The organism is Desulfitibacter alkalitolerans DSM 16504, assembly GCF_000620305.1.
GTDB classification, from domain to species: domain Bacteria; phylum Bacillota; class DSM-16504; order Desulfitibacterales; family Desulfitibacteraceae; genus Desulfitibacter; species Desulfitibacter alkalitolerans.
In genome coordinates, this window is record NZ_JHVU01000018.1 from 115,343 (window position 1) to 173,013 (window position 57,671).

Genomic DNA, 57,671 nt, shown 5'->3' on the forward strand with positions numbered 1-57,671 from the left:
AGAAAAAAGCTTAATCTAAAAGAGGGCGATAAGATAATATTTTTAGAACAAGACGGCAGGATATATTTTGAAAACGCTGCATTATTGGCATTTAATAGGATACAAGACGCAATGGCAGGTGAAGCACAAAAAGCAGGCTGCAATTCTCCGGAAGAAATGAATAAACTTGTGAAGGAAATAAGAAAAGAAATGTGGGAAGAACGATATGCGAATAATGATTGATACCAATGTCCTGATTTCAATTATTTTTTTTTCCATCAGTACAGATGAATGAACTTAAAACAAAGCTTTGCAAGAAACATGCGATAGTATTATGCTCTCATATTGTTGAGGAACTTAACAGGGTTACAAAACGCAAATTTGCTCACAAATTAAAGGATTTGGATGAGTTTCTGACAGATTTCCATTGTGCCGGATATTTTTTTGTTTAATGGATAGTACTCCGGGTCTCTTGAAATAATCAATTCATCTGGATATATGTTGCCGTCAAAGAGTTCTTTCAAAATGGTTTTCATAGGCTACTTTCAAGGAGTTGCGGCAAAACAAACCGACAGCACCATGACGGATGAAGAAATGTTAAAACTCGTTCATTAGTCCCAGCCATAGGTAGTTCATTCTTGATATTCACGTATAAACGTGTTACACTTATTTTAGTGGAGGTGTGGTGAACATGGAAAACCAGAATATTACTCTTTCAATACCCAAGGAAATACTAAAACAAGTCAAGCTTATAGCTGTACAAAAAAATACTTCTGTCTCCAAGTTGTTAACGCAAAAGCTTCAAGAAATTGTAGAAAAAGAAAAGGCTTACTTGAGAGCAAAAGAGAGACAGGTTTACCTTGTACAGGAAGGTTTTGACCTACAAGTAAAGGAGCAGCCTTCCTGGAAAAGAGATGAACTATATGATCGTTGATAGTAATAAACAATTCTTGGATACCAATATTCTAGTTTATTGTTACGATTCTAGCAGCAAAACTAAACATGGAATAGCCAAGGAACTATTCATTAACCTATGGGAAAATAATAAAGGATGTTTAAGCATACAGGTCATGCAGGAGTTTTATGTTGTGGTTACCCAGAAGGTACCTGTTCCTTTGAACAAGGATAAAACCATTCAAATAATTAAAGACTTAAGTTTATGGCCTTATCATGTGCCGGATGGGGCAGATGTTATAGAAGCAATTAATATCCAGGAAAGAAATAAAATATCTTTTTGGGATGCAATGATTGTTAATAGTGCAAAGGCCTGCGGATGTGGTGTCATATGGTCTGAAGATTTAACCCACGGGCAGATCTATGAAGGCGTTAAAGTGCTTAATCCTTTATGTCAAACTTAGCAGAAATTCATTAATTTTTTTTATAAATGATCCATCATGATGCAAATCATTATGCCCTCTGCCTTGTATTACGTGCCAGAAATAATTGCCTCCCCACGACTCAATTAGCTTTTGAGAACGTTCTTGTGATATAACCCTATCTTCACTTGCAGTAATGGCCAGTAAAGGAACCTTCAAGTCATGAGCAATCTCCACAACATTAAATGGATGCTTTAACAGATTTGATACTAGTATAGAAGGTAAAGTTTCCTTTGCCACATTAGCTATACTATCATAGGGTGAAATCAATATAATACCCTTTAAATCTCTTTCTTTAGCCAGATGTATGGCAACCCCTGTTCCCAGACTTCGTCCCATTACTGCTATCTGACCTGCATCTATATCATTTCTTTGAGAAAAATAATCATAAATCTCAACGGCATCATTATAAAGATATTCTTGACCTGGCTTTCCCTGACTCAGGCCATAACCCCTATAATTAATAAGTGCCATGGACCAGTTATCTATTTTAAATGCGTTTTCAATTTGCCATGAAACTTCTTCAGCATTGCCCCCAAAATAAATAATTAAGGGACTCTTTTTATATGAAGAGTTTTTAACAAGCCAACCGTTCAGTTCTATATTATCAGGTGCTATAATGGATATTTCCTCTATATTTGTTGGATATGTATTTCTAATATAGGCTAATCTCTCCTGGCTTACTGGCTGTCTTAAAAATAACATTTTTTCCTGTAAAAAATAAAAACAGGCAATAGTGGCCACTCCTATAACAACTATTAGAAACAACAACTTTTTTATTGCATCCATAATAACCTCTCTCCCAGGCTGTGTTTGACTAATACCATTAATACCATTAAGCAATGCTAAACAAATCTAAGTTGATATTTTTGCCGTTATGGCGGATGATTTTGCTTTGTTAATATTTTAATAATTGTTAATTAATTTAAATATGATAGGCTATTATTAAAGGTATTGGCAATTTTTATCCGATAGAATGTTAGATGTTGTAGCTAGTGATAGAAGTTTCATTTTATCTTCAACTCTTCCAAAAACAGCAGCCCATGACTTGTTTTTAATTGCCATAAGCACTTTGGAATCCAGGATTGTGCCATGGGTTAATAATTCATTTATCTGATGCTCAATTGACGTTTTTAAGTTGTCTTCAAACATGGGCAGCTCACATGGTACTGGGTCGTCAACATTAATAAGATTAGGGATTTGGACATAGGAGATTAGACCACTTTCATTAATTTCCGAACCAAGCCATTGTCTGAGGCCAGGAACTTCAGTTGTCACAACGCGTAATCCTGATGCCATGGCTTCAATAACTACTAGAGCAAGGCCCTCATAGAAGGAAGGCAGAACAAAAATGTGTGCCTCTCTGAATATTTCCCCAAGCTTTTCTTGCGAAACCTTTCCACAAAAAGTTACTTTGTTCCTGCATTTTTCTATAGCCTTTAGAATTTCTGCATATTCATTTCCTGTACCTGAGCCTACAATTAATAACTCCAATTCATGTCCTTTAGCCTTTAGGCCATCATAAGCCTTGAGCAAACAGGGAATTCCCTTTGAGTTGCTTAGTTTTCCGGCATATACTAGCTTAATGTGCTTGTTATCCAGGCCACATTTTCCTGGATAGAAGATGTGGGAGCTAAAACCCCCGCCGGCAACAAAAATCCTGTCTTCAGGTATTCTGTAGCAATTACTAATCTCTTTTTTTTGAAATTGTGTCAGAGCTGCAATTGCATCTAGTTTTGAGCATCCTTCAACAACCTCTTTATAAAAACTCTTTTCCTGTTTTAGCAGCCTTATATCAGTTCCATGGCATATTCCAACAATAGGAATGTTAGGAGCTATATTTGCTGCTAAAGAAGTAAGGAGCCATAAATGATGACTAATTATGATATCTGGAGCAAATTCTTCAAGTGCCTTTTTTATATTACTAGTAAAGGCTTCTTTCCACTGATGGTATTTTATGCCAGCAAGGTCCTTGTACTGGGTACTTTCATATGGCATTACATTACTCATGCCCACCACTGGAAAAGGCAAACTGCTGGTTTTAAAGACTACTGGGTATACTATGATTTCTCCATTTTTAATAAAGGCAGCAATGTTGTCCTGTGCCGAAGCCCCAAATATAACAGCCTGTTTATAACTGTTATTGTGAGCTTCCTGCAAAAAGGACTGCAAGTAGACACCACTTCCAGTAAAACCAGGTTTTTGGGAGTAAATGTGCAGAATTCGTTTCATGATAATCACCAGATTAATAGGTAGTTAGAACCTAAAATGCTGTTAAGGGCTAACTTTTATAATTAATTATAACTTAATTTTCTTTTAAAAACTAAATGTTTTATTTTCGCAAATTTATCAGCTTACCTTCTTCACCAAAGAGTTCTTAGGCTGCTAGCAGCTATTCATTATTTAGGAAGTGGTTACATGATAGTATATATTTATGATGGCACCTTCTCTGGCCTGCTGACTGCTGTCTATGAAGCCTTTTACCAGAAAGAAAAGCCTGGGCAGATATTAAAGGAATGGGATTATAGTCAGAATCAAAATTGGATTATCCACGATATTAAAAGAAAGACAGCCATAGTTTATAACCTACCCTCCCGCTGACACATAACGAGTCAGCGAAGAAAGAGTTAAAAAACCATTGAAATTACTACTTTCTAGCACATTTATAGTTGCCTCACTCCTCGTTATAGTGATACAATATACATAACGAGGAGGTGTTCTGATGACCGCCATTATTCACCAGAAAGACAAGCGATCCGGTATTACATATGCGTATGAGTCCGTGTCCTACTGGAACAAGGAAAAGCAACAGTCGCGTTCTAAGCGAACCCTCATTGGCCGGGTGGATGACAAGACCGGTGAAATCCTTCCGACAGACGGCCGGGGGCGGAAAAAGAAGGATAAATCTCTTCCTGCAAAAAAAGGCCCGGTTCCTGCAGAGAAAACTGCCCGTTCTTTTTATGGTGCCACGTATCTACTGGATACCATTGGCGAAAAGCTGGGCATCGCCCAGGATTTAAAGGCCTGTTTTCCGGAAACCTACCTGCAGATCCTATCCACGGCCTATTATCTGGTACTGGAAGATCACAACCCGCTGTATCGTTTTGAAAAATGGGGAAGCCTACACAAACACCCCTACGGCAAAACCATTACATCCCAGCGTAGCAGCGAATTGTTCGGATCCATCACAGAACAAGACAAGCAGCAGTTCTTTAAGCTTCAGGGGAAACGCAGGAGTGAAAATGAATACTGGGCCTACGACATTACCTCTATCTCCAGCTATTCCCAATGTCTGCGACAAGTGCAGTACGGTAAAAACAAGGAGGATGACAGGCTTCCACAGCTTAACCTGGCCCTGGTTTTTGGTGAAACGTCCAACCTGCCTTTTTACTATCGAAAGCTGGCAGGCAACATTCCAGACTCCAAAACCCTGAAGCACTTATTGGCGGAATTAGACACCTTGGGTTTTGCCAAAATTAAGCTTGTTATGGACCGGGGTTTTTACAGTGAAGAAAACATTAATGCCCTCTTTAAAGACCATCTGAAGTTTCTCATCGCTGGCAAAATGTCTTTGAACTTCATGAGGTCGAACCTGGAAGGCATTTATGACAGCTTCCGCAGCTTTGAACACTACAATGAGACACATGAACTCTACTGCCGAACAGTTGAAACCCAGTGGCAGTATACTCAGTACCGACCGTACAAGAAGGAAACCCTGAAAGAACCCCGCCGGATCTATGTCCATTATTACTATAACATCGACAAAGCCGCCGAAGAGGAGAAAGCTTTTGACAGAAACCTAATGGCCCTGCGCCGCGAACTGGAATCCGGCAAGCGGATCCCAGAGCATGAAAACCAGTACAAAAAGTACTTTGATGTAAAGACCACACCCAAACGGGGCACAAAAGCAACAGTAAAGGAAGAAGCGGTTTTACAGGCCAAGAAGTATTTCGGGTTCTTTGCGCTTCTCACCAACCAACCTATGGACGCGGTAACCGCCCTGGAAATCTACCGGAACAAGGACCTGGTGGAGAAGGCCTTTGGCAACCTGAAAGAACGGTTAAACCTACGTCGCACCCTGGTATCCTCCGAGCAAAGCCTGGAAGGTAAGCTTTTCGTTGAGTTTGTGGCTTTGATATACCTGTCTTACATTAAAAAACAGATGCAGGTGTCGGGTTTGTTCAAAAAGTACACCATCCAGGAAGTTCTGGATAAGTTGGATGTCATTGAATGTTTTGAAACTCCCGGCCAGCAACTGCGTGTAGGCGAACTGCTGGAGAAGCAAAAGGAGATTTATCATGCACTGGGAGTTGAGCCGCCTACCTCGTTATGAGTTGGCGGGAATCCAGGTTATAACCAAACTGAATGGGTAATGACAGAGCTGGAGGTTACTCAAGCCTTACCAATAGATGAAGAAGAATATCTCTATCAAAAGGTATGGAAAACATATTTTGATAAGATTACTATAAGAGAAAGAAAGAATCCCAGACTTCAAAAAAGCTTTATGCCTTCCCGTCATTGGAAGCATCTTATAGAAATAGAGAGGGGTGATTGAAATGGGCTATGTTTATGGACCTGTAAACAGCAGGCGGCTGGGATGGTCTCTGGGGGTGGATTTAACTCCTGGGAGGGTCTGCAGTCTTGACTGTATTTACTGTGAGGAAGCCAGACCAACAGCAGTTCTAACCTGTATCAGAGGAGAATATGCCCCTGCAAAGCAGGTCATAGAGGAGATAAGGGCAAGGGCAGTTCCAGGACTTGATTTTATAACCTTTTCAGGATCCGGGGAGCCCACACTCCATAGTGGGTTGGGTGAAATAATTGCTGCAATCAAAGATCTCGGCATTCCAATAGCCGTACTTACAAACTCAACTCTCCTAAACCAGGCGGATGTCAGAAGGGATCTGGATTTGGCTGATTTAGTAGTACCCTCTCTTGATGCTGTTTCCCAGGATGTTTTTGAAAAGATCAATAGACCGTGTTCCTCTGTAAGTGTCCATGATGTCATTGAAGGAATCAAGGCCTTTTGTAATGTGTATAAAGGCAGAATATGGTTAGAAGTGTTATTGGTGAAGGGGGTAAATGAACATCCCCAGGAGATGCAGAAAATAGCCGAAATAGCCAATACCCTGCCCATAGAGAGGGTCCATCTAAACACTATCTGCCGCGGTGCAACGGTTAAAAAAATTGAACCAGTTGCCAAAGATATATTAATCGAGTATAAAAAACTATTTAATATCCCCGTAGAAATATTTGTATAATTATTGCCAATACTAAAAGTATAATTGTGGATAGTATGGGGAGGGTAAAAAGATTGGCAAAGAAAAATATATTGGTATTGACTGGAAGTGCGAGGAAAAATGGAAATAGTGATAGGATGGCTGATACTTTTATCAAAGAAGCTCTCTCGGTTGGACATGAAGTAACAAAATTTGAAACTGCTAAAAAAGAAATCCGTGGATGCATAGCATGTGAAACCTGTTGGAGCAAAGGAAAACCATGTTCCTTTCAAGATGACTTTGATGAGCTGGCACCATTATTAGAAACAGCTGATGTCATAGTATTTGCAACGCCCCTATATTGGTTTACTTTTCCTGCGCAAATCAAAGCATTTATTGACAAGTTATATGCTTATGCAGGGAAAAACTGTTTACGTCCTTTGAAAATTAAAGAATGTCTTCTTTTAGTGTGCGGTGCCGATGATAATTTGAAAATATTTGATGGAATAATAGCAACCTATAAAGAGATTGCCCATTATATGAAGTGGGAAGACAAAGGTATTGTGGCAGTGCCAAAGGTTAATAAAAAAGGCGACATTGAAGCAACAGATGGACTAGTGAAAGCGAAAGAATATGGAAAAATGTTAGGCCAATAAATTGGCAAGTTTCTAGTTGAACTAATCCAGCGGGAAACTCCAAATGAGTTTAAAATTTTTGCTTATTTACATGAGAGTCGAAAGGAATATCATAGTAGCTAATAGAATATTTTTTATAAGTTGAGTGAAATCTCCTTATTTGAGTTCATACTTCTGGCAGAGTATGAATATGGTGATTGGGATGATTATTTTGAAAAGAATTATTGAATCTCTTAAACTTTTTAAACCTAATAAGGCAAAGGCAAGACCGCTAGAGGCTATCCAGGTTGGTATTTCTCCTACTTGTAATCTAAAATGTACATTTTGCCCTACTGTTTACATGCCTGATACTGACCAGAGCCAAATGCCATTAGAGCTTTTTAACAGACTAGTGCCTTATTTTCCTATGGCTTATTGGGTTTACTTGCAGGGATGGGGAGAGCCTTTGCTAAATAAGCATATATGGAAAATGGCAGATATGGTAAAAGGGGCTGGTACTAAGGTTGGCCTTACAACAAATGGAACACTACTTAACGAGAATGCAATTGAAAAAGTGATATATCACAATATAGATTTGATATCCATATCCATTGTAAATGATACACCAGAAATTCACAACAAGCTGCGCAAGGGATCTGAATTAAACAGCATTATTGACAATGTAAGAAAACTTGTAGCACTTAAACAAAAAACCAATTCAACTTTATCAAATACACCAAAGATTAGTCTTTCCTATATGCTTACAACTGAAAGTATTAAAAATTTGCCTTCGATGGTGAAACTAGCTTGTGAACTTGGTGTTGACGATTTATATGCTACAAACTTAGATTATGTGTTTAATAATGAAGCCGATTTCAGTAAAGTTTTTAGCTGGGATGAAAAACCTAATCAAGAATATACAACGCTACTATCTCAAACCAAAGACCACGCTATAGCAAATAACTTTTCCTTTAGATACTGCAATATGACCCTAAAAGAGCAGGAGCAAGTTTGTAAGCTAGATCCTAATAAGTTTGTGTTTATTACATCCACAGGAGAAGTAACTCCCTGTACTTATCTTGGAAGAAAGATAAATCCAAGAATCTATAAAGGTAAAAGGTTTGAAATTCCACAAAAATCCTTTGGCAATATTAAAGATAAAACATTTCAAGAAATATGGGATAAAAAGGAATATGTTGAATTTAGAGAGTGTTTCTCTAATAGAAATAATGAGTATGTAATGCTTGTAGAGGAATTTATGTACGCTGAGCAGAGTCTGCCTAAGATAAAGGAGTTTGAAAGAAAATATGAGAATGCTATGATAAAATATTCCTTACCTAAAGAATGTCAAAGTTGTGTAAAGATATATGGGATTTAAGTAATTTTCTTAAATCTTCTCCATAGCATAGATAAATGTGCCCAAATATAACATATGTCACCTAAAACAAATAATATACCTCCATCTTATTCCTAAGTAAGGTTGTAATAATGTAAACAAAGAATCAAAAAAAGCAGCAGGAAATTCCTGGCTGGTGTAGAAATAACATGTACTGATTGAGTTGAAAAGGAATGATTAATGTTATGGGTTTTGAAGAAAAAGTAATGAATTACCTGGCTGAGATACATCAAAAGATTACAGGCATTGAGAATGAAGTGGCTGGTATCAAGAGCGAAGTGGCTGGTGTCAAGAATGAAGTGGCTGGTGTCAAGAGCGAAGTAGCCGATATTAAAAAGACTGTTATCCACATTGAGTATGACCATGGACAAAAGCTATCAGCTTTGTTTGACGGTTATGAACAAAATACCCAGGCTATTGAGCAGCTTAGAAAAGGGCAGGAACGGCTTGAACAAAGGGTGGACAGGTTGGAAAGCGGGATGAATAGAATTGTACAGGGCCAGGAGGAATTATCACTAAAAGTAGAACAGAACACCCAAGCCATAAAATCTTTAGAAGATAGAGTTGCAACTCAAGAGATTAAACTGCAGCTGATAAAATAATAAATTATGATTATAAAATGGACCTCTCTGGGGGTATATTTTTCACTATCAGACACCCATGCCATTTTACGGCACCACTGATGGATGAAAATTTATTTTTCAGGGCAGAAAGTATAACTTTTAAATGTAGATAGTCGTTGGCTAAAACCCAGCGTCTAAGCTGCTATCCGACATTAGAACATCGTGTTCTTTATAAGCAACTAAGGCTTTCGCTGGCACCAAAAGGCTTGGCGAAAGCCAAGTTTATGCTTAGTAAATATAAATATTGTACAACATATATTAACATAAATGCTAAATATCATCTATAAATAGTTGAATTCGACAATCATAGACAAATTTCCCGAAGGAATCTAAGATTTTATTGGGGAATTAGATTACTTTAGACTTTTGTCCTAAAGTAAATAGGACTAGGGTGAAATTTGATACAGCATTACTTGCTGAAAAAGGCAAAACTATCGAAAGGTAGTGACTGCAAAGCTATGGGTCTAAAGCTCTCTGCAAAGAGCTATGATCGCCAGGCCACCAGCTTATAATTTTTATTTAATTTTTAAATGGAGAGCTGGTTTTAACGGCTCTCTTTTTTATTGTCAATTATTATACGTGAAAGCAGCGGTATGATGTCAAGTAGGTAATTGAAAATTTTAACGAATTCGCTATACAAGGGGTGGTTTAAAAATGGAGAAAATCCAAGTACAGCTTAGTGAAGAGGAAAAAAGGTTTTTGCAACATACTCTCATGGAAAATATTAATAAGTCTAAATCTATTAAACTAAAACTAATGAGCTATATTAAGAAGATTCTAGGGCTAAAGTAATTTCATAAGTTAATGTTAAATAATAATAAAGTCAGGTGAAAAGTATATGTCAAGTCTTGCAGTAAGGGAAAGAAACAATATTTATCCAGTTTATCAACCAATTTATTCTCTAGAAAAAATGAGGATTGTAGGGTATGAAGCTCTAATTAGATCCCAAACTGGCCTCTCCCCAATAGAACTTTTCAATAGAGCTGAAAAGGAAGGGAGAACAGTAGAATTTGATATTGAATGTATAAATAGTGCAATATTAAACATTCCAAGAATCAGAGGGGTTCTTTTTTTAAATATTAGACCTTCCACATTAATGTGGTTGTCTAAAAACAATTATAACAGGCTAAATATTCCAACAAACAAGGTAGTTCTAGAAATAACTGAGGTGGAGGAAATCTCAGATATGGAATGCTTTATTAAAGTGCTAGAAAATTTAAGGGAGCTTGGTTATAGGTATTCCATTGATGATATTGCAACTGGTTTTAACAGACTTCATCTGGTTCTGGCTTCTGCTCCAGATTATATTAAGTTAGACGGTCCAATTATCAAGGATTGTGATAAATACTCAAATAAGTGTTCTGTTATTAAACACCTAGTAGCAATAGGAAAGGACATTGGAAGTATAGTTATTGCTGAAAATATTGAGAATTGCAATGAGCTTCAAATAGTTAAAGATTTAGGTGTTACATATGCACAAGGATTTTATTTAGGTAGGCCTTCTGCAGTTATATAAATAATATAAATCAGTTGGGGGATAATGTATGATTGGATGCGCTACGAATTAAGTGTACCAAAAACGTTTTTTATTTTAATAATAGCAAAATTTGTGTATAATTGTTAACAAAGTCATCAATAAATGAGGTGTACTAAGATTACTGCCTAAAACATATTATTTGCTTGATGAAATTTTTATACAGGAGGAAATTGATAATGATCACGATAGATGAAGTTATTAAGCTAATAAATAATGATAAATTAAAGACGAAGGATGGAAATTTTAGTATACATATAAGTAATTTTATTGATGATTTTATTAGAAGCGATAATAAAATAAGGACCAAGATGATTATTCATGAGCCTGCACAATATGGCATGGTGTCTAAAGAAGAGTATTCTTATGTGGCTGCACTTATTGAAAGGTTAGCTGATTATTATGGAGTTGATAAACCATTATGGATATATAATAAAGATAAGTATTATCTTGACAATCCATATTTCCCAATAGAATGTAAAGGCAGACCCCGTTGGTTTTTACTTATTGACAGCCCAGTTCCATTCAAAAAGAGAAATATATTTGTTTCAAATGACCATTTTATCAGAGTCTAGTAATTACCAATAATACTGAAGCCCAAAGAGGCTTCTTTTTTATTACCGTGTTCTTCTTGACGTGCGCATATATAAGGCGTATAATGAGTGATATAGGGAGGGGCAAAAATTGACTGTAAGAGAAATTTTAAAAATACTTTACTCAGCTTAAACACCCTATAAAACCTGGGAAAGTAACAGTACCTAAACATAAAGGTGATATTGCTCCTGGTACATTAAACAGCATACTAAAGCAGGCAGGGTTAAAATGAAGTACTTGCTTATATCATAGAAAGGGGACTTTTATTATGCGTAAACTCACATATTTTGCAGTATTTGAACCGACTGAAACAGGTTATAGTGTATATTTTCCTGACCTACCTGGCTGTGTGAGCTTTGGTGAGGACTTTGAAGATGCACAAAAACAAGCTTCCGAAGCATTAGGCTTGCATATATACGGTATGGAAAAGGATGGGGATGAAATACCTGCTCCATCTAAAACGCCTCAGGTAGATCCAGAAACAGCATCAGGATATATAATTTCTCCTGTTACTGTTTTCCCTAACCTTGTAAGAAATGAATTAGATAATAGGGCAGTAAAAACCAACTTAACTATACCTGCTTGGTTAAAAGAAATGGCAGAGGCCCAAGGGGTTAATTATTCAAAAATATTTCAAGCTGCTCTTATGGATTATCTTGGTGTGAATCAAAAAAACAACTAATATTGATAGCTAATTTAGAAGCCTTTATGGGCTTCTTTTTTACACTATCAGAAAGTATAACTTTTAAATGTAGATAGTATAAGTGCAACTAAGGCTTTCGCTGGCGCCAAAAGGCTTGGCGAAAGCCAAGTTTTCTTTATTATCTCTATTAAAACGTCGTAATAAGGCTTTCGTTTTCTTTTGTATTTAGTTATAATTGGTTTAGGAAATAATTAGGAGTGGTTAGATTATGAGTTTTGAGGATAAAATTCTTAACTATTTAGCTGAAATACATCAAAAGATTACAGGTATCGAGAATGAAGTAGCCGGTGTAAAAGCTGAAGTAGCTGGTGTAAAAGCTGAAGTAGCTGATATTAAAAAGACTGTTATTAATATTGAAAATAGTCATGGAGAAAAATTGTCAGCGTTATTTGATGGTTATGAGCATAATACTAAATCAATCAAGGAACTTAGCAAAGATGTTAAATCATTAGAAAAGAGAGTTGCAACTCAGGAAATAAAATTACAATTAATTAAATAGCAGCCATTTTTACTGCAATGGCATTTGCTAAAAATAGAAAGAGCGATGAACTCCTACTATAATAAGTGGAGAGTTAAAATAGTGAGAGTTAGCGTAATAGTTACCTCTCTTTTTTTATGGAGTAAAATAGACTGCAACTGTTCTGTAGGGTATTCTTTTTCCTATTTTAACCAGGTGCATTTTCCTGCTGCTGTTTTACGGCAGATTTTTCATGATGCGCAATTCTACACCGACCTCTTTTAGTTATGAAAAGAGAAAACATTATAAGGCAGATTGCCAGGGTAACACCGATCATATTGATAAAAACATCGACCATGCTGGAGTACCTTCCGTCTACAAAGGACTGCCTGTATTCATCTAGATAAGACAAGGCTCCACCCATTAAAAGAGACAGGACCACTGCTGCATATGATTTTTTAACATATTGGTGCAGAAGAAAGAAAACTGCAATAGTTATTATAAAGAAGATAAAAATGTGTGCTAGCTTACGAAGGAAAAACTCAATAATAATGGGATTTTCACGAGCATAGATTAAAAAGTCTTGAGTTAAGGTGTCTATATATCTTAGTTCATTAAAATCAAGGGGGATGAGACTTGCCAACCACTCAGAAAACCTTATCACAGTCAGGTCAAGGCTGATTAAAATGGAATTTATGGATTTTAATACTGGCAAAACCCTTAATCCAGGAATTGAAGACAAAAAGAATAAAGTACCTATCAACAAGATAACTATAATCCATGCCCCTTTTCGCATTAAAATCCCTCCATTTATCGACAATATTTCTACTAAAATTATAGCATATTTGCCGGTTAATATTTATGGAATGTGTTAAAAACAAAGTTTTTGTGAAGAATGGCAGGATTAAGTAGACTGAAACCTAATAAATGCTACAATTGGTTATACATAGTATATAAATCATAGTAAACTCAAAACCTATCATATAAACTGGTTTCGTGACGTTAAAAAGCAAAAAAACAGGAAATGTCCATGTGCCAAGAATAAGAATGGATATAATCAACCAAATTAATTAAAAGGAGGAGGTTGCCCAGTGGAAAATGCACATAAAGTAAATAGATTGATAGATGAAAAATCACCATATTTGCTCCAGCATGCCTATAACCCAGTTGACTGGTATCCCTGGGGTGAGGAAGCATTTGAAAAGGCTAAAAAAGAAGACAAACCTGTATTCTTAAGCATAGGCTACAGCACCTGCCATTGGTGTCATGTAATGGAACGGGAATCCTTTGAGGATGAAGAGGTTGCAGGGATTTTAAATAAATATTACATATCAATTAAAGTTGATAGGGAAGAAAGGCCCGATATAGATGCAATTTATATGGCAGTATGCCAGGCACTTACTGGGCAGGGCGGGTGGCCCCTGACCATAGTCATGACTCCTGATAAAAAGCCCTTCTTTGCAGGAACATACTTTCCTAAACAGAGGAAGTATGGAAGGTCAGGAATAATGGAAATACTTGAGCAGCTCCATGATGCATGGGAAACTAAAAGAGACAAGGTTCTTAGTGCGGGAGATTCTATTGTAAAAGGTATTGAGGATAAATACTTTCAAAGTGAAGCTGGTGTAGTTGGCAGGGATGCCCTTGAGCGTGCTTTTAATTATTATAGCCATACATTTGATACCCTGTATGGCGGATTTGGGGAAGCACCAAAGTTTCCTAGTCCACATAATTTAACTTTTCTGCTGCGTTATTGGAAAATGACTGGCAGCAAAAAAGCCCTGGATATGGTTGAAAAGACCCTTCAATCCATGTATCAGGGTGGAATCTACGACCACATTGGCTTTGGCTTTGCCAGATACTCAACTGACAAGAAATGGCTGGTGCCCCATTTCGAGAAAATGCTCTACGATAATGCGCTGTTAGCCATAGCTTATTTAGAGTGTTTTCAGGCTACTGGAAATCAATTTTATTCAAGGGTTGCCAGTGAGATTTTTACCTATGTACTTAGAGATATGACCTCAGAGGAGGGTGGATTTTACTCTGCAGAGGATGCAGATTCTGAAGGAGTAGAAGGTAAGTTTTATGTATGGTCTCTTGATGAGGTATTCGAGGTGCTCGGCAGGGACAGAGGAAAACTCTTTTGTCAGACCTTTGATATTACGAATATGGGAAATTTTGAGGGAGAGAGCATTCCCAACATTATTGGTAAAGACCTGGATACTGGACAAGATCTAACCGAGGAAAGAGAGAAGTTATTTAACCGTCGGAAGGAAAGGGTTCACCCACTTAAGGATGATAAGATCCTTACGGCATGGAATGGTTTAATGATAGCTGCCATGGCATTTGGTGGGCGGGTGCTGGGGGAGAGCAAGTACATTAAAGCAGCAGAAAGTGCGGCAGATTTTATAACAGCTAGACTAAAAAGAGCAGATGGCAGGCTTCTAGCCCGTTACAGGGATGGTGAAGCTGCATATTTAGCTTATGTTGATGATTATGCATTCATGATCTGGGGTTTAATTGAACTATATCAAGCCACTTTTAACCCGAGACACCTGGCTTTGGCTCTTGAGTTAAATAACAATATGCTCAGCCTGTTCTGGGATGAAAAGGAAGGCGGACTATATTTATATGGACATGATGGTGAAAGACTTATTGCAAGACCCAAGGAGTTATATGATGGTGCCATGCCCTCAGGAAATTCAGTAGCAGCAGTCAATTTCTTGAAATTAGCTGCCCTGACAGGGGATGAAAATATTTCTAGAATAGCCCAGAGGCAGTTAAAGACCTTTGGAGGTACAGTAAGCCAGTCGCCACCTGGATATGCACACTTTCTCATGGCAGTCTATTTTGCTGAGGTTGCCTCAACTGAAGTTAGTATTGTTGGAGACCTTGAAAGCAAAGAAACAGCAGCCTTGTTGAAGGCAGTAAATAAAGGCTTTAATCCTGAAAGGGTGGTTGCAGTTAAAATGCCTGGGGCCCCAGGAGATGAAATCAGCAGGTTGATTCCAATCCTAAATGAAAGAAAGGGCCTGGAGGGAAAGCCCACAGCTTATGTATGTAAAAATTTCTCATGTCAACCTCCCGTCACTGATGCCGCCCAGTTAGAGAAATTGCTTAACTAAGATTAAATCTTGGCAACAGGAGCTAAGGGGTGATAGTTAAGCTGATAGTTAAAGGGATAAATAATTTAAGCGCCAATTCTCCTAAGAAAAGGCGCTTTTTGCTTAACTTAAATCCCTTCCTCTTTTTTTACCAGACGTCTTTGGAAGTATAAAAATATGGGGAAGGGAATAATTATCCATCCGAAGCTTTTAATCAGGTTGTTTTTGGCCATGGAAACCTGCCGTTCTTTTTCTGCTTCAACTAGGGCATCGTATCTTGCCCTTAACTCTTCCTGGGATAGTTCTGGTTCATCTGTGCCTTCACCAGGAGGCTTTTCCGGCACCCCCCATCTTTGGTACTCATCAAAGGTTTGATAATAGGGTGCTGGTGCAACTATATCTGCAACAGCCATGAAGGCTGCCACACTTCCACCAATAGTCATCATTAATGTTGCAAATAAGACTAAATAGATATAGACATTTTTTATCACATCTTCTCCTCCTTCTTTTTCGGTGTTTAATTTAACTCCTACAATTAAAAGCAAAATCAAGGCAATAATTACTACAGGTACAATAAGTGATACAATCATATTTTCAACTCCAAATTCATTTTTAATTAGAGCAAGTATTACGTAAATAAAGCCATGGTAAGGGTTAGAACAGGGTTTTCGTAACTATATAGACGAAAAAATTTGTCTATAGTTTCATAGTTCAATGCAAAATGAGAATTAAAACCTTTTTACAAAAAATATTTCTGACTCCAATTTTACTATATTTTGAAGTTATATGGAAAGATTTTTTTGATATCATAGATATAATACAGAAGCTGCAGCACAAAGGCCTGGACCATTTTAGCTGTTAGGCTGCATACTGTCACTTGTATATGTTGCGGAAACACCTGTAGGGCTATATAATGGCTATATATATAATAGAACATGTGCCTCTTAAATTGTTACCCCAGATCTTATGGGGTTTTGTATGTATGTTAAAATATATGTGTTTTTAATAAAAAATTTAAAAAAATAAAATCAGGCAAAATATGCAAAGGAAGGATTGATGAAATGAACGACCAACCCCAGGGTGTGGATTTAAATAACACACTAATAGATGGGCCTGTGCAGCCCCAGGAAAGAATTGAAGTCCTTGATGTTATACGCGGATTTGCCCTGCTGGGAATATTAATTGTAAATATGGCATATTTCAGTTACCCCCTTATGTACCTGGAAATACTAGGCAGGGAAATGTGGACAGCTGCCTCGGATAAAGCAGTTTTTGCAGTTATCAACCTCTTTATTGAGGGGAAATTCTATTCCATGTTTTCCTTTCTTTTTGGCCTTGGTTTTGTAATATTTATTGAGAGGGCCAGGGCAAGAAGCAGCAGGCCGACACTTCTTTTTTATAGAAGGCTTTTCATATTACTGCTTATAGGTTTAGTTCATGCTTTTTTTATCTGGTTTGGAGATATTCTCGTTTCTTACGCACTACTTGGTTTATTATTGCCCTTATTCTTTAACCGCAAACCTAAAACCATTCTTATATGGATTGCAGTATTTTTCTTTATAGCAGTACTACCTGTGGCTTTAATGGTTTTATCCACAGGGCTATTAGATGAAGCAGGCTATGCTGCTTACATGCAGGAATTTTTTGCCGTTATGGAAAGTAAGGTAGACAATTCTCTTTATGCCTATAGTCAGGGTACCTTTGCTGAGCTAATGGCCCAGCGTGTGGAGGACACCCTCTTTACATATAATTATTTCTTTTTTGTTGCACCTTTAATTTTTCCCATGTTTTTATTAGGTCTTTATGCCGGCAAAAGGGGTGTGTTCCAGAACATTGAGGCCAATCTCCCCTCTATAAAAAGAATTTGGAAGTGGAGTTTGATTATTGGCTTTACCATGAGCATTGTAAAATATACAAGCAAACTTCAGATAGACCCGGTTACTGCCTCTTTCTATGATTTGATTAACATGGGTGCCAGGGTTTTTGCAGATCCTGGTCTAAGTGTTTTCTACATGACATCAATTGTGTTATTGTACCAAAATAGACAATGGATGGAGAGATTAAAGCCCCTGGCATATGTGGGCAGAATGGCCTTAAGCAATTATCTGTTCCAATCCATGGTTTGCACAACTATTTTTTACAGTTATGGGTTGGGACTTTATGGCCAGGTTGGGCATGCTGCAGGAATGGTTTTGACAATTACTATTTTTACTGCTCAAATCTTTATCAGCAGATACTGGTTAGAACGCTATCGCTTTGGCCCCATGGAGTGGGTTTGGAGAACCTTAACCTATGGCAAGCTTTCTGGGATGAAGCTAAGGAGCAGGTAAAGGCCAAGTCTTCTTTATTTTTTGGACCATATTGGTAAAATATATATAAACAGAGAAAAGAAAGGATTTGTATGGCAATGGCTTTCAAAAACTATCCAGATAAATGTAACATGTCTGTTAAAGAAAACGTATTTCATGCAAAAAAATTAATTGTACAAAACATCTACAATAGTGCTAGGCTAGAGGGTTGCAATGTTACCTTCCCGCAAACAGAAACCATATTAAGTGGTGTCAATGTTCCAGGAGTTAGTATTGATGATATAGAGTGCATACTTAACCTTAGAAATGCATGGCGATATATGCTAAAAACAATTGAAGCTCCATTGACTTTGGATTATATCTGTAAAATACACTCTGAGGTTGCAAGAAATGAAGCTCTAGAATGGGGAGTTTTGAGAAATGGTAAGGTAGGAATATCAGGAACTGCATATATTCCTCCTGTACCAGATGAAAAGGAAATAATAATTAGACTCAACGAAATATTAAGCCTTAACTCTGTAACTTCAAGATCCATATATTATTTTTTATGGGCCACACGTAGTCAATTGTTTTGGGATGGTAACAAAAGAACAAGTACATTAATTGCAAATAAAATACTTATATCTACAGGGAAAGGTATCTTTACTGTTAAAGAAAAAGACCTTCTTGAATTCAATGCCAAATTGCTAGCTTTTTATGATAGGGGGAATTATTCTAAGATTAACGATTTTCTGTATGAAAATTGTATTATTTGCTACTAATAATAGCGACACCTTAACTGGGTATTTTAGCCATACATAAAAAATAAAGGGGGCATGGCCAGCTGCTTAAAAAGCAGTTTGCCATACTCCCTTTTGTAATACTTGTGAAGCTATACCAAGCTCAGCTCTTTACCTTTGCCAATCTAGAATCAACATCCTGCCAGTTTACCAGGTTCCACCAGGCTTCTATCCAGGCAGGTCTTTTGTTTTGATACTTAAGATAATAGGCATGCTCCCACACATCACAGACAAGAAGTGGAATTGCTCCCCAGATGGTTAAATCCTGATGCTTTTCAGCCTGCATAATTTCCAATCTGTTTCCATGGGGATTCCATACGAGAATTCCCCATCCAGAGCCTTCAACGGCAGCTGTTGCTGCAGAAAACTGCTTTTTAAAAGCTTCAAAGCTCCCAAAGTCCTTTTCTATTTGTTCAGCAACTTGTCCAGTAGGGGAGCCGCCTCCATTGGGCGACATGTTGTTCCAGAAAAGGGTATGGAGTATATGGCCTGATCCATGAAAGGCCAACTCCCTTTCCCAGTGCTTGACCAAGCTGAAATCCCCAGCTTCCCTTGCCTCGGCAAGCTTTGAGACTGCATTGTTAAGCCCATCAACATAAGCCTTGTGGTGTGCACCATGGTGGAGCTTTACTGTTTGCTCATCATAATGGGGCTCCAGAGCATTATATGCATATGGCAATTCAGGCAGTTCGTATTTCATAAAAACATCACTCCTAGTAAGTTTTATTCTTTATATTAACAATAGTTTTATATTTTTCTAAATAATCCTTTTTTAAACCAAGAAATTCACTAAATCTTCAATATTGGCAGGGTTTATTAACGGTTGTTTAAATAAGTAAATATGATAAAATTGTTTAAAGAAAAACTGCCTTTGGTTAAAATCAAAAGATATTGTATTATACGAGCAAGAAAATCTATCAATATGTTTAAATGCTTAATAAAAAATAGCGAGGTGGCAGATATGAAAGCCGTAGAAAATATTAATGAACTCTGGCAAAAAGCAGTAGAGTTTCATGGCCATGCTTGTCCCGGTCTTGCCTATGGAGTAAGGGCAGGTGCACTTGCACTGGAAAAACTAATGTATGGACGTGCAGCAGATGAGGAATTAATTGCCATAGTGGAGACCGATTCCTGCAGTGTAGATGGGATACAAGTAGTAACAGGCTGTACCCTGGGAAAGGGCAATTTAATTTTTAAAGATCTTGGAAAGTCAGCCTTTACCTTTGCCCTGCGTAATAATGGAAAGTCTGTTAGAATAGTTATGGATGCTGGTAACGCCCATAGACCAGATGATGAGTTAAGAGAAAAGGTTATGACAGGCAGGGCCTCTGCAGAGGAGAAGCAGCTTTTTAAAGAAATGAAGGAAAATAGAATCAGGCATATCCTGGAGGCACCAGAGGGTGAGGTGTGCACTGTCCAATGGGTAGATGTTAAACTGCCTGAAAAGGCCCAAATATTCAAGTCAATTCCCTGTGAAGCATGTGGAGAGCTCTTCATGGAACCAAGGGGAAGGATCAAGGATGGCAAGATTGTTTGTTTAAGCTGTTTTAGTGAATATACCAGGGGTTGGTAAGTCAAAATTAATTGAATAAGATAGTGGGGCGGTTACTCTGTCTTATTTTTTAAAGGTACTTAACTGATATTTATGTTCAGTTGTTTATTTTGGATTGATAAAATATGTGAGGTTAAGTTTAGTAGGGGGATTTGTAGTGAACATAACTAAAATAGCAATGATCGTTCCTCGTAAGGATATGGCTACTTTAGCAAGGGATGTATGCCAGGAGCTTGGTGCAAAAGTGCATATCTCCATTGGGGAAGGCTCTGCTGCGATAAATATGGCCAAAAAACTTGCGAGCAATGGTATTGAAATAATTATTAGCAACAGTAAAACTACCTCGGCTATTAAGTCTGTTGTTAACCTGCCTGTGACAGAATTAACCTTTACAAGCTGGGATATACTTTCTGCATTGAATGAGGCGAAAAAAATAAGTGACAAAATAGCTATTATCAAGTGTGAAGCATTAAACTGTAGTATGCATTATGCACAAAGGCTGTTGGGGATATCCTTATACGAGATTAATCTCACCCATGAAGTAGAAAAGTGCTTTTTGGGGTTAAAAGATCTGGGCTTAAAAGTAGCCGTGGTTCAAGAAGAGCATAGACTAGCATGTGAAAAGCACGGCATTATCCCTATTACAATATCATATGGACGTGAATCAATTAGACAAGCAATAACCCTTGCTAGCGATGTATTAACTGCCAAGCAAAATGAGGTTATTAGATTTGAGTGGATTAATAAAGCGTTGGATTCCATGTTTGAAGGCTTGTTGGCAGTTGACCAGAGGGGGATTATATGTTTTATCAATAAGAAAGCTGAAATATTATTAGGCCTTAGCAAAAGTGAAATTTTAGATAAACACTATACAAAGGTACTACCTGAGTTTGCCTTTGAAGATGCATTAAGATTTAAACAGAAACGCATTAGTGATTACCATACCCATAAAGGAATGGGCATAGTAGCTAACATCACACCTATCGTTATTGGTTCAGAGTCCATCGGAGCTGTCTGTACACTAAATGGTGTTGAGATCATTGAAAGGATGAAACAGAAGAGTGCTGTAGATACCAACCATGGTCTATATGCTAATTATACCTTTAATAACTTAGTAACTAAAAGTGATTGCCTAATAAAAGTAATAGAAACAGCTAAGAAGTATGCTGGTGTTGATTCTAATGTATTAATTATTGGAGAGACTGGAACGGGCAAAGAAATATTTGCACAGAGCATTCATAACCATAGTGAACGTAAAAATTATTCTTTTGTAAGTGTTAATTGTGCTGCATTACCGGAAAACCTTCTTGAAAGCGAACTGTTTGGATATGAGGAAGGTGCTTTTACAGGTGCAAAAAAAGGCGGGAAAATAGGTTTGTTTGAACTTGCTGACAAAGGCACGATTTTTCTAGATGAAATTGGTGAAGTATCTTTAGAAATTCAGGCAAGGCTTCTAAGAGTTTTGCAGCAGCGTGAAATTATGAAAGTTGGTGGCAGCAAGCTAATCAAGGTTGATGTTCGAGTGCTTGCTGCAACTAACAAAAATATTTTACAGCTTGTTGAAAAGGGTTTGTTTAGAAGAGATTTGTATCATCGCTTAAATGTATTAAACATTAATATACCGCCTTTAAGAGAGAGACCTAAGGATATACCTGTTCTGGCAAATTATCTTGTCAAAAAAAATTCTAAAAGGCTAAACAGGCCAATGCCTGCCTTTTCCAAAGAAGCCATTGAAATACTTGAAAAGTACAAATGGCCTGGTAATGTAAGAGAGCTTGAAAATATAATTGAAAGAATGGTCGTGTTGAAGGATGGTTTGGAAGTTGCGCCAGATGATTTAATTAATTTGCTTGACACTAGGAACAAAAATGGTGAGCTAGCTAACCAAATATCCATAAACCTAAATCAAACACTTGCGCAAATAGAAAACGGGGTTATCAGAGAAGCTCTTAAAATTTCAAAAACCAAGGAAGAGGCTGCAAACATTTTAGGTATTAGCACAACGACTCTGTGGAGAAAGACGAAAAACCTTTCAAGTTGAAAGAAAGTATTGCAAAATGAAGGATAGGATTAAACTCCTCTTGGGTTCTGGGAAAAACGACAAGTTTTTACAGGGCCCATTTCATTTTGAAAGATTTCGCAAGAGTTATAAGAGGTATTACAAAGGGCCATTCAACTTAAATACTACAGTATCAGGTGCTTTCCATTTCTGGCACAAATATTGCTAAATATATTTAATAGAAAATAAAGAGGATGGATAATGTGAAAAAGATAGGTATAATAGCCGACAACTTAATAGGGGCAAATGATACAGGAGTTCAATTTAGCAAGCATGGTCTAGCTACAACAGTAGTCTTGGAATTAAATAAGCTTAAAAGATTCAAAAATACGGTTAAAGTAATTTCTGTTAATACTGATACTAGACTTTTAACTGCAGACCAGGCCTATGAGCATGTTTCAGAAGTAACAAAGCTTCTAAAAGAAAATGGATGCAGCCATTTTTACAAAAAAATCGACTCCACACTCAGAGGTAACCCAGGAGTGGAGATTAAGGCAGTTATGGACAAGCTTGGGTTAGTAACAAGTATAATAGTACCTGCTTTTTCTGCAAATAATCGTATTGTGGAAAATGGCTACTTGCTGATAGACCAAGGGGGCGATGGAAATAACACAAGCTTTCCAGTATGTCATGTGCCTACGATGCTGGAAAAAGAGGTAAATGAAACAGTAGCTTTAATTAATATAAGCTTTGTCAGACAAGGAATGTTTAGCCTGCAGCAGAAGATTTTAAATTTGAAAGATGCTGGTGCAAAGTTTATTGTGGTTGATGCTGTTACCGAAGATGATTTATACATTATATCTAAAGCCCTCAAGCTTTTTGTTAATGATTCAGTTATTGCCGGATCCGCTGGTTTGGGTGCTTATATGCCAATAGTATTAAATCTTATGGATGATAAAGCTTTTAAGTTTAATAACAAAGAGTGCTCAGTACTAGTATTGGCTGGTACCTATAATCAAGTTACAGCAGATCAAATTAATGAACTTAAAAAGTCATTAAATATTGAAGTTGTTGAGTTTTCAACAGATATACTTAGGACAGGGAATATTAACGAGGAAATTAAAAAAGTGACCTTAAAAGCCGAGGAAATACTTAAAAGAAAAAAGGCAACCCTTATAGCAGTTGATACCCTACTTAAGGATAGACAAGCCTTAGAGGGTTATAAAATATCAGAAAATGTAAGATTGTATGGTAAGCAAATTGCCGATTCACTTGGTTTGATAGCTAAAGAGCTAATAATGAAGGGACTAGTTACTGATCTTGTTATTTCTGGAGGAGGAACTCTAACCCAGGCTACCAAGGTTATGGGAGCTTGTGGAATTACTTTAGAAAAAGAACTTCTGCCTGGAATTCCATCGGGACGACTTAAAGGTGGAGATTGTGATGGAATCCATATAGTTACAAAAGCAGGTGGATTTGGCACAGAGGACTCCCTGGTTAAAATTGTACGGTATTTAGAAAAAGGTAATATTTACGCAATATATGATTGATGATAGCAGAATAGGTGTAGCTTATCTAATAGCATTAGCACTAATGGAGGGGGTGCAGAGTTCAAATTTAATATAGGAATAATAATTGATGCTGTTAGATAGGGTGCTTTAACAATAAAGAGAAAACAAGGGGGAGAATAATTTGAGGAATCATAAGCTTTTAATTTGTGTTGTTTTGCTTGTTTCAATGTTGGTTTTTGTTGGTTGTTCTGGTAATAAGGAAACAGCTCCATCAGGTGGAGAAACTGAAAAACCTAAACCAGTTGTACTTAAATTGGGTCATATTGTTTCTGATGAAGATATTTGGCACAAGGCTGCACAAAGATTTGCCGAGTTAGTCGATGAGAAAACAAATGGAACTGTAAAGATTGAACTATACCCTAACTCAACACTAGGTAATGATAGAGATATGGCAGAAGGTATGCAAATGGGTTCAGTAGACTTTGCATTAATTGCGGGAGTTATTGGCAACTTTGAACCTTCATTCCAAATATTAGAATTGCCTTATCTAATCGAAGATGAAGAACACTTACGTAAGGTTATTTATGGACCAATAGGAGAGCAATTAGCGGCAAATCTCTTAGAAAGCTCAAATATTAGAGCTTTAACTTACTGGGAAAGGGGACCAAGGCAGTTAACAACTAACAAACCAGTAAATTCAGTTGCAGATGTACAAGGCTTGAAGTTAAGAGTTGCAGAGATACCACCCTGGGTAGCTGCTTGGAGAGCAATAGGAGCTAACCCAACTCCAATGGCTTGGGGTGAGGTATATAGTGCATTAGAACAAGGCGTTGTTGATGCCCAGGAAAATCCAATTCCATATATCCATGCTAACCACGTTTATGAAGTTCAAAGCCATATTGCAATGACTAGCCATAAGTTTGAATATGTTACTTTATCAATGAGCAACAGAACTTATGAAAAACTAACACCTGAACAGCAACAAGCTATTTATGAAGCTGCAAGGGAATCTGCCGAGTACCAGAACCAATTAGTGGCTGAATTAACAGATAAGCTTCTTGACGATATGGTAAACAATAAAGGCATTACTGTTACTTATCCAGATGTCAGTGAATTTGCTGATAGGGCCAAAACTGTTCACTTAGAATTTGCTGAAAGATATGGTATGGACTTATATGAAGCAATCCTTGAAGCTGCAAAGTAAGTTCTAGAAAAACTACAATATAATACAGCATTCCTCAATCTGGGGAATGCTGTAAATATACCACAAGGGGGGATGTGAGGTGTTTTCTCGACTGGAAGAAAAGCTCTATAAAATCCTGTATTATTTTTGCTCCTTTTTAATGTTTTCCATGTTAACAATAATCTTTACCCAGGTAGTATTCAGGTATGTCTTTCAAAACTCCATATCATGGTCAGAAGAGCTTGGACGATATATTTTTGTGTGGATGACTTTTTTTGGAGCAGTACTGGCTTTACGCAGAAGATCTCACGTATCATTAGACAGTTTGATTAATCAATTTCCGCCATGGTTGTTTAAAGCTATTAAGGTTTTCGGTTATATACTGATGATAGTTTTTGCTGCAGTCCTTTTTTATAATAGCTTCACAATGCTGCAATTGGGAGCTAGACAGCTTAGTGCTGCCATGCAAATTCCCATGAAATATGTATATTATGCTTTACCTATAAGTACTGCATTATTGGTCTTATATTTATTTAGAAATCTTATAGAGGACATAAAGCAGTGGAAGGGGTGATAACTTGGTTGGAGTATTATTTATAACATTTTTTACACTAGTATTGTTAGGTATACCAGTAGCTTTTGTATTAGGAATAGCATCAACGGCCTCTCTGGTATTCGCTGGTGGTTATCCTATTACTGTAGTAATTCAGAGGATGTTTGCTGGTGTGGACTCTTTTCCTCTCATGGCTATTCCATTTTTTATGTTGGCCGGTTCCCTGATGCATAGGGGGGGTATAACAAAAAGAATTATTGACTTTGCCCTTGGGTTAGTTGGAGGAATTAAAGGAAGCTTGTCACAGGTAGTATCCATTGCAGGTGTAATTATGGGAGGCATCTCAGGCTCCGGTGTAGCAGACACTGCAGCCATCGGATCTCTCATGGTTCCAGAAATGGCTAGAAGGGGCTATGATAAAGCTTTTTCCGCATCATTGGTAGCATGTTCTGGTAGTATTGGACTAATTATACCTCCAAGTATTGCCTTAATACTTTATGGAGTAACAGCCCAGGTATCCATTGGAGACTTATTTTTAGCTGGTATTGTGCCCGGTTTATTAATCGGTTTAGGTTTAATGATTATGTCTTACTTCATTGCCATTAAAAACGATTATCCCATGGAAGGCAGGGTATCTGGAACGGAAAAATGGAAAAGGTTCAAGGATTCATCTTGGGCTTTAATGATGCCTATTATTATTATTTTTGGTATTAGATTTGGAATATTTACTCCTACTGAAGGTGGAGCAATTGCTTCAGTCTATGCGATTATTGTAGGAAAGTTTATATATAAAGAGCTAAGTTTTAAGGATATGCCAGATGTTTTTGCCCAGGCAGCCATTAATACAGCAGTTATATCATTTATAATTGCTACAGCTACCTTATTTAGTTGGATTCTTGCCAGTGAACAGATCCCAAGACAGGTTGCCCAGTATATTTTGTCTATCTCTGATAACAAGTATGTTATTTTAATACTTATAAATGCAATGTTATTAGTTGTAGGTATGTTTTTAGATAGTGGTCCGGCAATTATTTTATTAACTCCAGTATTAGTGCCCATTGCAGTTTCATTAGATGTTAACTTAGTACAATTCGGACTAATATTAGTTATTAACGTGACAATCGGCCTGCTTACTCCTCCTGTTGGAACAGCATTATTTGTTGCCAGTAATATTTCGGGAGTTCCCCTGGGTCAATTAAGCAAGGCCATACTGAAATTTATTGCTCTAATGCTGTTTATATTGTTACTTATAACTTACATTCCTGCTTTAACTGTATGGGCAGTACGTTAAGATATATATTAAGCATTACTAGTCTTGAGAATTTCAAAATGAAAGGTGAGAAAAAACCATGCTAAAAAGCCAACACCTTAGAAAAGTAAACACCCAGGGAGATGGACTGCGCCTGGGAAGCGGCTGGACACCATCAGACCTTGCAAAGCCACAGGTGTTAATAGACAGTGTATTTGGAGACAGCCACCCAGGAAGCTATCACCTGGACAAATTAGTAAAATCAGCAAAAAATGGACTATACAGCGTGGGCTGCAAACCGGCAGTATACACGGTAACAGACATGTGTGACGGAATAGCCATGGCCCATGACGGAATGAACTACTCATTACTATCAAGAGAAGTCATAGCAATGATGGTGGAAATCCATGCCCTGAGCTCACCCTTTGACGGCATCATGCTCATATCAAGCTGTGACAAATCAATACCGGCCCATCTCAAAGCATTAGCAAGACTTGACATGCCAGGGATCCATATTAGTGGTGGAGCAATGATGCCAGGACCAGACTATCTATCATCAGAAAAGCTCTATGGCTCAGGCTTCAAAGAAAAAAGAGGGGAAATCACAAGCCATGAACTGCTGGTAGAACAAATCAACTCCTGCCCAACCTGTGGAGCATGTCAATTCATGGGCACAGCCAGCACAATGCAGACCATGTCAGAAGCATTGGGCTTGAGCCTGCCGGGCAACGCCCTGATGCCGGCAAGCATCAACCAGCTGGAGCACTTATCATACAAAGCAGCAGAAAAAGTAAAAGAGCTCATGGAAAAAAGCATAACCCCAAGACAAATACTAACAAGAAAAGCCTTTGAAAACGCAATCGTCATCCATGCAGCAATCTCAGGCTCAACAAATGCAACCCTGCATATACCGGCAATAGCCCATGAAGTAGGCCTGGACATAACAGCAGACCTGTTTGAAGAAATACACGCCAAAGTACCAGTACTAGTAAGCCTGAAAACAAGCGGCAAATGGCCCACAGAACTTCTGTGGTTTGCAGGAGGAGTACCAGGACTAATGATGCAGCTAAAAGACTACCTGCACCTGGATGCATTGACAGTCACAGGCAAAACAGTAGGAGAAAACCTGGAAGAATTAGAAAGAGACGGCTACTTCCAAGTGGGCAAGGGCTACCTAAGAAACTATGGCCTGACAACAGAAGAAGTAATCCAACCAATAGACAAGCCATACAAGCAGGGTGGAGGACTAGCAGTACTATACGGAAACCTGGCCACAGAAGGAGCAGTAGTAAAACACGCAGCAGTAGACCCCAAAATGCACGTCCACACAGGACCGGCAAAACCATATGACAGTGAAGAAGCAGCAGTAGAAGCAATATTATCAGGAGAAATAAAGCCTGGAGACATGATTATCATTAGATATGAGGGACCCCAGGGAGCAGGAATGCCGGAGATGCTTAGAACAACAGAAGCCATATATACAAACCCAGAACTAGTAGCAACAACAGCACTGATAACAGACGGAAGATTCTCAGGAGCAACCAGAGGACCGGCAATAGGTCACGTGTCCCCAGAAGCAGCAACAGGAGGGCCCCTGGCCCTAGTAGAAGAAGGAGACCTGATTACAGTAAACATTCCTGCAAGGAAGCTGGAAATAGTAGGAATAGCAGGCAAAGAAACAAGTAAGGAAGAAGTTGAAAAAGTACTAGCAGAGCGTAAAAAGAACTGGACTAGACCAGTTAAAGAGAACAAGGGTGTTCTAGGGTTATTTCAATCCATGGCCACCTCACCCATGAAGGGCGCTTATCTAAAATGGACTAAATAAGACAATTGAATAGTTAATCTGTCTTATTTTTTAGAGGTGCATAACTGGCATTTTGGTGCTAAGCAATTGATATATAGCCTAAATCTCCTCAACCATATATATATATAAAGAAGAAAGAGGGTATTCATGTGAATAGACCTCTTTCTTCTTTTTGAAGCCTAGCAGTATATATTGTATACCTATGGTTTCACCCTCTTACATACCTCTGCCATTACAATGAAGTTGTCTACAGTTTTAGGCATGAATAGTCCTGAAGCAGTGCCTCCCAGGATGTAGCCTCCACCCCTGCCGGCAGCTTCTATACATTCCAAACTAAGCCTTTCAACTTCCTCCTTTGAAGCTCTAGAAAGGACATTCATATCATCAATGTTGCCTACCAGGCACATTTTATCACCAAGACGCTCTTTGACAACCTTAAGATCCACATCTCCTAATGGCGGCGCTTCTAAAGGATCTAAAGCATCAGGGCCTATTTCAATGATATCATCTATTACATCCATCATTTTATCATGCATGTGCATGTAGGCTATCCCTCCACATTCGTGGATAGTGTCTACCAGCTGCTTATCATACTTTACAATTATATCCTTGAAGAAGTGAGGCGGTAATACCCTGGGAGATGCATACTCTGCACCAATTATTCGCCAAACCTTTACCCCTAATTTGCTTGCATTCCTGATTACATCACAAGCCCTTATTACAAGTGCATCTAATAAGCTGGTAATCAGCTCCTTGTTGCTAAAAGTTTGAATAAGGTTCTCTTCAGTACCAAAGTAATATGCAGGACAATAGAAGGGATTAGATATTTCCCCAAGAACAAGCCCTTGTGTACCAATGTAGCTCTCCCATTTATAAAAGTTTTCCATGGGCGGATCAAGGGGTTTATAGGGAATGGAGAGGAACTTTTCCACATCCTCTGGAGTTTTGAAGAGATGTTCAACATACCAATCAATATGATCTCCAGTTGGTTTTATTGTGGCAGTTAAGTCTCCCTTGGGAGTGTGAATCACTTCTCTTATGTTGCCATCTGGTGTAGAAAATCTTTTGCTGATATTATGCGGCACACCTCCAATCCAGGTTTCAGCCTTGCTTCCGGGACGTACAGCCACCATAATATCGGTATGCTCTACAAGCCTGTCAGCATAATCCTTTGGAGCAAGTCCAAACCAGGCATCAAAAACAAATGGTGAGCATGGTATTCTGTCTGATTCCATAAATTGCAGGGTTCTTAAAATTCTTTCCTTTGAGGTTAATTCCATAATCTCTCTCCTCTTGTGATATTAGTGCTTGCACACGGATAGTAACAGTTTTTTAGCATTGCTTAAATGTTGGTTCATTGCCATATAGGCTTCCCAGGGCTGCCCAGCTTTCATTTTTTCATAAATTTCATAATGCTCATTTACCGTTTCACGCATTCGTCCTTCAGTTTTTAATGTATCCATACACAATCTATATACGCGAATACGAAGATCGTCAAAGGTTTCTACAAATTTATTGTTATTAACAAAATTGATTATATGCCTATGGAATAACTCATCTACCTCAGTAAACCTATAGCTGTTCATGTACCCTGCTGCCTCTTTCTGTGTATCAATTAGGGTATAGAGTGAGTTCAACAAATCTTGTGCTGCATGGCTGTTGACTTCCCTTGCTATGGATACAACACAAAAGCCCTCTATTGCCTGGCGAATTTGAAAGGTGCTTTCAATATCTGCTGGAGATATTTCCTTAACAATAATTCCCTTGGATGGTAGAGTTTCCAGCAGGCCTTCCTGCCTAATCTGCAGTATTGCTTCTCTTACAGGGGTTCGAGATACCCCTAAAAAATCTGCAAACCACTGCTCAGAATAAATTCTTCCTGCTTCTATTTCGCCCTTGAGAATTGCTTTTTTTAAGTAGCTGTAGGCTTGTTCTTTTAAGGTAGTTTTTGATATAAATTGGTTCATCTAACAACCTCCTTACCATGCAGTATACTGCATGGGGAATACTGCTGTCAATGTATTAGAAACTTTTTAGTTACAGGTTATTTACAGAAATTTATTCTGCTTATATGTTGTTATATTGCAGCTATTGGGAAGGAAGGAGGTGTTCTGTGCAGAAATATTAAACTAAGAAAAAAGCAGAAAAGGTGATATACTAATGCTTTCTCAAGATGAACTGGCTTATATTTTAGAAAAGGCATATATACCCGAGCATTTGCCAGGTTACTTTCAGACCTTTTCCAAAATGGAAGCTTTTATAGAAGATAAGCTTCTATATTATAAGCTTGAAGATGTGATAAGCTTCATTGGGTATCCTCTAGGAGCAGTTGAACTTTATTTAGTGAATCAGAATAGGGATAGAGCATATAAAGAAATGTCTGTTGTGCTGGAGAAGGTAGTGGAGAAATACAAGCCTAAAGAAGTAAAAATTATAGCACCAATAGAACCTCCTTTAAAAGGCTACAAGCTAGAAAATACCACTGTGGAAAGGGACAGCTACTCTGTTTTAGATGTACAAAACCTAAGGATACCATCTAAAGTCAAAAATATGGTTAGCAGGGCCGGCAGGGAGCTGGAAATCACCATCAGCAGGGATTTTTCCATACATAACCACAAGCTGCTTTTGGAGTTTTTAAAGCAAAAGAGGCTTTCTGATACAGCAAGCAGCTTTTTCCACCATATCCCTGATTATATTGCCCATTCTGAGAGTGCTGTGGTCATTAACGCATACAGGTCAGGACGAAGAACAATGGATGAGCTTTTGGGGTACAACATAGTGGATTTCAGCCACGGTGGCTTTTGTTTCTATCTTTTCAACATCACTGGAGATGAGGAGGACCACGTGCCCGGAACCTCTGACCTCCTTCTATATGAAATGGTGCAATTAGCGAAAAAGAAAGGCAAGAAGTACATTAACATGGGCCTGGGAATTAATAAGGGCATTAAAAAATTCAAGGAAAAGTGGGGGGCAAAAAACCTTATAGGCTATAATTTTATGTCCTATCAAAAAACTGCTCCCTGGTTTGCATTTTTTTACTCAAGGAAATAAATATGCAGTATATTTCTGCGCTGATAGTTAGAAAAAGGCCGGCCAGGGTAACTGAGATAATTATCCTATGGGCCGGCCCCTTCTTAGCATTGTAAACTGGTTTTTAGAAGATGCTTAATTTAGTTAGCAAATAGTCCAACTGCTTTTTCCACTATATTGCTAACGGAAAATCCCATGTGCTCCAGTAAAACCCTGCCTGGTGCAGAAGCACCAAAGCTATCTATGCCAATGATGATGCCCTTATCACCAACAAAGTCTCTCCAACCTAATGAGCTTCCAGCTTCAACAGATATTCTCCTTGAAACTGAGGCTGGAATAATACCTTCCCTATAGTTAATCGGCTGCTCTTTGAACAGTTCCCAGCTCATCATACTGACAACTCGTGCATCAATGCTTTTGTTCCACAGCTCTTTTTGGGCCTCAAGGGCCAAGGCCACCTCTGAACCGGTAGCCAGGATTATCAGGTCCGGGCTTGTACCCTTTTCCCTCCCAATAATATACGCGCCTTTTTGTGCTTCCATTGAGCTATTTTCCAGGATAGGCAGATTCTGCCTGGTTAGGATAATAGCTGTTGGCCCATCCTGCCTTTCCAGGGCAGTCAACCATGCTGCAGTTGTCTCTCTAGCATCACAGGGGCGGAGTACATGCATATTGGGAATTGCCCTTAAGGCTATCAGGTGCTCGATTGGTTGATGGGTAGGACCATCCTCTCCAACTCCTAGTGAATCATGTGTAAATACATAAATCACAGGTAGACCCATTAGGGCAGCAAGCCTTATAGAAGGCTTCATGTAATCAAAAAATACAAAGAAGGTTGAACCAAATACCCTGAAGCCTCCATGAAGGGCCATGCCATTTAGGATGCCTGCCATGGCATGCTCTCTAATGCCAAAAAACAGGTTGCTGCCTTCAGGAGTGTGGGCCTGAAAGTCACCCATATTTTTTAGATAGGTTTTTGTTGAAGCATTAAGATCTGCTGAGCCTCCAACAAGGTTGGGCAGATAATTAGTAAGCTTATTCATGACCTGACCGGATGCACTGCGGGTGGCAATGGGCTTATCTTCAAAATTCCAAAGCTCACTATCCTGCAGCAGCTGGTCAGGCAATTTATTTAAATGCCAGGTCTCCCATTCCCTTGCTAACCCGGGATATGCTTGCTTGTAGTTGGAAAATAATTGCTTCCATTCCTGAGAATATGAATTAAGCTTATTTGTCAGCTGAAAAAAGTGCTGCCTAACTTCTTCAGGCACATGGAATTCCTGGGTGTAATGCCAGCCTAGATTCTTTTTAAGGCCTGCCAGCTCCTCCCTGCCCAGGGGAGCACCATGCACATCAGCCTTGCCCTGTTTGGTGGGGCTTCCATAGCCAATGATGGTTTTTAGCATAATGAGAGCAGGTCTTTCACTATCCTTTTTTGCTTCTTTCAAGGCTGCTAATATTGCTGCTGTATCATTACCATCCTGGACATTAATAACCTGCCAGCCGTAGGCCTTAAACCTCATGCCCACATCCTCAGTGAAGGTTAGGGATGTATGGCCATCTATGGTAATGGTGTTGTCGTCATATATACATATGAGCTTGCCCAGCTTTAAATGTCCTGCCAGGGAGGCAGCCTCTGAACTGATACCCTCCATCAGATCTCCATCACTTGTAAAGATGTATGTATAATGATCTACAATTTCATACCCATCACGGTTAAACCGTGCAGCCAGCCTTTTTTCTGCAACGGCCATACCTACTCCATTGGCAAAGCCCTGACCCAGGGGGCCTGTTGTAGTTTCTACTCCCACTGTATGTCCGTATTCAGGGTGTCCGGGGGTTTTACTCCCTAATTGACGAAAACTTTTAATGTCTTCCATGGTCAGGCCATAGTCAAATAAATGCAGCAGGGAATAAAGGAGCATGGAGCCATGGCCGGCAGAGAGAATAAACCTGTCCCTGTTAGGCCATTTGGGATCATGGGGGCTGTGCTTTAATACCTGGGACCATAAAACATACCCTGCTGGAGCCAGACCCAGGGGAAGACCTGGATGACCAGAGTTTGCCTTTTCAACTGCCTCTGCAGACAGAACGCGAATAGTATTTATTGATAGCTGCTGCTCAATGGTTGTCATAAATAACCTCCTTGGGAAGATAATTAGTCCTAGTGCTATTATACACATATATCATGGTTTTTCCAGCATTACCAAAACTGCCATTGTTAAATCCAAGGTATTCTTAGATATTAGGAACATGTCCTTTGCATTTATAAAGCTGTCAGCAGCAACCACCGTCATGTATTAAAACTACATAATATAAACTCCCGCTTCAAAAAAAGCAGGAGTCCAAACAAGCCAATTTAATTCCATACCGTCCAGTTTAGCTGCTATTAATCTAATTCCAGGCTGATGTCCAGTGACTTTACCGAATGGGTTAATTCTCCCACAGAGATTATGTTTACACCTGTTGCTGCAACTTTTTTAACAGTATCCATGGTAATTCCACCTGATGCCTCAACTAATGCCTTGCCATTTACTAGCTCCACAGCTCTAACCATGAGATCTAGAGGCATGTTGTCCAGCATTATAATATCTGCCTTGTTGTCAAGGGCTTCCTGAACCATATTAAGATTTTCTGTTTCCACTTCAATTTTAACAGTAAAGGGGAGTTGTGCTCTTAATATGGCCACTGCCCTGGTGATGCTGCCTGCTGCTTTAATATGGTTGTCCTTGAGCATTACTGCATCATAGAGTCCAAAGCGATGATTGCTGCCGCCACCTGCTTTGACAGCATATTTTTCAAGTATTCTTAAACCTGGGGTGGTTTTTCTTGTATCTACAATCTTTACGGGATAGCCTATAGTTTCCTGGACATAACCATGGGTTTTAGTTGCAATGCCAGACAGACGCTGCAGAAAATTTAATGCGACCCTTTCACCAGATAGAATTGCCCGGAGTGAACCGGAAAAGCGGGCCAATATCATTCCAGGACTGACATATTCTCCATCGTTTATTAACTCTTCCCAGGTCATACCTGGATCAAGGCTTTCAAAAACCATTTTTGCAACTGGCAGACCAGCTATAACACCCTCACCTTTTGCCAGAAGATAACCCTGGCCCAAGGTATCTGGAGGAAAAAGGCTAAAGGTAGTAAGATCGGTGTGACCCACATCCTCTGCAATTGCTTGAGCAACTATTTTCCGTACCTGACAATTGTTGATATCCATAATAATATTACCTCCCCCTGAGATTTGCTCACAGTTCTAGCCATGGCTGTTTCTTGTTTCTTTAAAGAATAGCTAGCTTTACATGGGTTCAGCTATGCCAAGAAGTTGGCAAATATTCCTCAATGCATTTTAGATGGAGTAATACCCTGTTTATCACTGCTTTGGCTGCTGCTTTGAGCATCTGACCGGTAATGTGCGCCACAGCTAGTTTTTCTTGTCAGTGCACCCTGGGTTATAAGATATGATACTATTATTTTATTTTGAAGTTCCAGACCTTCCCTGGAACCTAATTCACTAAGAAGAAGAGGGAAGAGCCTTTTTAAGAATTTCATTTGACTATTTAAGCCGCGGGCATCTCTAATTACTCCCACATTGGTTTGCATGGATTTTTTCAGCTGCCTGTCATACTCCTGCAGCTTTGCCTTTGTAACCCTTGCTGTATTTTGTCCAGTATATTTTAAAGTTAAAGGCTTAATTTTAGGCGTGCGGGCTTCATACTGGCATGAAGCCGCCTTGGCTGTCCTATAACCAAAAACAAGACACTCTAACAGGGAATTGCTGGCAAGCCTGTTTGCCCCGCTTGCTCCATTACATGCCACTTCTCCGCAAGCAAATAGTCCTTTGATACTTGTTCTGCCCCAGGTGTCAGTTTCTATACCACCCATGAGATAATGGGCACCAGGTGTAACTGGTATCATGTCCGAGCTGGGATTAATTCCAAGCTGGTTACATGTATTGTATATGGTAGGAAAACGCCTTTTGAAAAAGTCCCTTGCAAAACCAGTTGCATCCAGATAAACCTTTGGAGAGTTCCCCTTTGAAGAACCTCTGGCCATTTCAGAATAAATAGCTCTGGTAACAATATCTCTGGGAGCCAGATCTGCCAGGGCATGATATTTAGGCATGAAACTTTCCCCTTTATCATTTCTCAACACAGCACCCTCACCACGAACGGCTTCTGAAATAAGAAAACCCTGCAGGTTTTCATGATCCAGCATGGTGGGATGGAACTGAACAAATTCCATATGGATTGTTCCAGCACCCATCCTGGCGGCCATGGCTATACCGTCACCTGTTGCCCCAGGGGGGTTTGTCGTTTTCTCATAAAGCTGGCCTATTCCACCGCTGGCCAGGACAACAGCCCTGGAATAAATAGGGTATGGCCTGCCTTCTTTTGACAGAACAAGCACCCCTGTACACTGTCCTTCCTGGGAAAGCAAGTCAACGGCCATGGTGTTCTCTAATACATAAATATTGGCTGTACTAGCTAACTTTTCTGCAAGAACCTGGCAGATGATTTTCCCTGTAGCGTCTCCCCCTGCATGAAGGATTCGGGGAATTGAGTGAGCCCCTTCCCTGGTCAGGCAGATGCTGTTGGCTTTTTGATCGAAGGGTACTCCTATTTCCATGAGTTTTTTTATGTGAGCAGGGCCTTGTTCTGTAAGGATCTTGACTGCCTTTAAATTGCAAACTCCTGCACCGGCTGCAAGGGTATCCCTGAGGTGAATGGCTGGGCTATCCTCCTTGCCAACTGCAGCTGCAATTCCTCCCTGGGCATACAAGGAACTTCCGTCAGGAAACTTGTCCTTGGATATGACTAAAACACGCCCATATGCAGATAGGTGCAGGGCACAATACATCCCGGCTATTCCGCTGCCAATAACTACAAAGTCAGTAATATCAGCTGATGTACTATTTAAATCGAAATTCATCAAGTATCTGGGGAACAATTAAACCACTCCCATTCCAGCAGTATCATTACCTGCCAGGATAAACTGCCAACCTACACCTAAGATACACCTGTAGTTAGGTACTTTCATCATGGACTAAACCACATACATTCAGGATAATACATGGCAGGAGACAAGAAGCAGGAATTATGGCAAAAGTTTCATCAATTAACCTGCTGTAACCTGCAGCATCCTTTCAAGGGTCCCATATGCCGCCAGCCTAACAGCCTCCTTCACCTTTATCTGGGGTTCCAGGGTTTCCAGAGCATCCTTTATTTTGGTCAGGGTGGTCATCTTCATATTTGGGCAGATAAGGCCCTGGGATAATAGATAAAACTCCTTGTGGGGACTTTCCTTTTTAAGGCGATAAAGCATTCCCATCTCAGTTCCAACAATAATTTTTTGTGCCCTGGATTCCCTGGAAAAACGCAAAATTTCTGAAGTGCTGCCAACGTGGTCTGCCAGGGCTACAACCTCTGGTCTGCATTCTGGGTGAACAACAATGACTCCATCAGGGTGATACTGGCGAACCTTTTCTATATCCTCAACCTTAACCCTGTGATGAGTTATGCAGCATCCGTCCCAGGGTATTATTTCCTTGTGGGTCTGTCTTGCCACATAGTTTGCCAGGTTTTTATCAGGCACAAAGAGTATCTGGTTTTCTTCCAGGGAATTCACTATTCTTACAGCATTGGAAGAGGTGCAGCAAATATCACTTTCAGCCTTTACTTCAGCTGAGGAATTTACATAGCACACAACAGCAGCCTCTGGATAATCTTTTTTCTTCTCGCGAAGGGCTTCAGGGGTAATAGTATCAGCCAGGGGGCAGCCGGCATTTTTGTCAGGCAGTAATACAATTTTGTCTGGAGACAAAATTGAGGCACTTTCAGCCATGAAATGGACACCACAAAAAACAATTACATCTGCATGGGTTGATGCAGCAAGCTTGCTTAAAGCAAAGGAATCTCCTACATAATCTGCAATTTCTTGAACCTCATCTATCTGATAGTTATGAGCCAGGATAATAGCATTGTGTTGTTCTTTTAACCTTTTTATTTCTGCAGCTGTATCATTTACCTTCATTAATCTGTAATCTCCTCTCCTTTGAGTTCGCTGAAGCCAGCCTGTGTAAATACACCTGTCTTGTCAGGTGCTGACAAAAAAATTTTAACCCATGAAACGGCCCCCGTCAATTATAAAGAAAGAATCTATTGTCTTAGCAGCAGGCCTGCCCTGTCTAGTTCTCTTTCAATATGACCAAAAACCTCTTCACTTGCAGCTTCAACTGTGTGCAGATGTACTCCGTGGGTCAAGGCAGAAAGGGGTTTAGAATTAGAAGCTTTAATATTGCTGATAAAGCTGGCAATATCCCTGCGGGAGCCCAGCATGAGCATTCCCCTTAACTCCCCGTATACTGGATGCTCCACTATAACATCCAACACTCTGCCGCCGGCATCCACTATAATTTCAAGCTCCTGAAGCATTTCCTCAAAGGTATGACAGGTGGCAAAGGTTTTTCTGTAAGGGGTAGTGGTTAGAGCCCGCATCAAAAGGTAGCCCTGGGGTGTGGCTAATATCTGCTCGCCGCCGGCCCTTAATAAGGAAATATCCTGAACTATAATCTGCCGACTTACAGATAATCTGGCTGCAAGCTCAGAGCCTGCCATTGGCTGTTCCGCTGTTTTTAGAATGGCTAGAATATTATTTCGGCGGGTAATGGGATTCATAAAATTCACCTCCAAATACATATCATTATAATACTTTTTCTTTTCCTCAAGAAATTTAGGCAGACATGGTAGAAAATTTTAGCTTTCTAGTATATTATACACATATCAGTAAATTTTTCTATGATATAAAGTTTTATTAAACCAGAAGAGGCCTGCCAATAAAGTCAGATCTGGGATGGTTAAAACTTACAAGGACTAGGGGATAGACTTGATGAAATTAAGATTTCTGGGGACAGATGATCCCTTGGCATATTTGTCTTATTTTATTGTATGCATAGTATGGGGCTCTACATATTTAGCAATTAAATTAGGAATTGATAATATACCTCCTGCAATATTCGCAGGGATACGTTTCGCTGCAGTAGGCATTATTATGTATATTTATGCCCGGGCAAGGGGCTTGAGGATGCCGTCTACCTTTCAGGATCTTAAACATGCTGCCATAGTGGGATTATTTCTGCTTACAGGTGCAGCAGGCCTTGTTTTCTGGGGCCAACAGCATATTTCCACCAGCCTGGCTGCAGTTCTTATTGTAACATCGGTACTTTTTACTGCCTTAATTGATAGCTTCCTGCCCCAGGGCAATAGGGTTGGCAGGAGAGGATGGTTGGGTCTTATCTGTGGTTTTATGGGGGTGGGCATCCTTTTTTTGCCAGAATTGGAGGTTGGCAATACCAGCTTACACGGTCTTTTTGGTATACTTGCTGCCTCGCTTTCCTGGGCAATAGGGTCATTATATTCTGTACGCAAACCCACATCCTCCTCAATGATACCTAACATTGCAGTACAATCATTAATTGGGGGAGGGGCTTTGCTGATTATTGGGCTGCTGACAGGCGAGGCTGCCCATGTGCAAATAACTCCAGTTGCCCTGGCAGCGTTATTATACTTGATTATTTTTGGTTCCGTTATAGGCTATAGTGCCTATATCTACCTATTAAAGGTCATTCCACCTTACAAAGCCGTAACTTATTCATATATTAATCCTGTAGTGGCAATAATTCTGGGCTTCATAGTTTTAGGTGAACCAATTAATCTGGAAATGGCCCTGGGTGCAGTAGTTATCATAGCTGGAGTTCTTCTTGTCCAATCAGATAGGCTGCCTGTTCCCCAAAACGTAAGTGCACAAGATACTGATGTGTCGGGCTAGTCATTGTTTACGTCAAGCTGCGGGAGGTGGAAGGATATGGGGGCTAAATTACTGGAAGTAAATAATTTGAGTGCTGAATTTAACAGTGACAAGGGCAGCTTTCAAGTTTTAGCTGATATCTCTTTTACCCTTAGCCGGGGAGAAACCCTGGGTATAGTTGGTGAAAGTGGCTGTGGTAAAAGTTCAGCTGCCTTTTCCATCATGAACATGCTGCCCTACGGGGGAAAGGTAACCCGGGGCAATATATTTTTTAAAGGCAGGGATCTTTTAACCCTTAATGACAGGGACATGCAAAAAATTAGAGGGAATAACATTGCAATGATATTTCAGGATCCCATGACAGCTTTAAACCCTGTCCATACCATTGGCTACCAGATAGCTGAGGCCCTAATGATACACAAGGGTTTAAGCAGGGGACAGGCCATGGAGCAGGCCCTGGAGGCTTTGAAACGTGTGATGATTCCCATGGCAGAATTAAGACTTAGAGAATATCCCTTTCAAATGTCCGGGGGTATGAGCCAACGGGTCATGATTGCCATGGCTTTAATTTGTAATCCAGAGGTGCTTATAGCAGATGAGCCTACTACTGCACTGGACGTTACAATACAATCCCAGATAATGGATTTATTGATAGAATTAAGGGAGGAACTAAAAACAGCAATTCTCTTAATAACCCATAACCTTGGAGTGATAGCTGAAATGGCACAGAGGGTTGCTGTAATGTATGCAGGTCGGATTGTAGAATTAGGCCATGTAAAAACAGTATTAGAAGAGCCCCTTCATCCCTATACAAAGGGGCTTTTAGAATCCATGCCTGGTATTCACAGTAAGGGAAAGAGGCTTCATGTAATCAGGGGTTCAGTTCCTGATTACATGAATTTACCTGACGGGTGTACCTTTCATCCTCGATGTTCCCAAGGCATGGAATTGTGTAAAAGGGATATTCCTAAACTAATTAGTATTACCGAAAACCATTTTGTTCGCTGCTGGAGGGTGAAGGCTGAGTGAATAAAACCCTATTAATGAATAAAACCCTATTAAAGGTGGAAAAGGTTAAAAAATATTTTCCCGTAGGTGGTGGAATACTTCAAAAGCCAGGTTATACTGTCAAGGCATTAGATGGCGTATCCCTTTGCCTTGATCAGGGAGAAGTTCTGGGTATTGTAGGAGAAAGCGGTTGCGGCAAGAGTACCCTGGGAAGGGTAATCCTGGGATTACTTGGACCTACGTCAGGACGCATCCTTTTTGAGGATAGGGACTTAGGTCAACTATCAAGGGAGGAGCTAAGACGTACTCGAAGAGACATGCAGATGATTTTTCAAGACCCCCAGGGTTCATTAAATAATAGAATGACGGCTTCTTATATTATTAAGGAGCCTTTGATAGTCCATAAAATAGGAAATGAGAGGGAGCGTAAGGAAAGGGTGCAGATGCTCCTGGAATTGGTAGGCTTGACTGGGAATTACGGAAAGAAATATCCCCATGAGTTTAGTGGTGGGCAGCGGCAGCGTATTGGTATTGCCAGGGCCCTTGCTTTAAACCCCAAGCTCATTATCTGTGATGAGCCGGTTTCGGCCCTGGATGCATCCATTCAAGCTCAGATCTTAAATTTATTACAGGAGCTGCAGGAAAAATATAAATTAGCCTATGTTTTTATCTCGCATGATTTAGGGGTGGTAAGGCACATTAGCCATAGGGTTGCAGTAATGTATCTAGGGAAAATAGTGGAGCTTGCAGATAAGGAACATGTCTATGAAAACCCCTTGCATCCCTATACCAGGGCATTACTCGAAGCCATGCCGATACCAAGGGTGGAAGGCAGGAAAAGGTCTCCCGCGTTACAGGGTGAAATTCCAAACTCAATAAACCCACCTTTAGGCTGTAGGTTTTCCACCAGGTGCCCCCATGTCCGTGAAATATGTAAAGGTGTTGAACCAGAGCTAAGAGAGGCAGCCAGTGGTCATTTTGCTGCCTGTAATCTAGTATAGCTCCAGCTAGTTGTGTAAAAAAACAGATATTACTGCCTGGTCATGGGAAAATTGTTTTGAGATAAATAATCTATTCTGCCTTGGAAACTTCTTGTCTGGGTTTCATTTTTGAGCTTCCAAACCAGACCAGGGCAAAGCCTAGCAAGAACAGAACCAGGTAAAGAATACTAAAGTTGTAGGGTATCAGCCCCCTGGCAGAACCAATGATCAGTCCAGCAAAAGCGTAGGAGAGAATTATCCTGTGGTTAATATAAAAGGTATTAATGGCATTTGCCAGCAGTAAAATTCCCAGAATACTGCCTATTCCAAATAGGGAAAGGTACAACACATTAAGCTCAGCTATAAAAAACAGCATGGAGTCATAAATACCCAGGATAATAAGAATAGAGCTTCCAGGAATTCCGGGAATAATCATTGCTGCACTTGATAAAGCTCCACCTAGAATAAGTAAACCCCAATTAATGTCCATATTAAGAGCAAAATCGCCTATTGATTCAAAAACTAGGACAAAGCCAGTAATTATCCCAAGGACCATGGCAAGTACTCCCTTTTTATCGGGTTTTGGGCAGCAGCTAACAACGGGTTTGACCGATGCAAGAAGGCAGCCCAGAAGGAAAGCAGCAGTTGCATCCCTGTAGAATTGGAAAAACAATGTAAAGGCCAGACCTCCCAGATAAACACCAAAAATTAATCCTAAACACAGGGGTAAATAGGGTTTAAGATTGAGCCTTGCTATATCTCTAATAACCTGCTCATAAATGCCAAATATTAAAAATACGGTACCACCGCTCATTCCTGGCAGGACAATAATAATGCCCAGTATTATTCCTTGAATAATCATTGTTGTCATAAAACAAGTCACTGCTCCTCTTTATAGTATAAATACAGTGTATATTATAACACATAACAATCTTATAATTCCCATGGTTTTTGAATAGTGATATACTTTATTTTACAAAACATCATATAGGAGGTATAGAGATAATGATATTTAAATGGAATAATAAGTACAATACAGGCATTGCATCAATTGATGAACAGCATCAGCAGCTATTTCTTCTGGGAAACCAGTTGTTTGGTGTTGTTTCCAGTGGGGAAGGAATGGACAACTATGATAAAATCATGGCTGTTTTAGATGAGCTGAAAAACTACACAGCCTATCATTTCAAACATGAAGAGGAGCTAATGGATAAATTTAGTTACAAGGATTACGAGGCGCATAAAAAGCAGCACGAGGCTTTTGTTGACAAGATTATTGAAGTAGAGACCAAAAACATTGATGACAATCAGAATAAAATAACCATGGAAATTATAGAGTTTATTGCTGACTGGGTTCAAAATCACATAGTGAAATCTGATCATGGATATAAAGACTTGTTTCTTGAAAAGGGAGTAGTCTAAAAAAGATTAACTGGAAAATATTTTTAATAAAGTTACCATGCGTGACAAAAATCACCGTAAATATTATTTTGCTAGAGTAGAATAATAACAAAAGAAACAGAAGGAGATGAATAATATGGAACAAGTATTAATTAAGAATATCCCATTTTCACAGGCACTTGTTATGAAGGATTTAGTTGAGTACAAGGAAGGAACTGTTATAAGCAGGACAATTTCACAAAGGAAGGACTTAAGTGTGACCCTATTTGCCTTTGACAAGGGAGAGGGAATCAGCTCCCACTCTGCTTCGGGTGATGCCCTTGTGTACATAATGGATGGAACAGCTGAAATAACCATTGGCGAAGAAAAGGTGCTGGCAAAGGCAGGAGAGGTGGTTGTCATGCCGGCAAATATTCCCCACGCCTTGGATGCAGTTGAGAGATTTAAGATGTTTCTAGTAGTGATAAAACCTCAATAGCATAACAATTAATTCAAAATAAGCCTTGCTTTACGCAGGGCTTAATTTTTTATTTATTTTATAACACCTATTATCTGGTTAATATTTCCTTGATGAAAGAACGCTGCAGGTGTAATATTAGAAGGAATGGATGCACATATTTATAAGCCATTGAGGACAACTTAATTAATAAATATTCGTATGGGAGTGGCACCAATTGACACTTGATTTTATTTTTGGCATTGCCGGTTTAATACTGCTTTTTCTGGGCGGTGAATACCTTGTGAAGGGCTCAGCCAATCTAGCCTTGTCACTAGGAATTAGTACAGGAATAGTTGGCTTAACTGTAGTTGCTATAGGCACATCCTCACCGGAGCTGGTAGTCTCTTTACTTGCGGCAGTTAATGGCAGGGGGGCATTGAGCCTTGGGAATATTGTAGGCAGTAACATGGCAAACATTGGTTTAATAGTGGGCCTAACAGCCCTGATCATGCCTATTTCAATTCAATGGAAGTTTCTTAAGAGGGACATGCCTGTAATGATTTTGGCATTTATATTTTATTTTATTTTTGCCTTGTCAGGTACAATAACTAGAATGAATGGCATAGTGCTGCTGGGTGGGTTATTTATATATTTGCTCTTTTATGCATTATTAATAATTAAAAGCTGCAATAATAAATCGCTTAACAGTTCATGTGATGTTAATTTAAAGCAGCCCGAAACCAGTAAAAAGATTGACTTAATTAGAATAATTGCCGGTATCGCCTTTCTCATGCTGGGAGGGCACCTCCTTGTGGAATCGGCAACCGGCATAGCCCTTGCCTTTGGGGTTTCAGAATGGGTAATAGCAATTTCCATGGTAGCAGTAGGAACATCTCTTCCTGAGCTTTCAACATCAATCGTAGCAGCTGTTCGCGGCTACCCGGAGATGGTAATTGGTAATGTTATTGGCAGCAATATTTTTAATGTGCTTTTTGTGCAGGCTGCGGTGGCGGTTGTTCAGCCTGTACCGGTACAATGGTCTTTTGTAACCTTTGAATTTCCTATAATGGTTGGAGCTGGTTTTCTCATGTATCTTATACTAAGAACTGATTATCGTGTAAGTCGTATAGAGGGTGGATTGCTCCTGGCTGGTTATATAGTTGTAATTCTAATGTCTTTTATGAGAAATCCCATGGTATGATGCTTTGTTTTGTGAAAAATAATACTTCTGTGTTGACAGGAATTATTCCTTAGGAGTAGAATTATTTTTAGAAGCTATTATGTTATGAACGCAAGGACGTTCATATAAAAAATTTTAGGGGGAGAAAATATGGCAGTTAAAATTGATAAGGATCTTTGTAATGCTTGTGGAGCCTGTGTAGACGCTTGTGCCTTTGATGCACTTGAAGTTGAGGAATTTGCAGTATGTAATGAAGAAGAATGTACTGAGTGCGAAGCTTGTATTGATGAGTGCCCAACTGAGGCAATCAGCTTGTAAGAAACAGTTATATTAATAAGGAAAAAGAAAAACATAGCAGTAAGAAAAAATAGCAGTAATGAGCAAGGGGGCGCAAAACTTAAAGTTTTGTTACGCCCCCTTTTGTTTTACACAAAACCTTAGGTAAAAAGATTAAATACACCTAGAAGCTTTAGAGCCATGGCTATAACTGATGCAGCCAGCACCCATCGTATCCATTTGTCTCCGCCTTTTACGGCAAAAATACTACCTGCCCACGCCCCTACAGCATTTCCAGCAGCAAGCAATATGCCAATTAACCAATCCACATTTCCAGACAGGACAAAGACTATAAGAGATGTTACTATATACAGGCCTACCACAAATACCTTCAAGCTGTTTATCTTTACTAGAGAAAGGCCGGTAAGTATGGACAAGGCTGCTATGATAATAAAACCAACACCTGCTTGAATGAAACCACCGTAGATTCCAATGAAAAAGAAAACAATGCCGGCTGCCCACTTTTTTTCCCTGCTCATTTCCTCTTCATATTTTATGTATTTTTTATGAGGCTCAAACAGAATTACATACAAAACCAGAAGCATTACCACGGCAAGTATTCTATTAAATATTTCATCTGAAAGATTAATGGCAAAGCCGGCACCAACTATGGAGCCAACCATGGCTGGTATGCCTAAAATGAGTCCAAACCTCAGATCAAAAAACCCCTTGTGGCGAAAGCCTGCCACTGCAACTACATTTTGTACAACCAAAGCAACCCTGTTGGTGCCATTTGCCATGGCCGATGGCATCCCAAAAAAGATAAGCATGGGCATTGTTATTAATGAGCCTCCGCCACCAACAGTATTTAGGAAGCCTGCAGCTATTCCAGTAGCTATTATTAAAGGTATATAATAATCAGGCAAAAAAACCACTCCCCCAGATCTTAAATCTTCTTTAAGATTAATATATTATATCTATATTAGCAATAGTCTGTAAAAATCTGCAAACCCGAGCAACAAAACTTCGGCAACAAAATTCCTAAAATTTTTCTTGACAGCACTATTATTAGAATCATATAATGAACGAAATATAACTTCACGACAAAGGCAATGCGTGGGAATAGTAGCCATTGTTGCAGACACTGCAGAGAGCCGGGGGTGGTGGAATCCTGGCGTGTAACGGGCATGGTGAATGGACCCACAAGCCGCAGGTCCAAATTGCTTTAAAGCTATAAAGCTTTAAAGCAAGAGTAGCAGCCTGCCGGAACCTTTACCGTTAAAAAAAGGCAGATATCGGATGTTTTCCACAATCCCGTATTTGTAATGAGCGGGCTTTTATTAGCCAAATGAGGGTGGTACCGCGGAAACTAGCTTTTCGTCCTTAAACAGGATGAAAGGCTTTTTTATTTTGAGAAGAGATGAGGTGAGGCCTTATGAAATCCATGGTCATGCAATCCAAGGAGGATTTTATAAGATTAGCTGAAAGTGCAAACCTAATTCCGGTTTACGGTGAATATTCAGCAGCCCTGGAAACTCCCCTGTCGGTATATCTAAAACTAGGGAGTGGTCCCTACAGCTTTTTATTGGAAAGTGTGGAAAAGGGGCAGCGGGTAGGAAGGTATTCCTTCGTTGGATTTGAGCCTTCCATGTTATTTCAGGCTAAAGAAGGAGTAGTAACCATAACTGAACAAGGCAAAACAACCCAACACGAAAGTAAAGACCCTTTAAAGGATTTGGAGCAAATTTTTAAGAGGTTTACCCCTGCAAGAATCCCCGGGCTGCCGTCCTTTAGTGGCGGAGCTGTCGGTTATCTGGGCTATGATATGGTACGTTACTGGGAAAGGCTTCCCAGACCTGCAGACAAGAATACAGAGTACCCTGATTGTTTTTTTGTATTTGCTGAAACAGTAGTAGTTTTTGACCATGTAAACCAGACAATGAAGGTTGTAGTAAATACAAGGGTGGGAGATAATCCTGAAAAGGACTATGAAGGGGCTGCTGCAAGGATTAATAAAATTACCTCTATTCTAAGTAAACCTCTAACAAAGACAATGACGGGGAAGGGATTTATAACCGGCAAAAAGCATGTTAATTACCAGCACAGCTGTACCTCACAAGAGTTTAGGGAAATGGTTAAAAAAGCAAAGGAATATATAGCCGCAGGAGATATTTTTCAGGTTGTTCTCTCACGAAAGACTGCCTTCAAGCTGTATAAAGAGCCAATATCAATATACAGCACCCTGCGCCATATAAATCCATCTCCCTACATGTTTTATTTGAGCTTTGGTGATATTTCCCTGATTGGTTCGTCTCCGGAAATAATGGTGAAAATGGAAGACGGCATTGCTGAATTAAAGCCTATAGCCGGAACAAGACCAAGGGGCAAAACAATAGAGGAAGACAAACTCATGGCTGCAGAGCTGTTAAAGGACGAAAAGGAAAAGGCAGAGCACCTGATGCTTGTTGATCTGGGCCGTAATGACCTTGGCAGGGTAAGCCGTTATGGAAGTGTTAAGGTGGAGGAATACATGACTATTGAAAACTATTCACATGTAATGCACATTGTTTCCAGGGTGACAGGTGCCGTTAGAGATGAATTAAACTGCTTTGATGTGCTCAGGGCTTCCTTTCCTGCAGGAACCTTATCAGGAGCACCAAAAATAAGGGCAATGGAAATAATAGATGAGCTGGAACCCCTTGGCAGGGGACCCTATGGTGGAGCTGTAGGTTATATAAGCTTTACTGGAAATATGGATACCTGCATCACCATTCGCACCTTAATTGCCAGGGGAAATGAGGGATTTGTGCAGGCCGGTGCAGGAATAGTAGCTGATTCAGATCCCGGCAGGGAGTATGAGGAGGTCTGCAATAAAGCCCAGGCTCTTTTAAATGCAGCGGATATCATGGGGGGATATGATGTTGTTAATAATTGATAATTACGATTCCTTTGTATATAACCTGGTACAGTATTTTGGAGAGCTGGGTGAAGAGATCATTGTAGTCAGAAATGACCAAATGTCCCTGGATGACCTGGAAAACATGTCTCCACAAAGGATAGTGATATCCCCTGGGCCTGGCATTCCTGAAAATGCAGGAGTTTGTATAGACTTGATAAGGCGTTTTTCCGGCAGAGTACCTATTCTGGGTGTTTGTCTGGGCCATCAATGTATTGGCTCGGCATTTGGAGCCAGGGTGGTTCGTGGAGAAGAGCCCTATCATGGGAAAACCTCCCTGGTCTATCATGAAAACCAGGGCATCTTAAAGGGTATACCCCGGGAAATAACAGTTGCCCGCTATCATTCCCTGGTAATAGAAAAGGGCAGCCTCCCAAGGGCCCTTAAAGTAACCGCTGTCAGCAGTGAGGGAACTATCATGGCAGTGCAGCATGAAACACACCCAACCTTTGGACTGCAATTTCATCCAGAGTCCATAGCAAGCCAGCAGGGAAGGGAAATATTAAAAAATTTTATTGAGGTATAACTTTAGTTTGAATTACTTGAGTCAAGTTAGTTAAGTAAGTTAAGTCAGCCAAGTAAGTTAAGTGAGCAAGCTGAGAAAACTGAGCAAACTGAACAAGGTAGTTTTTAAAGAGATGAGAGGAGCTGAGAAATATGATTAGAGAAGCCATTGGCAGGGTTATTAGGAGGGAGAACCTATCCTCCCAGGAAGCAAGTGAGGTAATGAAGGAGATAATGGATGGCAAGGCCACTTCTGCCCAGATTGGCAGTTTTTTAACAGGATTGAGGATGAAGGGCGAAACTGCCGAAGAAATTCTTGGCTGTGCCCAGGTAATGAGGGCCAAGGCAGAAAGGCTTACTACCAGGCATCCCTTTTTGGTGGATACATGTGGGACTGGGGGTGACGAGAGCGGAACATTCAATATATCTACAGCTGTTTGTTTTGTTGCAGCCGGTGCAGGTCTGCCTGTTGCCAAACACGGCAATCGTTCAGTATCAAGCAAGTGCGGCAGTGCCGACGTGCTGGAAGCCCTGGGGGTAAAAATTGACCTGTCCCCACAAAAGACGGAGCACATTCTCAATGAGATTGGAATTGGTTTTCTATTTGCTCCCATCTATCACAAGTCCATGAAGCATGCAATAGGTCCCAGGAGGGAGATTGGTATACGAACTGTTTTTAACATGCTGGGGCCCTTGACTAATCCAGCCCGGGCCAGGTTTCAGATAGTAGGGGTTTATGATGCCTCATTAACTGAGGTTGTGGCCCAGGTACTAGAGAAACTAGGGGTAGAGGGTGCTTACGTAGTCCATGGAGCAGGTGGTCTGGATGAAATATCCACCCTGGGCCCCACCAGGATTACCCACTTGCACAGGGGAACTATCAATACCTTTTATATTACCCCAGAGGACTTTGGTTTCCCCAGAAGAAGCCTTTTAGATTTAAAGGGAGATGATGCCCTTTATAATGCCCAGATTGTCAAAAAAGTCCTGGCTGGAGAAAAAGGCCCCCATAGAGAAATAGTCCTCCTTAATGCTGCAGCTGTATTCTCTGCTGCTGGGGCTGCCAGAAATCTTCAGGAAGGAATTGGAATTGCTGTTGAGGCAGTTGATACTGGAAGAGCCATGACAAAGCTGGAAGAATTAATCTATCTAAGCAATAGTGACCTGGAGGCGAGGATAGTATGACCATACTAGCTAAAATTGTTCAGGAGAAACGAATAGAAACAGCCAGGAGCAAAGAAGCTTTACCAGAGAAACTCTTGAAAGAACGTGTAATTAACAGGCAGTATAACACAGATCTGGCAGATAAGCTTCCTGCAGGGCCACGAGGATCCTTTAAAAAGGCCCTGGCGGCCCCTGGAATTAGCCTTATATCTGAAGTGAAAAAAGCTTCACCATCCAAGGGGATTTTTAAAAAAGATTTAAACCCTGTGGAGACAGCCCTGATTTATGAAAGAGCCGGTGCTGCAGCAGTATCAGTCCTTACAGACACAAAATTTTTTCAGGGAAGCTTACAAGACATGGTGGCGGTTAAATCTGCCATTGCCCTGCCTGTACTAAGAAAGGACTTTATAATTGATGCCTACCAGTTATATGAGGCCAGGTATTATGGTGCTGATGCAGTACTATTAATAGCAGCTATCCTGGACAATGCCCATTTACAAAATTTTATCCACCTTGCCCATGAGCTGGGCCTTGATGCCCTGGTGGAGGTTCATTCTAAAGGGGAACTCCAGGTTGCCCTTGATTGTGGAGCTGAGATAATTGGTATTAATAACAGGGATTTAGAAACCTTTAAAACTAGTATTGCAACAACCATGGAACTGGCCCAGTACATCCCTGACAGCTGTATTCTTGTAAGTGAAAGCGGTATTTCCACTTACGAAGATGTAAAGGAGCTGGCATCAGTTGGGGTGGATGCCATTCTGGTAGGGGAGGCTTTAATTACCAGTCCAGATATTGAAGGCAAGGTAAAAGAGCTTTTAGAAGGATATGCTCCAGGAGGATATCCTTTATGACCTGGATAAAAATCTGCGGCATAACCAATCTTTTAGATGCACAGGAGGCAGTTTTACTTGGAGCAGATGCCCTGGGCTTTATATTTGCAGACAGCAAACGCAAGGTTAAGCCCCAGGCGGCTAAAGAAATTATTGACCTTTTACCAGGACATGTGGAAAAAATCGGAGTTTTTCTTGATGAAAAAGCCCAGGAAGTGGAGGCTGCAGCCAGGTTTTGCGGACTTACTGGACTCCAGCTTCATGGCAGTGAATCCCCCAAATACTGTAAGGGGTTTGCCCAGTATAAAGTAATCAAGGCTTTTAGAGTAAATGAGCGCATGGGCTGGGAGGAGATAGGGCCCTATGCTGCATCAGGGGTTGTGGATAGAATCCTTCTGGACACTTATGTGGAAGGGATTCCTGGCGGCACAGGAAAAACCTTTCCCTGGAGGCTGGTGCCCCAATTAAGAAAAAGCCTTACCCGGGACATGCCGGTAATAGCAGCAGGGGGAATAAATCCCCTGAATGTGCTCCAGGCCATTAAAGAGGCTAACCCCTTTGGAATAGATGTGGGCAGCGGCGTTGAAAGACAAGCCGGTGTAAAAGACCATGAAAAGCTAAAACAGCTTATATATCAAGTTAAAAAATCAGGTGCTTAGGAGGCGATGGCTTTGAATAACCCTTCAGGGTATTTTGGAGAATTTGGGGGCCAGTATGTCCCCGAAACATTAATGTCAGCGTTAAATGAACTGGAAAAGGCTTATTTAAAATACAAGGATGACCAGGATTTTTTAAATGAATTCAAGTATTATCTCAAAGAGTATGTTGGCAGGCCAACACCTTTATATTATGCCCGGCAGCTCACTGATTATCTGGGTGGTGCCAAAATCTATCTCAAAAGAGAGGACCTGAACCATACAGGAGCCCATAAAATAAATAATAGTCTGGGACAGGTTCTGCTTGCCAGGAAAATGGGTAAAGAAAGGGTCATTGCTGAAACAGGTGCCGGCCAGCATGGGGTGGCAACTGCAACTGCAGCAGCACTTCTTAATCTTCAATGTGAAGTATTCATGGGAACAGAGGATGTAAGACGTCAGAGCCTGAATGTATTCAGGATGAAGCTTTTGGGGGCAAAGGTCAATGAGGTGCACACAGGCACCAGGACATTAAAGGATGCCACCAATGAAGCATTGCGCAACTGGGCTGCCACATCCCATGCCACCCACTATGTCATAGGCTCTGTTGTTGGACCGCATCCCTATCCAACAATGGTAAGAGACTTTCAAAAAATAATTGGCGAGGAAACCAAAGAGCAGGTCCAGGCAGCGCAAGGGCGGATGCCAGATTATCTGGTAGCCTGTGTTGGTGGTGGAAGCAACTCCATGGGCTTCTTTCATCCCTTTAAGGAGCTAGATGAAGTACAGCTGGTTGGAGTGGAAGCTGGAGGCAGCGGCTTAAGCACTGGACACCATGCTGCAACCTTGACTGCAGGAAGCAAGGGGGTCTTACACGGTGCCTTGAGCTATCTGCTTCAGGATAATGATGGCCAGATACTTCCAGCCCATTCTATCTCTGCGGGTCTTGATTATCCGGGAGTGGGACCAGAACACAGTTATCTTAAAGATACCGGCAGGGCCCAGTATCACCCTGTAACAGATAGGGAAGCATTAGATGCCTTTAAACTTCTTGCAAGGCTGGAGGGCATAATTCCAGCCCTGGAAAGTGCCCATGCCCTTTCCCATGCCTGCAGGCTGGCTGCTGCTTTAAGCAGGGATAAGGTCATTGTAGTCTGCCTTTCAGGCAGGGGAGATAAGGATGTGAATGAAGTATTAAGTATGATAGGCGGTGAATTGGCGTGAATAGAATTGATAAGGTCTTTAAAGAACTTCAGAACAAAGGGGAAAAAGCACTAATAGCATACATCAGCTGTGGTGACCCCAGCCTTGATTTTACAGAAGAACTGGTTCCACTCCTTGCAGACAGCGGGGCAGATCTTATTGAGCTTGGTATCCCTTATTCAGATCCAGTTGCTGATGGACCCACCATCCAGAGGGCTTCCGGCAGGGCCCTGGCAGGTGGGGTCACCCTGGAAAAAATTCTTTCAATGGCTAAAAGGTTGAGGGAGAGAACTCAAGTGCCTTTAATAATGATGACCTATTACAACCCGGTATACGTTGCAGGATTAGATTCCTTTGTTGAAAAGGCTGCCCTTGCTGGAGTTGATGGCTTGATAATTCCCGACCTGCCTGTAGAGGAGGCCCATACATTAAAAATGGCTGCAGATAAGAGGAATGTGCACCTCATATTTCTGGCAGCCCCTACCAGTACTCCCGAAAGAATTGCAAGGATTGCTGAACTCTCAAGGGGTTTTGTTTACTGTGTAAGTGTAGCAGGGGTTACAGGAGCCAGGGATACCACAGCCCATGGTTTAGAGGGCTTTTTAAATAAGATCAGACAGTATACAGAGCTGCCCTTATGCGTAGGATTTGGCATCTCAGGGCCCGGGACTGCCCGTGAGGCAGTTAAGCATGCTGATGGAGTGATTGTGGGCAGCAGTTTGATTGAAAGGATAGAGCAAGCCCTGCAGGGTGAAAATATGCAGGGAGAGGGCTGCGAACCATTAAAGGCAGCAGGTCCAGCAGAAGCAATGAATTCAGCTGTCCAATTTATTAGAGACATAAAAGCAGCTATTAAAAAATAGCAAAATAATTTAAAACAATTGCAGCACTGTTAACAAGCCAAACACATAAATCAAGTTAATCCAGTATTTACAGTTGCTTTTTCAGTAAATAATCATTATAATAATTCAATATATATTGTTATTTTTGGTAGTGTCTGCCCATCCTGGGACTGGGCAGGTGGTAGAATGGTAGGACGTAGTTAGCCTTAGAGTGAAGTCAAAAAGGAAGGACGGTAGGATGGTAGAAGGAAGGCTTATGAAAGCACTCTTTTGAGTGTCTTTTTTGTACCCTTCATTCCTGCCAGAAAAACAGGCATGCGTGCCAAATTAAAAAATGGAGGGATAATAATGATTGTAGTAATGGAAAAAGATGCTAGTGAAGATGATATTTTAAAGGTATCGAAAAAACTTGAGGAGAGCGGCTTTGCAATCCATTTGTCAAGGGGTGTTGAAAGAACCATCATAGGCGCTGTAGGTGACAAATCTCGATTGGCAGACTTTTCCCTGGAGACAATGAAAGGTGTGGACAGGGTTATTGGTATCCTTGCCCCTTATAAACTGGCTTCAAGGGAATTCAAGGCTGAAGATACCATTATTGAAATTGGAGATGTGACCATAGGAGGAAATGAAATTCAAATCATGGCAGGACCCTGTGCAGTTGAAAGCAGGGAACAGGCCCTTGAAATAGCCCATATTGTAAAAAGTTCAGGAGTTAAGATAATGAGGGGCGGCGCCTTTAAACCCAGGACATCTCCCTATGCCTTCCAGGGACTGGGAGAAGAGGGGCTTAAGATCTTAAAGGAAGCAGGAGAAACCTACGGCCTAAAAATCATTACAGAGGTAATGGAACCGGGAAATGTGGAATTAGTAGCCCATTATTCAGATATATTACAAATTGGTACCAGGAACATGCAAAACTTCCCCTTGCTGAGAGAAGTGGCAAAAACTGACATGCCTGTCCTGATAAAAAGAGGATTATCAGCAACAATTGAGGAATGGATCATGGCAGGAGAATATGTATTAAACGGCGGAAATAAAAAAGTCATGCTTTGTGAAAGGGGCATCAGAACCTTTGAAACCTATACTAGAAATACCCTGGATTTATCTGCTGTTGTAGCAGCCAAGCAGCTGACCCATCTGCCGGTAATAGTCGATCCAAGTCATGGAACTGGAAAGTGGAGGCTGGTGAGCCCCATGGCCCTGGCAGCAGTTACGGCAGGAGCTGACGGTTTAATAATAGAGGTTCACCCAAGGCCCAGTGAGGCTTTATGTGATGGCTCTCAATCTCTTACCGAGGAGAACTATAATAAACTGTTGTCAAAAATAAAAAAAGTGGCTAACGCTGTAGAGAGGGAAGCTTAACTAATGCTTAATGCAACCAGGAAGGTGACAATTATAGGCCTGGGCCTGATAGGTGGCTCCTTTGCCCTGGCTTTAAAAAGGCTGTTTCCAGGAATAAACCTTTGTGGATATGATGTGGATGAGACTGCCCTGGTAAAGGGTCAGGAAGCAGGGATTATTGACTGGTTTTCCATGGATGTCAAGGAAGCTGTTAGGGATGCTGACTTGACGGTCATTTCTTGTTCTCTAAACCAAACAGTACCCATGGCAATAAAGGCAATTCCTCATATGAAAAGGGGTGCTATTTTAACAGATGTGGGCAGTGTTAAGGAAACCATAGTCACTTCAATTGAAGCAGTGCTTCCAGGAGATATAAGCTATGTTCCTGGCCATCCCATGGCCGGTTCTGAAAAAAAGGGTCTGGATGGAGCAGACACCTATTTATTTGAAAACTCGGCTTACATACTCACACCAACAGAAAAAACAGCCTGGGAAGCAGTAGATACCCTTTTGAACATTATCAAGGGAATAGGAGCAAGGCCTTTAATTATGAGCCCATCTGAACATGATAACCAGGTAGCAGCTGTAAGCCACCTGCCCCATTTGCTTGCAGCTGCCCTGGTAAATTCTGCAAGTGCCTTAAGGGACAGATATCCCGATTTGTTTCTCCTTGCAGCAGGAGGTTTTAGAGATACCACCAGGATAGCCTCCAGTCAGCCTGACATGTGGCGGGACATTTGTTTGAACAATAGAAGAGCTATTTTAGAGGTGCTGGAAATCCATGAAGGCAAGCTTGCTGAAATAAAAAAATCTATCCTGGAAGAGGACAGGGAAGGACTTTTGAACGTATTTAAAAATGCACGGGAAAGCAGGGAAAAGGTCCCGGCAGGCATCAAGGGCATACTTCCTGAGCTTTTTGAGATAGTAGTCGTGGTGCCGGACAGGCCGGGCATGATTGGTCAAATAGCTAACCTGTTAGGGGAGAGAAATATTAATATTATTGACATAGAAATACTTAGAGTTCGTGAAGGAGACGGAGGAACAATCCGTTTTGGCTTTCTTAATCTAGATGCTGCACAAGGGGCAGTAAAGGTATTAAGGGAAGAAAGCTTTGTAGTTTATCCAAAGTTTAGTTAATATGTAAAAAGGTGTTGATTTCAAATGGTAGTAAATAATGAATTAATTATAGAACCCAAAAAGGGTTTAAATGGTACAGTGCGGGTCCCAGGGGATAAATCCATTTCCCACAGGGCAGTTATGCTTGGAAGCCTGGCTGATGGCGTTACCAGAATTAAAGGTTTTCTCATGGGTGAGGACTGCTTGAGTACAGTCAGGTGCTTTCAGGAAATGGGTGTTGCTGCTGAAATAAATGAGGATAATGTGCTGGTTTATGGTAAAGGGCTTCATGGCTTAAGTGAGCCCCAGGATGTTTTGGATGTGGGAAACTCGGGCACAACAATACGTTTAATGTCCGGCATCCTGGCTGGACAGAGCTTTATCTCTGTTGTTACAGGAGACTCTTCAATTCGTAAAAGACCCATGGGCAGGGTGACCAAACCTTTAAAGGAAATGGGAGCAACTATACTGGGCAGACAAAAGGGAGAGCTTGCTCCACTAACAATTAGCGGGGGCAGTTTAAGACCCATTTCTTATAAAACCCCTGTTGCCAGTGCCCAGATAAAGTCATCCATCCTGCTGGCAGGTTTATTTGCCAATGGGTGGACGGAGGTTATAGAACCAGAAAAGTCAAGGGATCATTCAGAAAGAATGCTAAGATATTTTGGAGCTGAGGTTGAGGTGGATGGCCTGGCAGTGAGGATAAAGGGACATCCAACTCTAACAGGCAGGGAAATCCAGGTTCCTGGCGACATATCATCTGCCGCCTTCCTTTTGGTTGCAGGTGCCATAGTTCCTGATTCCAGGGTGGTTATCAAGGATGTTGGCCTAAACCCCACCAGGACAGGTATCATAGATGTCCTTAAAGAAATGGGTGCTAATCTTAAGATTATAGAAAACACAGCAGATACTGGAGAGCCGTTAGGTGATTTAATTGTGGAAACAAGCAGTCTTCAGGGTATTGAGTTTGGAGGCCAACTAATACCAAGGCTGGTTGACGAAATTCCTGTAATAGCCGTGGCGGCTGCCTGTGCAGGAGGAATAACTGAAATAAGAGATGCTGCTGAGTTAAAGGTTAAGGAAAGCAACCGCATAGAGGCTATCTGTCAAGGCCTTCAAAAAATGGGCGTGGATATTGAAGAACTGCCAGACGGGTTAAGAATAAAGGGAGGAAAGCCCATCAGAGGAGGGGTTACCCTTGACAGCCAGCATGACCATAGAATAGCCATGGCGTTAGCTGTAGCAGGCCTGGTTGCTGATAAGGGAATAACCATAAAAAATGCAGAAGCAATTAACGTATCTTTCCCAGGATTTAAGAACCTGTTGGATACATTGGCATCCTAGATACCAAGCAAAGTAACAAACCATTGTATTTAGTCTAAGAACCATTATCTTATATTTTTAGCCAAGAGGGCAATTTAGCCATAAGGGCAAGGAGGTTATCCTATGTTGCGTTATCTTTCGGCAGGAGAATCCCATGGTCCTTCCCTTACTGCCATTGTAGAGGGAATGCCGGCAGGTATTGAAGTTGATATTGATTTGATCAATGATATGCTCAAAAGAAGGCAAGGGGGATATGGCCGGGGTAAAAGGATGGCCATAGAAAGTGATAAGGTAGAAATATCATCTGGAATAAGAAATGGAGTAACCCTGGGCAGTCCTATTACTCTAACTATCCATAACAAGGACTGGGAGAACTGGAAGGAGATCATGTATCCATACCAGGGAGCAAAGGTTCTAGAGAGGATTGTCACCAAGCCCAGGCCTGGTCATGCCGATCTGCCGGGAGCTATAAAATATGAGCATAGGGATATGAGGAATATACTTGAAAGGGCTAGTGCCAGAGAAACAGCCATTCGAACAGCAGTTGGAGGCCTTGCACAATCACTTCTCAAAAAATATTTTATATGGTCTGCTGCCCATGTGGTGAGAATTGGGGGCATAGAGATTAAGGAAGTAGACTATGAAAAGCTCAAGCTAATGGGAACGGAAATATATAATACCCCTGTTTACTGCAGTGACCCCAGGGCCAGCCAGGATATGATCAAGGAAATTGACAAGGCCAGGTCCAAGGGAGATTCTGTTGGTGGAATATTTGAGATTGTGGTAGGCAATCTGCCTGTTGGCCTGGGCAGCCATGTTCATTGGGACAGGCGCCTGGATGGGAAAATTGCAGGGGCCTTAATGAGTATCCAGGGAATCAAGGGAGTAGAAATTGGCCTGGGTTTTCAGGCTGCAGGTCTTCCTGGATCAAAGGTACATGATGAAATCTATTATAATGAGGAGAGGGGCTTTTATCGGAAAACTAATAATGCCGGCGGTATAGAAGGTGGAATGACAAATGGTGAGCTGCTAAGGGTGAGAGCTGCCATGAAGCCTATTCCTACATTATACACTCCCCTCCATTCAGTAG

58 protein-coding genes, 2 pseudogenes, 1 riboswitch and 1 other annotated feature (2 of these 62 running past the window's edge) are annotated in these 57,671 nt (G+C 40.4%); of the genes and pseudogenes, 45 read left to right on the top strand and 15 right to left on the bottom strand.

What is annotated here, in order from left to right:
* On the top strand, positions 1 to 222 hold the 3' portion of the coding sequence (locus tag K364_RS0100600; RefSeq protein ID WP_028306400.1) for an AbrB/MazE/SpoVT family DNA-binding domain-containing protein. Its footprint begins 54 nt before the window's first position; 222 of the gene's 276 nt are visible here — the last part of the coding sequence; its start codon lies beyond the left edge, outside the window; the stop codon is at positions 220 to 222.
* Between the two features lie 149 nt (positions 223 to 371).
* Here the strand turns inward: K364_RS0100600 and K364_RS27750 are convergent, their stop codons facing one another.
* Complete coding sequence (locus tag K364_RS27750; protein WP_422857194.1) at positions 372 to 515, bottom strand: DUF6809 family protein; 144 nt, start codon at positions 513 to 515, stop codon at positions 372 to 374.
* Between the two features lie 155 nt (positions 516 to 670).
* Between K364_RS27750 and K364_RS0100605 the strand changes: the two genes are divergently transcribed.
* Together K364_RS0100605 and K364_RS0100610 are read left to right on the top strand one after the other, a co-directional pair.
* Positions 671 to 913: a hypothetical protein gene (locus K364_RS0100605; protein ID WP_028306401.1), complete on the top strand. Its 243-nt coding sequence runs from the start codon at positions 671 to 673 to the stop codon at positions 911 to 913.
* Positions 903 to 1,337: a PIN domain-containing protein gene (locus tag K364_RS0100610; RefSeq protein WP_028306402.1), complete on the top strand. Its 435-nt coding sequence runs from the start codon at positions 903 to 905 to the stop codon at positions 1,335 to 1,337. The genes K364_RS0100605 and K364_RS0100610 overlap by 11 nt, the downstream gene beginning before the upstream one ends.
* On the opposite strand, the gene K364_RS22340 is transcribed toward K364_RS0100610, so the two are convergent.
* Both K364_RS22340 and K364_RS22345 read right to left on the bottom strand, forming a co-directional pair.
* Positions 1,323 to 2,144 (bottom strand): alpha/beta hydrolase, encoded by an 822-nt coding sequence (locus K364_RS22340; RefSeq protein ID WP_051533707.1) that lies wholly within the window; start codon positions 2,142 to 2,144, stop codon positions 1,323 to 1,325. The genes K364_RS0100610 and K364_RS22340 overlap by 15 nt on opposite strands.
* 156 nt (positions 2,145 to 2,300) lie before the next feature.
* Positions 2,301 to 3,587 (bottom strand): glycosyltransferase family 4 protein, encoded by a 1,287-nt coding sequence (locus K364_RS22345; protein WP_051533708.1) that lies wholly within the window; start codon positions 3,585 to 3,587, stop codon positions 2,301 to 2,303.
* Between the two features lie 186 nt (positions 3,588 to 3,773).
* On the opposite strand from K364_RS22345, the gene K364_RS0100625 reads away from it, so the two are divergent.
* The 13 genes and pseudogenes from K364_RS0100625 to K364_RS0100680 all read left to right on the top strand — a co-directional run bounded on the left by K364_RS0100625 (position 3,774) and on the right by K364_RS0100680 (position 12,537).
* Positions 3,774 to 3,956 (top strand): hypothetical protein, encoded by a 183-nt coding sequence (locus tag K364_RS0100625; RefSeq protein ID WP_028306403.1) that lies wholly within the window; start codon positions 3,774 to 3,776, stop codon positions 3,954 to 3,956.
* 121 nt (positions 3,957 to 4,077) lie between these two features.
* Entirely contained in the window at positions 4,078 to 5,688 is a 1,611-nt protein-coding gene (locus K364_RS0100630; protein ID WP_028306404.1) for an IS1634 family transposase, read from the top strand.
* Positions 5,689 to 5,718: 30 nt separating this feature from the next.
* Positions 5,719 to 5,910, top strand: a pseudogene (locus K364_RS0100635) (DUF4130 domain-containing protein); the annotation flags it as partial.
* A 1-nt stretch (position 5,911) separates the two neighbouring features.
* On the top strand, positions 5,912 to 6,616 hold the full coding sequence (locus tag K364_RS22350; RefSeq protein WP_051533709.1) for a radical SAM protein: 705 nt from the start codon (positions 5,912 to 5,914) through the stop codon (positions 6,614 to 6,616).
* 53 nt (positions 6,617 to 6,669) lie between these two features.
* The gene (locus K364_RS0100645) at positions 6,670 to 7,230 is read left to right on the top strand and encodes a flavodoxin family protein (protein WP_028306406.1); all 561 of its coding nucleotides are present in this window, start codon (positions 6,670 to 6,672) and stop codon (positions 7,228 to 7,230) included.
* Between the two features lie 181 nt (positions 7,231 to 7,411).
* A complete protein-coding gene (locus tag K364_RS0100650; protein ID WP_277995520.1) occupies positions 7,412 to 8,566 on the top strand; it encodes a radical SAM protein in 1,155 nt (384 codons plus the stop codon).
* 191 nt (positions 8,567 to 8,757) lie between these two features.
* Complete coding sequence (locus K364_RS22355; RefSeq protein WP_156946367.1) at positions 8,758 to 9,186, top strand: hypothetical protein; 429 nt, start codon at positions 8,758 to 8,760, stop codon at positions 9,184 to 9,186.
* A 435-nt stretch (positions 9,187 to 9,621) separates the two neighbouring features.
* Positions 9,622 to 9,713: riboswitch (cyclic di-GMP riboswitch) on the top strand.
* Positions 9,714 to 9,861: 148 nt separating this feature from the next.
* Positions 9,862 to 9,999: a hypothetical protein gene (locus K364_RS26530; RefSeq protein WP_156946368.1), complete on the top strand. Its 138-nt coding sequence runs from the start codon at positions 9,862 to 9,864 to the stop codon at positions 9,997 to 9,999.
* Between the two features lie 46 nt (positions 10,000 to 10,045).
* Complete coding sequence (locus K364_RS0100665) at positions 10,046 to 10,723, top strand: EAL domain-containing protein (protein ID WP_028306408.1); 678 nt, start codon at positions 10,046 to 10,048, stop codon at positions 10,721 to 10,723.
* A 197-nt stretch (positions 10,724 to 10,920) separates the two neighbouring features.
* A complete protein-coding gene (locus K364_RS0100670) occupies positions 10,921 to 11,316 on the top strand; it encodes a hypothetical protein (RefSeq protein ID WP_028306409.1) in 396 nt (131 codons plus the stop codon).
* 143 nt (positions 11,317 to 11,459) lie between these two features.
* Positions 11,460 to 11,567 (top strand): annotated as a pseudogene (locus K364_RS25995) (type II toxin-antitoxin system HicA family toxin); the annotation flags it as partial.
* 36 nt (positions 11,568 to 11,603) lie between these two features.
* Complete coding sequence (locus tag K364_RS0100675; RefSeq protein WP_028306410.1) at positions 11,604 to 12,017, top strand: type II toxin-antitoxin system HicB family antitoxin; 414 nt, start codon at positions 11,604 to 11,606, stop codon at positions 12,015 to 12,017.
* 229 nt (positions 12,018 to 12,246) lie between these two features.
* A complete protein-coding gene (locus K364_RS0100680; RefSeq protein ID WP_028306411.1) occupies positions 12,247 to 12,537 on the top strand; it encodes a hypothetical protein in 291 nt (96 codons plus the stop codon).
* 166 nt (positions 12,538 to 12,703) lie between these two features.
* Here the strand turns inward: K364_RS0100680 and K364_RS0100685 are convergent, their stop codons facing one another.
* A complete protein-coding gene (locus K364_RS0100685) occupies positions 12,704 to 13,291 on the bottom strand; it encodes a VanZ family protein (RefSeq protein WP_028306412.1) in 588 nt (195 codons plus the stop codon).
* A 295-nt stretch (positions 13,292 to 13,586) separates the two neighbouring features.
* Here K364_RS0100685 and K364_RS0100690 point away from each other — a divergent pair, with 295 nt between their 5' ends.
* Positions 13,587 to 15,620, top strand: a complete 2,034-nt coding sequence (locus tag K364_RS0100690; RefSeq protein WP_028306413.1) for a thioredoxin domain-containing protein — start codon at positions 13,587 to 13,589, stop codon at positions 15,618 to 15,620.
* Between the two features lie 107 nt (positions 15,621 to 15,727).
* Here the strand turns inward: K364_RS0100690 and K364_RS0100695 are convergent, their stop codons facing one another.
* The gene (locus K364_RS0100695) at positions 15,728 to 16,189 is read right to left on the bottom strand and encodes a hypothetical protein (RefSeq protein ID WP_028306414.1); all 462 of its coding nucleotides are present in this window, start codon (positions 16,187 to 16,189) and stop codon (positions 15,728 to 15,730) included.
* A gap of 471 nt (positions 16,190 to 16,660) precedes the next feature.
* Between K364_RS0100695 and K364_RS0100705 the strand changes: the two genes are divergently transcribed.
* Both K364_RS0100705 and K364_RS0100710 read left to right on the top strand, forming a co-directional pair.
* A complete protein-coding gene (locus tag K364_RS0100705) occupies positions 16,661 to 17,929 on the top strand; it encodes a DUF418 domain-containing protein (protein WP_051533710.1) in 1,269 nt (422 codons plus the stop codon).
* Positions 17,930 to 18,006: 77 nt separating this feature from the next.
* The gene (locus K364_RS0100710) at positions 18,007 to 18,669 is read left to right on the top strand and encodes a Fic family protein (RefSeq protein WP_051533734.1); all 663 of its coding nucleotides are present in this window, start codon (positions 18,007 to 18,009) and stop codon (positions 18,667 to 18,669) included.
* Between the two features lie 121 nt (positions 18,670 to 18,790).
* Here the strand turns inward: K364_RS0100710 and K364_RS0100715 are convergent, their stop codons facing one another.
* Complete coding sequence (locus K364_RS0100715; RefSeq protein ID WP_028306417.1) at positions 18,791 to 19,387, bottom strand: superoxide dismutase; 597 nt, start codon at positions 19,385 to 19,387, stop codon at positions 18,791 to 18,793.
* Between the two features lie 261 nt (positions 19,388 to 19,648).
* Here K364_RS0100715 and K364_RS0100720 point away from each other — a divergent pair, with 261 nt between their 5' ends.
* The 7 genes from K364_RS0100720 to ilvD all read left to right on the top strand — a co-directional run bounded on the left by K364_RS0100720 (position 19,649) and on the right by ilvD (position 28,559).
* On the top strand, positions 19,649 to 20,260 hold the full coding sequence (locus K364_RS0100720; protein WP_028306418.1) for an FmdE family protein: 612 nt from the start codon (positions 19,649 to 19,651) through the stop codon (positions 20,258 to 20,260).
* A 136-nt stretch (positions 20,261 to 20,396) separates the two neighbouring features.
* Complete coding sequence (locus K364_RS0100725; protein ID WP_051533711.1) at positions 20,397 to 22,280, top strand: sigma 54-interacting transcriptional regulator; 1,884 nt, start codon at positions 20,397 to 20,399, stop codon at positions 22,278 to 22,280.
* A 221-nt stretch (positions 22,281 to 22,501) separates the two neighbouring features.
* Positions 22,502 to 23,788: a four-carbon acid sugar kinase family protein gene (locus K364_RS0100730; RefSeq protein WP_028306420.1), complete on the top strand. Its 1,287-nt coding sequence runs from the start codon at positions 22,502 to 22,504 to the stop codon at positions 23,786 to 23,788.
* Positions 23,789 to 23,930: 142 nt separating this feature from the next.
* Positions 23,931 to 24,953: a TRAP transporter substrate-binding protein gene (locus K364_RS0100735; protein WP_028306421.1), complete on the top strand. Its 1,023-nt coding sequence runs from the start codon at positions 23,931 to 23,933 to the stop codon at positions 24,951 to 24,953.
* Between the two features lie 79 nt (positions 24,954 to 25,032).
* Entirely contained in the window at positions 25,033 to 25,506 is a 474-nt protein-coding gene (locus tag K364_RS0100740; protein ID WP_028306422.1) for a TRAP transporter small permease, read from the top strand.
* A 4-nt stretch (positions 25,507 to 25,510) separates the two neighbouring features.
* Positions 25,511 to 26,776, top strand: a complete 1,266-nt coding sequence (locus K364_RS0100745; RefSeq protein WP_028306423.1) for a TRAP transporter large permease — start codon at positions 25,511 to 25,513, stop codon at positions 26,774 to 26,776.
* A gap of 58 nt (positions 26,777 to 26,834) precedes the next feature.
* The gene (gene ilvD, locus K364_RS0100750; RefSeq protein ID WP_028306424.1) at positions 26,835 to 28,559 is read left to right on the top strand and encodes a dihydroxy-acid dehydratase; all 1,725 of its coding nucleotides are present in this window, start codon (positions 26,835 to 26,837) and stop codon (positions 28,557 to 28,559) included.
* Positions 28,560 to 28,738: 179 nt separating this feature from the next.
* Here the strand turns inward: ilvD and K364_RS0100755 are convergent, their stop codons facing one another.
* Positions 28,739 to 29,818: a uroporphyrinogen decarboxylase family protein gene (locus K364_RS0100755; RefSeq protein ID WP_028306425.1), complete on the bottom strand. Its 1,080-nt coding sequence runs from the start codon at positions 29,816 to 29,818 to the stop codon at positions 28,739 to 28,741.
* A gap of 21 nt (positions 29,819 to 29,839) precedes the next feature.
* Positions 29,840 to 30,505, bottom strand: coding sequence for a GntR family transcriptional regulator (locus K364_RS22360; RefSeq protein ID WP_051533712.1), 666 nt, complete (start codon positions 30,503 to 30,505; stop codon positions 29,840 to 29,842).
* Between the two features lie 193 nt (positions 30,506 to 30,698).
* On the opposite strand from K364_RS22360, the gene K364_RS0100770 reads away from it, so the two are divergent.
* Positions 30,699 to 31,589: a hypothetical protein gene (locus K364_RS0100770; RefSeq protein ID WP_028306427.1), complete on the top strand. Its 891-nt coding sequence runs from the start codon at positions 30,699 to 30,701 to the stop codon at positions 31,587 to 31,589.
* Between the two features lie 119 nt (positions 31,590 to 31,708).
* Here the strand turns inward: K364_RS0100770 and tkt are convergent, their stop codons facing one another.
* The 5 genes from tkt to K364_RS0100805 form a co-directional block, all read right to left on the bottom strand.
* The gene (gene tkt / locus K364_RS0100775; RefSeq protein ID WP_028306428.1) at positions 31,709 to 33,703 is read right to left on the bottom strand and encodes a transketolase; all 1,995 of its coding nucleotides are present in this window, start codon (positions 33,701 to 33,703) and stop codon (positions 31,709 to 31,711) included.
* 254 nt (positions 33,704 to 33,957) lie between these two features.
* Positions 33,958 to 34,794, bottom strand: coding sequence for a carboxylating nicotinate-nucleotide diphosphorylase (nadC, locus tag K364_RS0100785; protein WP_028306429.1), 837 nt, complete (start codon positions 34,792 to 34,794; stop codon positions 33,958 to 33,960).
* Positions 34,795 to 34,913: 119 nt separating this feature from the next.
* Positions 34,914 to 36,524: an L-aspartate oxidase gene (gene nadB, locus K364_RS0100790; protein WP_028306430.1), complete on the bottom strand. Its 1,611-nt coding sequence runs from the start codon at positions 36,522 to 36,524 to the stop codon at positions 34,914 to 34,916.
* A 168-nt stretch (positions 36,525 to 36,692) separates the two neighbouring features.
* Positions 36,693 to 37,607, bottom strand: a complete 915-nt coding sequence (gene nadA, locus K364_RS0100800) for a quinolinate synthase NadA (protein ID WP_028306431.1) — start codon at positions 37,605 to 37,607, stop codon at positions 36,693 to 36,695.
* Positions 37,608 to 37,732: 125 nt separating this feature from the next.
* Positions 37,733 to 38,251 carry a transcription repressor NadR gene (locus K364_RS0100805; protein WP_028306432.1) on the bottom strand — a complete coding sequence of 173 codons (519 nt, stop codon included), beginning with the start codon at positions 38,249 to 38,251 and terminating at the stop codon, positions 37,733 to 37,735.
* 211 nt (positions 38,252 to 38,462) lie between these two features.
* On the opposite strand from K364_RS0100805, the gene K364_RS22365 reads away from it, so the two are divergent.
* Genes K364_RS22365 through K364_RS0100820 form a run of 3 tightly spaced genes read left to right on the top strand, consistent with a single transcriptional unit; the run spans position 38,463 to position 41,389 of the window.
* Positions 38,463 to 39,401, top strand: a complete 939-nt coding sequence (locus tag K364_RS22365; protein ID WP_051533713.1) for an EamA family transporter — start codon at positions 38,463 to 38,465, stop codon at positions 39,399 to 39,401.
* A gap of 36 nt (positions 39,402 to 39,437) precedes the next feature.
* Positions 39,438 to 40,409, top strand: coding sequence for an ABC transporter ATP-binding protein (locus tag K364_RS0100815; RefSeq protein WP_028306433.1), 972 nt, complete (start codon positions 39,438 to 39,440; stop codon positions 40,407 to 40,409).
* Between the two features lie 14 nt (positions 40,410 to 40,423).
* Positions 40,424 to 41,389: an ABC transporter ATP-binding protein gene (locus K364_RS0100820; RefSeq protein WP_028306434.1), complete on the top strand. Its 966-nt coding sequence runs from the start codon at positions 40,424 to 40,426 to the stop codon at positions 41,387 to 41,389.
* A 70-nt stretch (positions 41,390 to 41,459) separates the two neighbouring features.
* On the opposite strand, the gene K364_RS22370 is transcribed toward K364_RS0100820, so the two are convergent.
* A complete protein-coding gene (locus tag K364_RS22370; RefSeq protein ID WP_242841622.1) occupies positions 41,460 to 42,239 on the bottom strand; it encodes an undecaprenyl phosphate translocase family protein in 780 nt (259 codons plus the stop codon).
* Between the two features lie 134 nt (positions 42,240 to 42,373).
* Between K364_RS22370 and K364_RS0100830 the strand changes: the two genes are divergently transcribed.
* From K364_RS0100830 to K364_RS0100845, 4 genes are all read left to right on the top strand, one after another.
* Positions 42,374 to 42,790, top strand: coding sequence for a bacteriohemerythrin (locus K364_RS0100830; protein ID WP_035267387.1), 417 nt, complete (start codon positions 42,374 to 42,376; stop codon positions 42,788 to 42,790).
* A 115-nt stretch (positions 42,791 to 42,905) separates the two neighbouring features.
* Positions 42,906 to 43,247, top strand: a complete 342-nt coding sequence (locus K364_RS0100835) for a cupin domain-containing protein (protein WP_028306436.1) — start codon at positions 42,906 to 42,908, stop codon at positions 43,245 to 43,247.
* 196 nt (positions 43,248 to 43,443) lie between these two features.
* Entirely contained in the window at positions 43,444 to 44,409 is a 966-nt protein-coding gene (locus tag K364_RS0100840) for a calcium/sodium antiporter (RefSeq protein ID WP_028306437.1), read from the top strand.
* A gap of 129 nt (positions 44,410 to 44,538) precedes the next feature.
* On the top strand, positions 44,539 to 44,706 hold the full coding sequence (locus tag K364_RS0100845) for a 4Fe-4S binding protein (RefSeq protein ID WP_028306438.1): 168 nt from the start codon (positions 44,539 to 44,541) through the stop codon (positions 44,704 to 44,706).
* 119 nt (positions 44,707 to 44,825) lie between these two features.
* Here the strand turns inward: K364_RS0100845 and K364_RS0100850 are convergent, their stop codons facing one another.
* Positions 44,826 to 45,599: a sulfite exporter TauE/SafE family protein gene (locus K364_RS0100850; RefSeq protein WP_422857195.1), complete on the bottom strand. Its 774-nt coding sequence runs from the start codon at positions 45,597 to 45,599 to the stop codon at positions 44,826 to 44,828.
* A 168-nt stretch (positions 45,600 to 45,767) separates the two neighbouring features.
* Positions 45,768 to 46,052, top strand: a binding site (T-box leader).
* A 47-nt stretch (positions 46,053 to 46,099) separates the two neighbouring features.
* Here K364_RS0100850 and trpE point away from each other — a divergent pair.
* From trpE to aroC, 11 genes are all read left to right on the top strand, one after another.
* The gene (gene trpE, locus K364_RS0100855) at positions 46,100 to 47,599 is read left to right on the top strand and encodes an anthranilate synthase component I (RefSeq protein WP_242841623.1); all 1,500 of its coding nucleotides are present in this window, start codon (positions 46,100 to 46,102) and stop codon (positions 47,597 to 47,599) included.
* Positions 47,583 to 48,146, top strand: coding sequence for an anthranilate synthase component II (locus K364_RS0100860; RefSeq protein ID WP_028306441.1), 564 nt, complete (start codon positions 47,583 to 47,585; stop codon positions 48,144 to 48,146). The genes trpE and K364_RS0100860 overlap by 17 nt, the downstream gene beginning before the upstream one ends.
* Positions 48,147 to 48,277: 131 nt before the next feature.
* The gene (trpD, locus tag K364_RS0100865) at positions 48,278 to 49,309 is read left to right on the top strand and encodes an anthranilate phosphoribosyltransferase (RefSeq protein WP_028306442.1); all 1,032 of its coding nucleotides are present in this window, start codon (positions 48,278 to 48,280) and stop codon (positions 49,307 to 49,309) included.
* Complete coding sequence (trpC, locus tag K364_RS0100870; RefSeq protein ID WP_028306443.1) at positions 49,306 to 50,142, top strand: indole-3-glycerol phosphate synthase TrpC; 837 nt, start codon at positions 49,306 to 49,308, stop codon at positions 50,140 to 50,142. The genes trpD and trpC overlap by 4 nt, the downstream gene beginning before the upstream one ends.
* A complete protein-coding gene (locus K364_RS0100875) occupies positions 50,139 to 50,780 on the top strand; it encodes a phosphoribosylanthranilate isomerase (protein ID WP_028306444.1) in 642 nt (213 codons plus the stop codon). Before trpC ends, K364_RS0100875 begins: the two co-directional genes overlap by 4 nt.
* Before the next feature lie 12 nt (positions 50,781 to 50,792).
* Positions 50,793 to 51,980 (top strand): tryptophan synthase subunit beta, encoded by a 1,188-nt coding sequence (gene trpB / locus K364_RS0100880; protein ID WP_422857196.1) that lies wholly within the window; start codon positions 50,793 to 50,795, stop codon positions 51,978 to 51,980.
* Positions 51,977 to 52,822 carry a tryptophan synthase subunit alpha gene (gene trpA / locus K364_RS22375; protein ID WP_084295421.1) on the top strand — a complete coding sequence of 282 codons (846 nt, stop codon included), beginning with the start codon at positions 51,977 to 51,979 and terminating at the stop codon, positions 52,820 to 52,822. Before trpB ends, trpA begins: the two co-directional genes overlap by 4 nt.
* A gap of 327 nt (positions 52,823 to 53,149) precedes the next feature.
* Positions 53,150 to 54,163, top strand: a complete 1,014-nt coding sequence (gene aroF, locus K364_RS0100890; protein ID WP_028306446.1) for a 3-deoxy-7-phosphoheptulonate synthase — start codon at positions 53,150 to 53,152, stop codon at positions 54,161 to 54,163.
* Positions 54,164 to 54,166: 3 nt separating this feature from the next.
* Complete coding sequence (locus tag K364_RS0100895) at positions 54,167 to 55,279, top strand: prephenate dehydrogenase (protein ID WP_028306447.1); 1,113 nt, start codon at positions 54,167 to 54,169, stop codon at positions 55,277 to 55,279.
* Between the two features lie 24 nt (positions 55,280 to 55,303).
* Complete coding sequence (aroA, locus tag K364_RS0100900; protein WP_035267392.1) at positions 55,304 to 56,602, top strand: 3-phosphoshikimate 1-carboxyvinyltransferase; 1,299 nt, start codon at positions 55,304 to 55,306, stop codon at positions 56,600 to 56,602.
* Between the two features lie 102 nt (positions 56,603 to 56,704).
* Positions 56,705 to 57,671, top strand: partial view of a chorismate synthase gene (gene aroC / locus K364_RS22380; protein WP_051533714.1) — the 5' portion only. 143 nt of this gene lie beyond the right edge of the window; only the first 967 of its 1,110 coding nucleotides appear in the window; it begins with the start codon at positions 56,705 to 56,707; its stop codon lies off the right edge, out of view.

Bases quoted from the DNA above. Each gene is read 5' to 3' on its own strand.
- K364_RS0100895 (WP_028306447.1), top strand. From the start codon at position 54,167: ATGCTTAATGCAACCAGGAAGGTGACAATTATAGGCCTGGGCCTGATA.
- nadA (WP_028306431.1), bottom strand. From the start codon at position 37,607: ATGAAGGTAAATGATACAGCTGCAGAAATAAAAAGGTTAAAAGAACAA.
- K364_RS27750 (WP_422857194.1), bottom strand. From the start codon at position 515: ATGAAAACCATTTTGAAAGAACTCTTTGACGGCAACATATATCCAGAT.
- K364_RS22360 (WP_051533712.1), bottom strand. From the start codon at position 30,505: ATGAACCAATTTATATCAAAAACTACCTTAAAAGAACAAGCCTACAGC.
- trpD (WP_028306442.1), top strand. From the start codon at position 48,278: ATGATTAGAGAAGCCATTGGCAGGGTTATTAGGAGGGAGAACCTATCC.
- K364_RS22340 (WP_051533707.1), bottom strand. From the start codon at position 2,144: ATGGATGCAATAAAAAAGTTGTTGTTTCTAATAGTTGTTATAGGAGTG.
- trpC (WP_028306443.1), top strand. From the start codon at position 49,306: ATGACCATACTAGCTAAAATTGTTCAGGAGAAACGAATAGAAACAGCC.
- K364_RS0100685 (WP_028306412.1), bottom strand. From the start codon at position 13,291: ATGCGAAAAGGGGCATGGATTATAGTTATCTTGTTGATAGGTACTTTA.
- K364_RS0100860 (WP_028306441.1), top strand. From the start codon at position 47,583: ATGTTGTTAATAATTGATAATTACGATTCCTTTGTATATAACCTGGTA.
- K364_RS26530 (WP_156946368.1), top strand. From the start codon at position 9,862: ATGGAGAAAATCCAAGTACAGCTTAGTGAAGAGGAAAAAAGGTTTTTG.
- K364_RS0100875 (WP_028306444.1), top strand. From the start codon at position 50,139: ATGACCTGGATAAAAATCTGCGGCATAACCAATCTTTTAGATGCACAG.
- aroF (WP_028306446.1), top strand. From the start codon at position 53,150: ATGATTGTAGTAATGGAAAAAGATGCTAGTGAAGATGATATTTTAAAG.
- K364_RS0100815 (WP_028306433.1), top strand. From the start codon at position 39,438: ATGGGGGCTAAATTACTGGAAGTAAATAATTTGAGTGCTGAATTTAAC.
- K364_RS0100650 (WP_277995520.1), top strand. From the start codon at position 7,412: ATGATTATTTTGAAAAGAATTATTGAATCTCTTAAACTTTTTAAACCT.
- K364_RS0100710 (WP_051533734.1), top strand. From the start codon at position 18,007: ATGGCTTTCAAAAACTATCCAGATAAATGTAACATGTCTGTTAAAGAA.
- ilvD (WP_028306424.1), top strand. From the start codon at position 26,835: ATGCTAAAAAGCCAACACCTTAGAAAAGTAAACACCCAGGGAGATGGA.
- tkt (WP_028306428.1), bottom strand. From the start codon at position 33,703: ATGACAACCATTGAGCAGCAGCTATCAATAAATACTATTCGCGTTCTG.
- K364_RS0100820 (WP_028306434.1), top strand. From the start codon at position 40,424: ATGAATAAAACCCTATTAAAGGTGGAAAAGGTTAAAAAATATTTTCCC.
- K364_RS0100695 (WP_028306414.1), bottom strand. From the start codon at position 16,189: ATGATTGTATCACTTATTGTACCTGTAGTAATTATTGCCTTGATTTTG.
- K364_RS0100835 (WP_028306436.1), top strand. From the start codon at position 42,906: ATGGAACAAGTATTAATTAAGAATATCCCATTTTCACAGGCACTTGTT.
- K364_RS0100715 (WP_028306417.1), bottom strand. From the start codon at position 19,387: ATGAAATACGAACTGCCTGAATTGCCATATGCATATAATGCTCTGGAG.
- K364_RS0100770 (WP_028306427.1), top strand. From the start codon at position 30,699: ATGCTTTCTCAAGATGAACTGGCTTATATTTTAGAAAAGGCATATATA.
- K364_RS0100845 (WP_028306438.1), top strand. From the start codon at position 44,539: ATGGCAGTTAAAATTGATAAGGATCTTTGTAATGCTTGTGGAGCCTGT.
- K364_RS22365 (WP_051533713.1), top strand. From the start codon at position 38,463: ATGAAATTAAGATTTCTGGGGACAGATGATCCCTTGGCATATTTGTCT.
- trpE (WP_242841623.1), top strand. From the start codon at position 46,100: ATGAAATCCATGGTCATGCAATCCAAGGAGGATTTTATAAGATTAGCT.
- K364_RS22345 (WP_051533708.1), bottom strand. From the start codon at position 3,587: ATGAAACGAATTCTGCACATTTACTCCCAAAAACCTGGTTTTACTGGA.
- K364_RS0100680 (WP_028306411.1), top strand. From the start codon at position 12,247: ATGAGTTTTGAGGATAAAATTCTTAACTATTTAGCTGAAATACATCAA.
- K364_RS0100605 (WP_028306401.1), top strand. From the start codon at position 671: ATGGAAAACCAGAATATTACTCTTTCAATACCCAAGGAAATACTAAAA.
- K364_RS22370 (WP_242841622.1), bottom strand. From the start codon at position 42,239: ATGACAACAATGATTATTCAAGGAATAATACTGGGCATTATTATTGTC.
- K364_RS0100675 (WP_028306410.1), top strand. From the start codon at position 11,604: ATGCGTAAACTCACATATTTTGCAGTATTTGAACCGACTGAAACAGGT.
- K364_RS0100805 (WP_028306432.1), bottom strand. From the start codon at position 38,251: ATGAATCCCATTACCCGCCGAAATAATATTCTAGCCATTCTAAAAACA.
- K364_RS0100755 (WP_028306425.1), bottom strand. From the start codon at position 29,818: ATGGAATTAACCTCAAAGGAAAGAATTTTAAGAACCCTGCAATTTATG.
- K364_RS0100830 (WP_035267387.1), top strand. From the start codon at position 42,374: ATGATATTTAAATGGAATAATAAGTACAATACAGGCATTGCATCAATT.
- K364_RS0100670 (WP_028306409.1), top strand. From the start codon at position 10,921: ATGATCACGATAGATGAAGTTATTAAGCTAATAAATAATGATAAATTA.
- K364_RS22355 (WP_156946367.1), top strand. From the start codon at position 8,758: ATGATTAATGTTATGGGTTTTGAAGAAAAAGTAATGAATTACCTGGCT.
- K364_RS0100665 (WP_028306408.1), top strand. From the start codon at position 10,046: ATGTCAAGTCTTGCAGTAAGGGAAAGAAACAATATTTATCCAGTTTAT.
- K364_RS0100705 (WP_051533710.1), top strand. From the start codon at position 16,661: ATGAACGACCAACCCCAGGGTGTGGATTTAAATAACACACTAATAGAT.
- K364_RS0100610 (WP_028306402.1), top strand. From the start codon at position 903: ATGATCGTTGATAGTAATAAACAATTCTTGGATACCAATATTCTAGTT.
- K364_RS0100720 (WP_028306418.1), top strand. From the start codon at position 19,649: ATGAAAGCCGTAGAAAATATTAATGAACTCTGGCAAAAAGCAGTAGAG.
- nadC (WP_028306429.1), bottom strand. From the start codon at position 34,794: ATGGATATCAACAATTGTCAGGTACGGAAAATAGTTGCTCAAGCAATT.
- K364_RS22350 (WP_051533709.1), top strand. From the start codon at position 5,912: ATGGGCTATGTTTATGGACCTGTAAACAGCAGGCGGCTGGGATGGTCT.
- aroA (WP_035267392.1), top strand. From the start codon at position 55,304: ATGGTAGTAAATAATGAATTAATTATAGAACCCAAAAAGGGTTTAAAT.
- K364_RS0100625 (WP_028306403.1), top strand. From the start codon at position 3,774: ATGATAGTATATATTTATGATGGCACCTTCTCTGGCCTGCTGACTGCT.
- K364_RS0100630 (WP_028306404.1), top strand. From the start codon at position 4,078: ATGACCGCCATTATTCACCAGAAAGACAAGCGATCCGGTATTACATAT.